Genomic DNA, 56,744 nt, shown 5'->3' on the forward strand with positions numbered 1-56,744 from the left:
ATGGTCTACGCCCTACGTCGCGCTGGTTCTGTGATTGTGCGCAAGGAGAACTGGCAAGCCTTTGAGGCCCAGCTGTGTATCGCGGCTACAGCGCACCCAGTCGCGCTTCAGACCGTCGCTCGGTTGCTCTCAACCTACTCCCGCATCGGCTATCCCATCGGCAAATCGCGGTTGTCTCGTCTTATAAATGCGCTCGTTCTGGAGCATGCTCCTCTGGAGCATCACAGTGAGGTGGCATGGAGCTTGTGGATCTGTAAAGAACTTGGACTTTCCTTAACACCACAGGCAGTGGACCTCGTCGTGGAGATGAACTCGTCAATCTGCATACTCATTCTTCTCGACCTCGCGGCTGCGGGTCGCTTCCCAAAGGCGGCCGCCGCAACTCGATGGCGCACCTTTGAGCACTCCGATGCACTCTGGGAGGACCTGTGGATGCTGAGCTATGAAGCAGGAGTTCGCGGTTGGGGCGGTATGTCCGACGTCCACATTCGATCCAACCCGCACTTTGAAGAGCTTCGAAAGCTAAACGTCCGCTTCTACGACGAAGCGACCACCCTCACCCCACTCTTTGCGCCGAAGCCAGACGCGCTGCAGAGGCACAACGTACAGTCTGTCACCGAATTGCTTGAGATCGAGAACTTGGACGACGCATTTGACTACGAGGACGACGAAGACATCTACGGAAGTCCAATCGAAGATGATGATCAGAAAGGCAACGAATTCTGACGGTCTGCTACGAGTGACGCCCAGCTGTGAAGGCCCAATAGGTTGTTTGTGTCCATTCGAACTGAGTCTGAGAGACTGGGAGGTGCGACTCAACCCACACATTCAAGCGATCGCGGCGGGATTCCGCAAGGACATGATCGCGGTGGTGAGCTTCCGGGGGCGGGAGGGCTCGGCGCTCGGGGCGTTCGACCAGTTGGGCGGGCATCGGCTGCGCAGGTTCACGGGCGGCTACGACGCGGGCGGCAGTCCGGTCTATTCGGAGGGCGAGGTGCTCCTGGACTCGGTGTACCGGTTCAAGGGGCGTAGGGCCCCGTGCGTGATCCTCACGGAGATCGACTTCGAGGCGCTGGGGGAAATCGAGATGCGCAAGATCTTCCTGGGGGCGACACGGGCGACGATGAAGCTCTCCCTCGTGATGTCGGAGGGGGCGGCGGGGGTGGAGACCCATAGCCTCGAACGACATCGGCCCACGAATTGGCTATAGTAAGGATTCCTTACTTAAGGAAATAGCAATGCTCGCCAAACTGACCTCCAAGAACCAGCTCACCTTGCCCAAGAGCGTGGTGGACTCTGTCGCGGCCACGGAGTACTTCGACGTCGAGGTACGCGAGGGCCAGATTGTCCTCACGCCGGTGCGCATCATGCGGGGAGACGCAGTGCGCGCGAAGCTGGCCTTGCTGGGCCTGAAACCGTCGGACGTATCTGACGCGGTGCGCTGGGCTCGATCCGGGGATTCCGCCCCGGCGGTCGGCGAACCATCGGCCCGATATGCGTCCAGGCGAAAGCCGGCCAAGGCCACCCCGAAATCGAAGGCCAAGTCGCGGCGCCGGACCTGACATTCGGCATGACGCCGGAGCGTTCGGTGCGCCTTCTGCGCGAGCTTCAACGATGACCCCGCCGAGAGTGGTCCTGGACACCAACGTCGTCCTGTCGGCGCTGTTTTTCTCTGGTGGCGCCACTTCGAGCGTTCGGGCCGGCTGGCAGTCCGGTCGCTTCGTGCCGCTCGCGAGCAAGGCCACCGTGGATGAGCTAGTGAGCGCATTCGGCTACCCCAAGTTCCAACTCACCGTGCCCGAGCGCGAGGAGTTGCTCGCGGAATACATTCCCTGGGTGGACGTCGTGCGCATCCCCAACCCACCCCCGGATGTGCCGCGATGCCGGGACGCGAGAGATGTCCCCTTTCTCCAGCTCGCCGTTGCGGGCAAGGCGCGGGCGCTGGTCACGGGCGATCTCGACCTGCTGGCGTTGGCGGGGGATGCGGGGCTCTGCCCAGTGCTGGGCGTCAAGGAGTTCGTCCTGGAGTACTTGGCCGACTGACGCCGCGTTCGCGCACGTCCAGTTCGAGACCATTCACCCCTCGACCAGACGATCGCGGCGGGATTCCGCAAGGACATGACCGTGGTGGTGAGCTTCCGGGGGCGGGAGGGCTCCGCACTCGGGGCGTTCGACCAACTGGGCGGGCATTGGCTGCGCAGGTTCTCGGGCGGCTACGACGCGGGCGGGAGTCCCGTCTATTCGAAGGGCGAGGTGCTCCTGGACTCCGCCGTGGGCGGCGAGGTTCCATCTTGACATACTGTTGCTAAACGAGCAACTATCGTTGCCCGATCGGCAACGACCATGTCCTCAGACCTCGCCTCCCTTCTCTTCGGCGCCGCCCGCCGCGACGTCCTCGCGCAGCTCCTCTTGCACCCGGGCGAATCGCTACACGTCCGCGAGCTTGCCCGCCTCACCGGCCGAGCCCCGGGCACGCTCCTGCGCGAGCTGAACCAGCTCGCCGAGGCCGGCATCCTCACTCGCACGCCCGTCGGCAACCAGGTTCACTTCTCGGCCAATGAGGCCTGCCCCATCTTCGAGGAACTGCGCGGCATCGTGCGCAAGACCGCAGGCATTGCGGATGTCCTTCGTGCCGCGTTGGGGCCGCTCGCTGCCCGCATCCGCGTGGCCTTCGTCTACGGCTCCATGGCCCGGGGTGACGAGCGCCGGGGCAGCGACGTGGACCTGCTGGTCGTGGGCGGCGTGGATTTCGCGGTCCTGGTGGGCGCCCTCCAGCCGGCACAGCGCGCGCTTCGTCGCGAGATCAACCCGAATCTGATTGGCGAAGAGGAGTGGGGCAAGCGCAGGGCGGTCAGCGAACCGTTCCTCTCGCGCGTTATTCAGGGACCGAAACTCTTCGTAGTGGGTGGGCCGGATGACCTTGGAGAACCTGCGCCGCATCGGAAAGCTCCGGCAGCACGTCGCCGAAAGGGCTGAGATCGATCGGCTGCTGGATTCCGCCCGCCTCCGCCTGCAGGATGCGTCGGTGCGCGGCCTTGGGTCCGACTCCCGCTTCGGGCTTGCCTATGACGCCATCCTCAAGGCCGCGCTCGCCGCCATGCTCGCCAACGGCTACCGTCCCGTCACCAGCGAGCCCGGGCACCACCAGACGCTCATCCAGGCATTGGTGAAGACTGCGCAATGGGAGCCGCAAGCCGTCGTGGTGCTGGAGGCCTATCGCAAGCTGCGCAACAAGTCCGACTACGAGGGCATCCCGGTGGGCGAGAGCGTCGCGGCCGCGTGCATCGGATCGGCGCGGCAGTTGCTCGAGGGGGTGCAGCAGGTGGTTCGGGAAAAGTGCCGATGAGCGTGTGTTCTCACGCCTGGGCCCTGGATGCCTGCATCGTGGAGCGGCAAGCCGGAAACTTCTCGCACCTCCAGAACCGCGCCCCATCCTTTCCCGAAGTCCTCATCACCATCCGCGTCCCGATCCCGCAGCTCGGGCAGGTAGGCGTCCAGTAGTCGCCCTCTGTCGCGAACTCGATAAGGCTCTTCTGCCGATTCGGCGCCAGGTCGCGCAGCTTCCGGACGAGATCCTCCCCTTCGATGAGGTGAATCTCCTTCCCAAGCGCGAAGGACTTTGCTTCCGTTGTGAACGTGCTGGTTGTCGCGATGATGCCCTCCTTTACGTCCGCGGCCGTCATCACGCCAAGCAGCTCGCGAACGACGCCAACGCCCACGGCCCAGGATCGCCACGCCTTGCACTGCACGATGATGGCGGGGTGGCGGCTGTCATTCGCAAAGAGGTGCACGTCGACGCCGCCATCGGGCCCGCCGCGCACGGTCTCGGCCCGGAAGCCCAGCTCCTCGAAGTAGCCCGCGCACACCAGCTCGAATCGCTTCCAGTCGAGGGCCTTGAGCAGATCGAGGTTCCATCGGCTCGTATCGACCTGCGGTGGTGGGACCTCCTCCCGGCCTGCGTCTTTCCATACGTCATAGAGGTCGCGCCCGGGCTCGGAAGGCGCTGGGAGTGGCGGCTGCCTCTGCGGCTCGCTTCGGGGGGCGGGAGTTGACGCGCGCCTCGTCATCGCTCGAGCTCCCGACATCAACCCCGCGATCACGAAAAGAAAGGGCAGTACGTATTGCCCGGGTATCGCCAGGCCCTGCAAGAACGACCCCATGATGAACTGCGCCGGCTGTTTCCCCGCCATTTGCGGGTCCGGACGCTCGCCCGCCAGCCAGTGGAGGACAAGATAGGAAAGGACGGCGAGAACGAGGCAGGCCCACCACGGAAGGAGGCTCAGCACATCCAGCCAGCCGGTCTTTTCGCGACGGTTCGAGCGAGGCATTGGGAGAGTTTATTTGACCTTGCATCGGGACCCAACTAATCCTCGCGAAGATCCAAGGCTTCGGAATCGTCCGCGGCCAGCATCATGGCCCAGACCCGGCACGCGCTCGACCAGGCGATCACGGCGGGATTCCGCAAGGACATGATCGCGGTGGTGAGCTTCCGGGGGCGGGAGGGCTCGGCGCTCGGGGCGTTCGACCAGGTGGGCGGGCATCGGCTGCGCAAATTCACGGGCGGCTACGACGCGGGCGGCAGTCCGGTCTATTCGGAGGGCGATTTGCTTCTGGACTCGGTGTACCGGTTCAAGGGGAGGAGCGCCCCGTGCGTGATCCTCACGGAGATCGACTTCGAGGCGCTGGGGGAGATCGAGATGCGCAAGATCTTCGTGGGGGCGACGCGGGCGACGATGAAGCTCTTCCTCGTGATGTCGGAGGGGGCGGCGGGGGTGATGGTGGGGCGGCTGGAGGAGCGTGACCGCGGCTTGCTGTAGACGAATCACGCACCGAACCCGTTAGGCGGGGAAGCGGCCATTGCGGCTGTTAACCAACTAGGTTATCGTCGTCTTGGAAAAACGAAAACCCCACTACCGCCTGGCGATCGTGCGCGAGCTCGTTCACGCAGGCCGAATCCACGCGACATGGTCCGCCCTCGAGGGCGCCACAGCGTTGGGTCTCGACTTCTCGGAGGTGGTCGAAATGGTGCGATCGCTAACCGCGGCAGACTTCCACAAGAGCATGACGACGCACGCTGACCATCGGATCTGGCAGGACGTCTACCGGCCAATGACCCGCGCCGGACGCGTCTACCTGAAACTGACCGTCGTCGCCGACGTACTGATCGTCTCGTTCAAGGAACTCCAGGCATGAAGTGCCCTCACTGTGGCGCGGCAAAGCTGGCTCGCGGCGTGCGCGACGTGCCATACACCTACAAGGGGGAGTCGACGAAGATTTCCCGGGTCAAGGGAGACTTCTGTCCCGCGTGTGGCGAGGCAGTGCTCGACAGTACCGAATCGGCCCGTGTAAGTGCCGCCATGCTTGCCTTCAACAAGCGCGTAAACGCCAACTTTGTCGACCCCGCGTTCATCGCAAAGGTGCGAAGGAAACTCGCGCTGGACCAAAGGCAGGCGGGTGAGCTCTTTGGCGGTGGTGTGAATGCCTTTTCCCGCTATGAGAACGGGAAGACCAAGCCACCGCTCTCGCTGGTGCAGCTGCTCAAGCTCCTGGATCGCCATCCCGAGCAACTGGACGAGATCAGGCTGAATGAACCGGACATTGCGGCGGCGGTGCGGTGGGCACGCTCGGGCGCCTCTGCATCGAAGGCCTCCGAGTCTCTCGCCGGATATTCGATGAAGCGCAAACCGGGGAAGTAGCTACAAAAGCAGGAGACGAGGCGGCGCGCTTGAGTCCGGCATCGACGCGGGCGACGATGAAGCTTTTCCTCGTAATGTCGGAGGGGGCGGCGGGGGTGATGCTGGGGAGGTTGGACGGACGGTCCTGATCTACCATCACCGATAACCACGGTCATACACGCGACCCAGGTGCGCCAGGGCAGCCGGATCCCTAAGGCCTTGTTGCCGCCTATTTGCCGTCCTCGCCCCACGGGGCGAATCCGATGCGGCGCCTCGGCTTCGTCTCGGCCGACATGAGGCCCCGGATCGCCTCGAAGACGACCTTGAAGCGTGCGTCGTAGCGGCTTTCGAGTTCGGCGAGCTTCCGGGCGAGCTCGGCATTGCCCGCAAGCATCTGACGCAGGCGCACGAAGGCCCTCATGATCTCGATGTTCACGAGGATGGCTCTCGGGCTGCGAAGGACGGAGGAAAGCATCGCGACGCCCTGCTCGGTGAATGCCGTCGGGGCGAACTTCCGGTGCCTTCCACGACCGGTTTCTAAGATCACAGTTTGTGATCTTAGACGGGCGGACTCTTCGGGAGTCAGGCGGATGAGGAAATCATCGGGAAAGCGGGCTGCATTGCGGCGCACGGCCTGGTTAAGGGCCCTGACCTCGACGCCGTAGAGCCGGGCGAGATCCTCGTCCAGCAGGACCCGGTGCCCGCGAACGAGCAGGATGCTGGCCTCGATGGAATCGGCGATCGGCGTGGTGGAGCCCATTCGCATCAAACGTCTTTGGCCGGTCGTCGGATGACCGAGGAGGAGGAGGACGAGGTGCTCCTGGACTCGGTGGTCCGGTTCAAGGGGCGAAGCGCGCCGTGCGTGATCCTCGCGGAGATCGACTTCGAGGCGCTGGCGGAGATCGAGATGCGCAAGGTCTTCGTGGGGGCGACGCGGGCAATTTGGAAGCGCGGCCAATGAGCCGTTGGAAACCGTCGGCGTTTCGTGCGCGGCTGTGCACGTACGCCCTGTCGTTCGCGTTGATGTACGCATGGCTCCGGGCGCTCTTCCACTGACGACTAGACCGCTAGTATCCACATGGATACACTAACATGCCCTTCACACTTCGCCTGACGGAGGAGTTCTCCGAATGGCTGGACAGCCTTGCGGACAAGCGCGCCCAGGTGCGCATCGCCGCCGAAATCGGAGAGCATCCATGAGGAAGACCAAGCCGGTTCGAAAGCTTCTCGCCTTCGACGCAGCCCGCTATCTCGACGACGGCGCGGCAATCGCGGAATACCTCACGGCCATCCTCGAGGCGGACGATCCCGATCTTCTGCTTCGTGCCCTCGGCGACGTCGCCCGGGCCAAGGGGATGGCGCAAGTGGCAAAGGAATCGGGGCTCGGACGGGAAAGCCTCTACAAGGCCTTGGCGCCGGGCGCCAAGCCCCGGTTCGATACCGTGCTCAAGGTTGCGCGGGCGCTCGGGGTGCGATTTCGCGCGCAGGCGGCGTGACTATCGGGCGACGCGGGCGACGATGAAGCTCGTCCTCGTGATGACGGAGGGGGTGGCGGGGGTGATGCTGGGGCGGTTGTAGGGCATTGGATAGCATGAACGCTTGTCCATGACCCGTGGACGACTCTGTATATTGGATTACTATGGATTCGCGATCACGTCTGACTCCATATTGTCCACTATTGACGTTTGTCCATGATTCGTGGACAATTTGCCTCCATGAATGATCATCCTGACACGGCTGAACACCGACTGCTCGAAGCCACCCTCGGTACCGCTCGCCAGCTTGGCCTGACCGCAGAGCTGGTCCAGACAGAGCCAGCCCTCGGCCGCACGCGCGCCGATGCGCTGGTACGTCTCGGTCGCGGTCCTCAGACCGCGCTTTACGCCGTGGAAATCAAGCGTGCGCTGCGCCCGGCGACATTGGGCGTGGTCCTGCATCAACTTGAGCGGCTGGGCCAGCAGGCGTTACTCGTCACCGATTACGTGACGCCGCCGATGGCCGACACGCTGAAGGCGCGCCGCGTGCCTTTCCTTGACGCGGCGGGCAACGCCTATCTCGAGCAGGAGGGCACGCTCGTTTGGGTGAAAGGGAACAAACCCCTCACGCCGATTGTGCCGCCCGCCATGGGTCGGGCTTTCCAACCCACGGGCCTGCAAGTGGTATTCGCGCTGCTCTGCGATCCGACTCGGGTCAACCGCCCCTATCGGGAACTTGCTGTCATGGCTGGTGTGGCGCATGGAACTGTCGGTTGGGTAATCCCGGACCTGCAGCAGCAAGGCTTCGTCGCGCAGGCAAAGGGAAAGCGCGGTACGCGGCGCATGCACCAACTCGAACGCCTGCTCGCGCAGTGGGTGGATGCGTACGCGCGCCAACTGCGTCCGCGCATGCTGATCGGTCGCTATTACGTGCCGGCGCTGGATGGTTGGCGCGAGTGGCCGTTGGCGCAATACGGTGCGCTGTGGGGTGCGGAACCTGCCGCCGCGCTGCTCACCGACTACCTGCGACCGGGCGAACTGACAATTTATGCCGAAAAGCTGCCGGCTCTGCTCGCCGCGCAGAGGACATTCCTCAAGCAGCCAGAGCCAGGCCATGCCGCTGTTGTCGAAGTGCGGCGCCGGTTCTGGAACTTCACTCCCGACACGGGTCTCACCGATGTAGCACCGCCAGTGCTCGTCTATGCAGATCTGCTCGCTACCAGCGACGCACGCTGCATCGAGACGGCGAAGCTGGTCTACGAAACGCATGTCGCTCGACTTTTCCAGCAAGCCTGAGCTGGCCGCCCTGTCGCGCCTGGTGCGCGCACTGCAGGCGGTGGCCGGGCCGCTCGGCATTCCGTTCTTCCTGATGGGCGCGGCAGCGCGTGATCTCAGGGTGCATTACGCCCACGGCATCGAACCCAACCGCGCGACGCAGGACGCCGACTTCGCCATGATGGTGCGCAACTGGAGCACGGCCGCGCTCCGCCGGCCCGGGCGCGGCCGCTCGACATCGTTCCCTTTGGCGACATCTAGCGAAAGGACCGCACGTTCGCCTGGCCGCCAGACGAGCGCGAGGTCTTCGATTGCTTCGGCGTGGACGAGGCGTTTGCGGTAAGCGTCGACGTATCGCTGCCCGAGGGAACGCTCGTCCGGGTCCCACCAGTCGCTGCCTTGGCGATACTCAAGATCACGGCGTGGCGCGATCGCAAGTACACCCACCCCGGGCTCGACGCGGGCGATCTCTTCCTGTTCCTTCGGCATTACATGGATCTCGGCAATCTCGACCGCGCCGCGGCAGACCATCCCGACCTCTTCGAGGCGGAGGATTTCGATCATGTCGAGGCCGGCGTGACACTTCTTGCTCGCGACATGATCGTCTTGCTCGGGGAAGGCGGTTGCGAGCGACTGCTTTCCATACTGCGACCGGAAGCGGACGAGAAGGGCGCAATGCTCCTCGCAGCGCAGTCCCGCATGGAACTCGGGCGCGCGCGTCGACTTCTGGAAGTGCTCTGCGCCGGGCTGGAGAGGAGTGGATGATCGTTTGGTGACGGGTTCACGCGTTGCTGCATCGCGGTGGTGACCTTCCGGAGGCGGGAGGGCTCGGCCCTCGGGGCGTTCGACCAGCTGGCCGCGCATCGGCTATACAGATTCACGGGCGGCTACGACGCGGGCGACGATGAAGCTCTTCCTCGTGATGTCGGAGGGGGTAAAGCGGAGTTCAATTTACGGTCGGCAGCTACAGCGGCCACCGCTCGTGTCGTAAAAGTTGATCTTTTGCGACACGTTCTCTTGACGTGTCGTCGCCAGCGACATAAGCTCTCGACATGGCGCAAAAAATGAGTTCTGGCGACATGAGCGCACCCGCAGCCTGGCAGCCGGACAGGCCCTACAACGATCTTCCACGTCTCCCTCCCGCCATGGAGCTCGAGACGAAGCGGGTGTTGAAGCAATGCATCGGGGCGCGCGCGGCGCTCGCGGAATTGAAGCAGGCCGCGGAACTGATCCCCAACCCCGCGATGCTGATCAACACCCTTCCCCTGCTGGAGGCCCGGGCGAGCTCGGAAATCGAGAACATCGTCACCACGGCCGACAAGATGTTTCGGCACCTGCAGGCCGACAGCAGCGCCGACTCCGCGACCAGGGAGGCGCTGCGCTACCGGCGCGCGCTGCTCGAAGGTGTCGCGGCGCTGAAGAATCGGCCCTTGACGACACGGACCGCGGAGTCGATCTGCACGCAGATCAAAGGCGTGGAGATGAGCGTGCGCAAGGTGCCGGGCACCGCGCTTGCCAACGACGCCACTGGCAAGGTGGTCTACACACCGCCCGAAGGCGAAGGGCGCATCCGCGACCTGCTCGCCAACTGGGAGCGCTTCCTGCACGAGGAAGACACGATCGAACCGCTCGTGCGAATGGCTGCTGCGCACTACCAGTTCGAAGCGATTCATCCGTTCACCGATGGCAACGGGCGAACCGGTCGCGTGTTGAACAGCCTGTTCCTCGTCGAGCAAGGCCTGCTGCCGCTCCCGATCCTCTACCTCAGCCGCTACATCATCGCGAACAAGGCGGACTACTACCGCCTGCTGCTCGCCGTCACACGCGACGGCGCCTGGGAACCGTGGCTGCTCTACATGCTGCGCGCGGTGGAAGACACCGCCGGGTGGACAACGGCCAAGATCGGCGCGGTTCGAAGACTGGCCAGCGAGACCACTTGGCACGTGCGCGAGAAACTCCCGAAGATCTACAGCCACGAACTGTTGAACGTGATCTTCGAGCAGCCCTACTGTCGCATCGCGAATCTCGTGCAGGCCAGGATCGCGGGGCGGCAGGCAGCGGCGCGCTATCTCAAGGCACTCGTTTCGATCGGTGTGCTCGTCGAGCAGGCCTTCGGCAAGGAAAAGCTCTTCGTTCACCCGAAGCTCATGAACTTGCTCACGGGTGACAGCAACACGTTCGATCCGTATTGAGGTTCCGCCTTGCAGTGCACGGGCCGAAGCATCCCAGGCAGGTCACCTGCAAGGCAGCGTGTGGGAGGTACGTTCCAACCCGGGATCCCGAGTCGCGAGAGTGCTGTTCGCGATTGCCGGCGGTGAGATTGTCCTGCTGCATGGTTTCATCAAGAAGTCGCAGCGTACGCCCGCTGATGAAATCGCCCTCGCGCTTGCGCGCTGGAAGGAGTGGAAGGATGCCGAAGACCAATAAGCACCGGGGATCGCGCCTCGACGTTCTCCTGCGCGAGGACGGCCTTTACGACGAAGTGCACATGGTCGCGCTGAAGAGAGCCGTCTCCGAGGCGATCGCGGAAGGCATGGCGAAGGCCAACCTGTCGAAGGTGGAGATGGCCAGGCGTATGCATACGAGCCGGTCGCAGCTCGACCGGGTGCTCGATCCGGCCTGCACCACAGTCCAGCTCGATACGCTCATCCGGGCCGCGAGTGCGGTGGGGCGGGAGATTCGCATCACGGTTAAGTAGGGTTCCAGCTCCGCATCGAGCGGCTGGTGGAGAAGCGGCGGCCTGAGGGGAAGTGCCTGGCCGCAGCGTCGGGGGCGGGACGCTGCTCTTTCATGGCGAACCGTGGATAAAACGCGATACGCCGCGCGTAGAGCCGCCATGTCGGGCTCGTGCGTGACCATCAGCACGGTAATGAGAGGCGGCATTGGTGCCCCCCCAGTTTTTGTCTCCTTGCCCCTTCGGGTTGCCGGGGGGTTTGGGGGGGGAACGGCCGGCGCGGGGGGCGCAATCGCCGCGCTGCTGGCGCGGGGGTTCGGCCCGGCGTGTGGTGCTCCCAGCCCTTGGCCCGGTGGCATCGAGCGCGCGCGCGGCGCCGCGGCGCGCCGGCAGGTTCGCCCGTCGGGGCGGCTCGGCGTTCTCCCCCGCCCACCGGGGCTTCCCCCGAATTGTGCCCCGAGACAAGCCCAGGGGCACGGGGGGGCGGGGACACCCCCCCGCGCGGGGACGCCCCCACCCCCCGGCGTTCCCGGGGGACGGGGGGGTCCCGCGTGTGCCGGAGGGACCCCCCGGGTTTCCCCCGGGGGCTGCCCGGGGCCGGGGGCGCCGGGGACCAAGGCGCCCTGTTTGTGGGGGGGACGCCCGGGCCCCGGACCCCCGCCCCTGCCCCCACCCCCGTGGTACCCCGGGGCAACCCGTGTTCCGCCGCCCGGCGGGCTTCCTCGTTTCCGGGGGGACCCGGGCCACCCGGGGTTGATTACGGCGGGCCGGGGGGGTTGGTGCCCCGACTTCGGTAACGACAATGCTGATAAAATCTGGGGGGGAATACCCCACGCGGGACCCCGACTGGGGGGCCCGGGGAAGCCGCTTTGGGCCGGGCACCTTGAACTCTGCTGCTGCTTGTTGGGGGGGGGGGGGCGGAGGAGGTGGTGCCCGGGACTTGGGGGTGGGGCGGGGGGGGGGGGGGGGAAACAAAGGGAGGAGGACAAGCACGACCTCATCCCGCTCCGGTGGGGGGAGGTGTAAGCCCTCGGCGGGGGGGGGGGGGGGGGTTGTTTCCTCGCGGGGGGAAACGCCAGGTCCGGCGTTGTTGGTGGTGGCATGGTGGGACCGAAAGGCCACGCGGGTGATGGTCGCCGGGAAAGGGCGCGAAAGGTAGGCGCGCGGGCGGCGCTTCTGGCCCGCTTCCACCGAGCCCACGCCGGCCTCGCCGACGCGCGGCTTCGGCTCCGTTGCGTCCGGTTCTCCGCCCCCGAAACAGGGTCCCGGCCCGCCCGGCGGCCGCCACCGCCCTGCCCGGGTCGACCCGGGGGCGGCCTTCCCCCCCCCGAGCGGCGAGCGGAGCGGCGGAAGGGCGGTCTCGTTCGGGGGGGGCGGGGGGGCCGCGACGTTTAACCCGCGGCGCTGGATTCGCTGGCCGGCGCGGTCCGGCGGCGCGCGCGCTGTCGAGTTCGGTGGCCGAGGAACGCGGCCGCGAGAGGCGTCACCGCCGAAGCGCGCGGCGTGGCGCGCGATTCGGTCGCATGGCCGCGGCTGCGCCGCCGCGCCCCGCGCCGCCCCGAACCCCACGGCGCCGACACCACGGGGCGTCGATTCCCCGGCCGGCCTCCCGGTCGTTCCGTCCCCCCACGCCCCTGTGCGAGAGTGCGCCGACCTCCGCGCGTGGGTTGCAGTGTGCCGTTTGCCGATACGGTGAGCGTGAGGTTGCCCTTGCGCAGTTCGGTGGTCACATAGCTGGGGGCGGCCTTGCTGTTGCTTTGCGCCAGCCAATAGACCGCACCGCCGGCGACGATCAGCAGCGCGGCCAGGCCGATGCCGGGGGGGGGGGGCCCCCGGCGGGGGGGGCGGCCGGGCGGGGGGGCCCCCCCGGGGGGGGGCGGGGGGGGGGGGGGGGGGGGGCGCCGCCCCCGCCCGCGGCGCTCGACGGTGCTCGTCGTCGGGCGCTGGCGACGCTCCGCCGGCGCGCCTGCCCGGGGGGGTGGGCCGGGCCTTCCTTCTTCCCGCACACCGCCAGCGCGGGGGGTCTTCTCGATGCACCACCACCCGCGCGCTGCCCTGCTGGCCGCGCCAGCCGCCCGACACCGGCGACGCCCCGACCGGCCTGCGCGCCCCCGGGGCCCGCGGCTCCCCCCGGCGGCCCGGGGGGGCCGCGGGCGGCGGCGGCCCGGATGGCGCTGAGCCCGGCTTTGAGGACCGCGCCCAGTGTGATTCTCCGTTAACGCCGGAGCCGAGACATCTGGCGCCACACACTACCACCGAATCCCACTGGCGCCGAGGCCCGGAAGGTCGCGTCGGCGGTACGCTGGCGCAACCCGTTGCGCCGGCCACCGCAACCAGGCAGGTACGCACCGCGGCCGCGAACCTGCGAGACCCATGGGACGGGGCGCGGCGCGCCCCCGGGGGGGGGCCGGGGGGGCGAACCGCGCCGCGCAGGAGCGCGCCGCGCCCATCGGCCCCGCCACTGGGCGATGGCGCGGCGGGCCGGCGGGCGCGGCCCGCGGGGCGCGCCCGCGACGACGGGCAACCTGGCGGCAAGAGCCGGATCGGCGCCGGCGAGGCAGACCTCCACTGGGTCGACGCGGAGTTTCCGCCCCGATCACGGCGAACCGCGCTCGCCGTTGCCAAGCGCGACCGGGCCAGCCCGGTGATGCCAGGAGCCGCGATCCACACGAGCGGGGCGCCTCGGGCCCCTGCCGGGGCGCGGCGACGAACGCGTCCAGGAGAGTCCATCTAGGCCCCGGGGCGGGGCGTCGCCGTCCCGGCGCCCGGCCCCCCCCCCGCGACGATCACGACGAAGCGAAACGGGCCGAGCGGGATGAAGACCTGCGCCGCCTGCGCATGGCGCTCGAGCCTTGCGATCGCGAGCGGGAAGGCGCGCGCCTTCGCGACATAGATCGAGATCACCGGGTCGCGGCCGGGGCCGCGAAGGTCCAGCGTCGCAAGGTCCGCATGGCGCAACGTGCTGCCGTCGTTGATCGCTTCGGGGCGCACCGCGTCCGCATCGATGAGCGTCCCGTACGGCGCGAACGCGGCGGCGTCCATCGGCCGCGCCGCAATCTCGCGCATCAGTAGTCCAGGCCCAGCCACTGCTTCACCTGCTCGTGCAGGTCGCCCTCGAAATCCTCGCGCCGCCCCGAAGCGGCGATGCGCCCCAGGCTCAGGACGTGGACGTGGTCGGACATCTTCACCACGCGGCGCACGTTGTGGTCGATGAGGAGCACGCCCATGCCGGAGCGCGCGAACTTCTCGATCCAACGGAAGACTTCCTCGGCAAGGATCGGCGAGAGCCCGATGCTCGGCTCGTCGATGAGGCAGAGCTTCGGCCCCTGCAGCCAGGCCTTGGCGAATTCCACCTGCTTCTGCTGCCCGCCGGAGAGGTCGCCGGCCTGCGAGTGCCTCTTGCGCTTGATGTCCGGGAAGATCTCGAGCACCTCCTCGTGCCGCTGGCGCATGACGCCGGCGAACACCTTTGCGCGCCCCTGCAGCGGAAGGAGCAGGTTCTCCTCGACGGTGAGGTACGGGAACAGGCTCGACTCCTGCGGGATGCAGCAGATGCCGTGGTCGATGAGGCGATGCGGGGCGATCCCCGCGATCGAGGCGCCCAGGAACTCGATCGTGCCGGCCTTCGGCGCGAGGAAGCCGCACACCGTCTTGATCACCGTCGACTTGCCCGCCCCGTTGAGCCCGATGAGCCCGCTCACGAGGCCCGCGTGCACGTCGAGCGAGACGTCGCGCAGCACATCGATGTCGCGGTCGTAGCCCGCCGTCACGCGATCGAGGCGCAGCAGGAGCTCAGGCATCGCTCGTGGCCCCGAGGTAGGCCTCGATCACGGCTCGGTCCTCGAGCACCGCGCGCGTGGGGCCCATCGCGATGAGATTCCCTGCGTTCATGCAGGCGGCGCGCTGGCACAGCTCGACCACGATGGGCATGTCGTGGCTCACGAGCAGGAAGGTCTGGCCCTGGGCGTTGCGGTTGCGGATGAAGGAGGCCATCGTCTCGCGCATCACCGGGTGCACGGCCGCGAAAGGCTCGTCGAGCAGCGCGATGCGCGGCGGCTCGATGAAGCACATGCCGAACTCGAGGAGCTTCTTCTGCCCCCCGGAGAGCTGGCCCGCGTCGAGATAGCGCACGGGCGTGAGCCCGAGTTCCTCGAGGAGGGAGCCGGCGCGGCGCTCGGCCTCACCCTCGGCGAGGCCCATCGCGAGCCCCGCGGTGAGCAGGTTGTCGAAGGCCGTGATACGCGCGAACACGCGCGACATCTGGAACATGCGCAGGAGGCCGCGGCGCGCGAGAGGCATGGTGGCCATGCCGGTCACGACCTTGCCGTCCAGCCAGACCTCGCCCGCGTCCGGCGCGAGGAACCCGGAGAGCATGTTGAGCGCGGTGGTCTTGCCCGAGCCGTTGGGGCCGATGAGCCCGAGGATCTCGCCGGATTCCACGGCGAGCGAGAGACCCTCGACCGCCGCCACGCCGCCGAAATGCTTGGTGAGCCCCTGCATCCGCAGCAGGCTCACGGCTTGACTCCCGCGGCGCCGCCTGCCGCCGCCTCGCGCCGCGGGCGGGTGGCGAGACCCCAGAGCCCGGTTCGGAAGAAGCGCGCGAAAACGATCACGACCGCCGCGAAGACGATCATCTGGATGTTGCCGAAGCCCCGCATCCATTCCGAGGCGAGGTAGACGAGGAGCGCGCCGACGAGCGGCCCCGTGAGAGTGCCGATGCCACCGATCACCACCATCGAGATGACGAGCCCCGTCTGCATCAACAGGCCCAGCTCCGGGCTCACGAGCTGGCTGAAGGTGCCGTAGAGTGAACCGGCGAGCCCGCAGATCGCGCATGAGAGTGCGAAGGCGAGCGCCTTGTAGCGCACCACGTCGATGCCGCGGCTCTCCGCCCCCGTCTCGTCGTCGCGGATCGCCAGCCAGAAGCGCCCCGCACGGCCGCGCAGGAGCCGGTACAGGCCCGCGAGCATCGCGAGCAGCACGGCGAGGAACAGGTAGTAGTAGCCGACGCGGCTCTCGAACAGCGTCGGCACGTTGAGCCCCTGGTCACCGCGCGTGAACTCGTACGAGTTGCCGACCACGACACGCGCGATCTCCGCGAAGGAAAGCGTGGTGAGGGCGAGGTACGGTCCCTTGAGGCGCAGCACGACGCGCCCCAGAAGCAGGCCGAGGAGCGCCGTTCCGATCACGGCCGCGGGGATGCCGATGGCGAGCGGCGCCTTCAGGTGGTAGTCGAGGAGCGCGGTCGTATAGGCGCCCAGCATCGCGAACGCGGCAGGGGCGAGCGAGAATTGCCCCGTGAATCCGGCGAGCAGGTTCCACCCGAGCGCGAGCATTGCGAAGTAGATGCTCACGATGAGAATGCCGAGCGAGTAGGGCGAGGTCACCACCGCCGGCAGGAGGGCCAGCAGGACCACCACCGCGAGAGCGGCGCGGAAGTCCGTGCGCAGGCGGTTGGCCCAGAGGTTGGCGGCGCCGGTCATACCTCGCGCCCCTTCTCGCCCATGAGGCCCTGCGGCCGGAACAGAAGGACGAGGATGAGGATCAACAGGCCGAATGCGTCGCGATAGTCGTAGGAAACGTACACCGCGAAAAAAGCCTCCAGCACGCCGAGCAGCAGCGCCGCCGCCATCGCCCCCCAGATCGACCCCATGCCGCCGAGCACCACGATCACGTACGACTTCACCGCCGGGAAAGCGCCGACGTCCGGCGCGGGGTTGATGAGGGGCGCGAGCAGGGCCCCCGAGAGCGCCGCGAGGAGGCCGGAGATCGCGAAGATGAGGCTCGTGGTCCGGGTGGCGTCGATGCCGGCGAGCGAGGCGCCGAGACGGTTCTGCGCGACCGCCTGGATCTGCCGCCCCCACAGCGACCGCTTGATGAAGAGCGCGAGGCCCACGAGGAGGGCGAGCGAGAGTCCCGCGGCGATGAGCTTCTGGCCGTTGAGCATCACCGGCCCCAAGGAAAAGCGCGAGGTCTCGATGAGCGCCGGTCCGCGGAACGGATACGGGCCCACGACCTTGTCCACGACATTGATGAGGAGTAGCGACAGGCCGAACGTCACCACGACCGCGTACTCGTCCTTCATCAGGCTCCAGCTCGCATAGCCCGAGTAGAGCGGGCGCATGAGCGTGCGTTCGACGAGCCAGCCAAGGCCAGCGCCCGCGACGGCCGCGAGCGGCAGCGCAGCCCACGGAGAGATGTCCAGCTTGAGCGCGAGCAGGACGTAGGTGTACGCGCCCACCATGTAGAACTCGCCGTGGGCGAAATTCACCACCTTGAGCACGCCGAAGATCATGGCGAGCCCGACGGCCATCAGCGCGTAGAAAAGGCCGAAGATAAGGCCGTTCACGAGGAGGTCGAGCGCGAGCATGGCGGTCTCCGGGCTATCGCGCGCCGCGCCGCGACCAGGGCGAGGCTGCCTCGAGCCGGCGCGCGATGGCGAGCGTGCGCCAGTCGCTTCCCCGCCGGCCGGCCACCTGGATCGCGATCGGCACGCCTGCGGCCGACATCGTCCAGGGAATCGAGATCGCCGGGAGCCCCGAGAGATTGAACGGCATCGTGAGCTGCGTGACCGCGGTGTGCAGGGGATGATCCTCGCCGCCGATGGCCACGCGGCCCGCGCCCACGGCGGGCGCCGGCGTACGCAGCGTCGCGCACACGAGCACGTCCGCGTTTCCGAACGCCGCATCGACGGCGTCCGCGAAGCGGCGGCGCAGGCGCTGCGCTTTCGTGTACCAGTAGCCGGGGATGAATTGTCCGGCCTCGATGCGCACCCGCACGTCCTCGCCGAGGAGGTGGCCGCGGCTGCGCACGCGTTCGGCATGCACCGCGCCTGCCTCCGGCGCGATCGTCATGAGCTGGATGGCCGGTGCGGCCCCGGCGCCCTCGACCTCACCTTCGATGCACGCAGCGCCATCCGCGGCGGCGGCGGCCATGGCTTCGTCCACCGCTGCGCGCACCTCCGGATCGAGCGGCTCGTCGAAGTACCCCCTGAGACGGCAGACGGTCCTGCCGGCCAGGTCGCGATAGTTCCAGGGGGGAAGCGCGGGCAGGTCGAGCATCGCCGCAAACAGCGCGGCGCAATCGGCCACCGACCGGCCCATCGGTCCGACGTGGTCCAGCGAGGTCGCGAGGTCGAGCACGCCCGAGCGCGGAAGTGCGTCGTAGCTCGGCTTGAACCCGGCGATTCCGCAACACGCCGCCGGAATCCTGATCGAACCGGCGGTGTCCGTGCCGAGCGCTGCGGTGACGATTCCGGCAGCGATGGCCGCCGCCGACCCGCCGCTCGACCCGCCCGGAATGCGCCCGGGCGCCACGGGGTTCACCACGCGCCCGAAGTGCGGGTTGTCGCTCGTGATGCCATAGGCGAATTCGTGCAGGTTGGCAAAGCCCATGAACGCGGCGCCCGCGCGCCGCAGGCGGGCGACCACCTCCGCATCATGGTTCGATCGCACGCGCTCGAACGCGGCGCTGCCGCCGCTCAGCGGGAACCCCGCGACGTGCATGAGGTCCTTCACCGCCACCGGAAGGCCCGCGAGCCATCCTTGCCTCGCTTCGGGGACGGCATCGGGAAGCCACGTGAAGGCCGCGAGCGAGGCGTGGTCCCTCGCGCGGGCGAGTGCCGCCGACGCGCGATCCTCGGCCGATCCGGAAGGTCGATCGGGCCACTCGGCGGCTGCGCCATCGGGCGCAGCGACGGCGACCGGCACGGGCAGGTACGGCGGATCGTCCGGGACGGATTGCGCGCGGAAGAAGTCGATCTCGGGCCGCGTCATCTCGAGGCGCGCCAGCCAGGCGTCGGCGCGTTCGGCATGGCGATAGCCCTGCCAATCGGCGTATCCGATCAGCGCGTCTCTCAGGTCGGGCATGGCGATCGGGATCGCCCGCCCCGGAAGCGGGACGGGCAATCGCCTGGAAGCTCTACTTGGCCCTCTGCAGCTTCTTCACGTCCAGCGGCATCCCCGGCCCCTGGATGAGGGTCGCTTTCGACACCGGCTGGTTCACCTCGGTGAGCTGGTAGTTCACGTACGGGATCTCGACCCACTGCTGGAAGCCGTAGCCGGGATCGCGGCCGAACTGGAACGCGCCGCGCGCACCCTCGAACTTCATCGTCTGCAGCGCCTTCACGATCGCGGCGGGCTCGGTGCTCTTGGCCTGCTTGATCGCGTCGACCACCAGCAGCAGCGAATCGGCCGCCTGGAAGATGAGCCGGTTGGGCTCGGCCTTCGTGCGCTTCGTGTACTCGGCGGCGATGTCCTTGCCGACTTTAGGCATCGGCATCTTCGGATGGTAGAGGCCGAAGGCGATCATCGACTTGCCCGCCTCCTTCACGTTCTGCCAGAAGTCCGGATAGTCGGCGATGCCCGCCCCGTCGTACGACCAGGTCTTCGCGCTCGGCGCCACTCCCTGCTCGTAGAGCTGGTTCATGAGGATGTAAGCGGCCGGCGGCAGCATGACGTTCACGACCATCTCGGGCGGATTGGCGCGCAGCGCGAGCACGGCCGGCGTGAAGTCCTTGCCGGCGCGGTCGAGTGTCTCGTACTTGAACTGGGTGCCGGGAGCCTTCGCCTTGATGAACTCCGCGAGGAGCTTGGCCTGCCCGATACCGTAGTCGGTGTTCTCCGCGAAGGCGACCACGCTCTTCACGCGCATCGCCGCGATCGTTTCGGCCATCGCCATCGAGACGCGCGTGTTGTAGTTGCCGGGACTGAAGACTTCCGCGTAGCCCTTCTTGCGCACGTCGTCCGACCAGCAGTTGGTGTTGATGTACGGGGTGCCGTAGCGGTGCGCCACCTCGATCTCGGCGAGGCAGACGGAGCTCTGGTGCCCGCCGGCGATGGCCACCACCTTGTCCTTGGTGATCAGTTTCTCGGTCGCGGCCCGTCCCTTCTCGGGAATGCCCTGGTTGTCCTCGTAGATGAGTTTGATGGGCCGTCCGAGCACCCCGCCCTTGGCGTTGATCATGTCCTTCACGATCTCGACGCCGTCCTTCACTTGCGTGCCCTGGACGACCGATCCGGGGGGCGACTGAGCGATGCTGATGCCGATCGCGATCGGATCGGCTGCGGCGGCGGCGCCTGCAGCGAACAGGGCGCCGAACAGAGCAACGGGGGCAAGCCTCGCCATGGGTGTTCTCCTCGTGAAGTGTTGTCATCGATGCGGCACCCATCACGCGGCCTGTAGTGCGCCAGCCGGCGGGGCAACCGTCGGCTTGAGTATACTGCGCGACAACGTGATGCACAGCCCTTAACGGGCGAAGATCCATGCTTGAGAAAATCGCACCGCTACTCGCCGCGGCAGCCGTGCTCACTGCCGGGACGCCGGCGCTTGCGGCCGACCCCGCGAAGGTCTTCCGCTACGCCTTCCCGGTGGCCGAGACCTCGCTCGACCCGCAGAAGATCAGCGACCTCTACTCGAACATCCTCAACGCCGGTATGTTCGACGCGCCGCTCAAGTACGACTACCTCGCGCGCCCGTTGAAGCTCAAGCCCAACACGCTCGTCTCGATGCCGGAAATCAGCGCGGACGGTCTCACCTACACGATGCGCGTGAAGCCGGGCATCTACTTCGCGGACGATCCCGTGTTCGGCGGGAAGAGGCGCGAGTTGGTCGCGGAGGATTACGTCTACACGATCAAGCGGCTCATGGACCCGAAGATGGCCGCCCCGTTGCTCGCCGAGATCGAGGGCATCATCGTCGGCAGCGACGAGGCGCTCGCGAAAGCCCGCAAGGCCAATCATTTCGACTACGACGCGCCCATCGAGGGGCTGAAGGCCCTGGACCGCTACACCTGGCAGGTGAAGCTCACGCATCCCTACTACGTTTTCATCTACAACCTCGCCGACTGCCGCGTCTCGTGCGCCGTGGCGCGCGAAGCGGTGGAGCACTACGGTGACGACTTCGGCTCGCACCCGGTCGGGACCGGGCCCTACCGCCTCGCGTTCTGGAAGCGTTCCTCGAAGCTCGTCTTCGAGGAGAACCCGGGCTTCCGCGAGGAATACTTCGATGGCGAGCCGGGCCCGGGGGACGCCGAAGGGCAGGCCATCCTCGCCGCCCGGAAGGGCAAGCGCATGCCGACGGTGGGGCGCGTCGAGGTCTACATCATCGAGGAGGCGCAGCCGCGCTGGCTCGCCTTCCTCAACGAGGAGCACGACCTCATCTACGAGGTCTCCGCCGAGTTCGCGAACGTGGCCTTCCCCAACAATCACCTCGCGCCCAACCTGCGCAAGCGCGGCATCCAGATGGCACAGGTTCCCGGCCTCGACCTCACGTTCGCCTATTTCAACATGGAAGATCCACTCGTCGGCGGCTACACGCCCGAGAAGGTCGCCCTGCGCCGCGCCATCTCGCTCGCCTACAACACGCGTGACGAGATCGCCATCGTCCGCAAGGGGCAGGCCATTCCCGCCCAGACGCCCTACAGCCCCGGCGTCGCGGGCTACGACCCGGACTTCCACACGAGCGCGAACGAGTACAGCGTCCCCAAGGCAAAGGCGCTGCTCGACATGTACGGCTACCGCGACCGCGACGGCGACGGCTACCGCGAGATGCCCGACGGCAGCCCCCTCGTGCTGGAATTCGCCTCCTCGCCCACGGCGCGCGACCAGCAGATCGACGAGCTGTGGAAGCGCAGCATGAACGACGTGGGCCTCAGGATCACGTTCAGGAAGGGGAAGTGGCCCGACCTGCTCAAGGAATCCAACGCCGGCAAGCTCATGATCTGGCAGCTGGGCGGGGCGGCCTCCGCGCCCGATGCGGACACCTGGCTATCCATGCTGTACGGCCCCAACGCCGGCTTCAAGGGCAACCGGGCGCGCTTCAAGCTCGACGCCTACGACCGCCTCTACGACAAGGCGCGCGTCACGCCCGACAGCCCGGAGCGAACGAAGCTCTACCAGGAGATGGCGAAGCTGATGGTGGCCTACGCGCCCTTGAAGGTGAACACGCACCGCATCCTCACGGACATGTGGTATCCGTGGGTGCTCGGTTATCGCCGCCCCGCGGTGCAGAGCAACAACTTCTGGAAGTACCTCGACATCGATGCTTCCAGGCGTCCGACCGACTCGCGCTGAAACGGAAAGAGCCTCCATGGACCCCATCGCCCACCTCGCCCTTGCCACCCTCGTCTTCCTCGCGACGCATTTCGTCTCGAGCACGGCGCTCCGGACCTCGCTCGTGGAGGCGATCGGGGAGAAAGCCTACCTGGGCGCCTATTCGCTGGTGTCGTTCCTGACCATCGGATGGATGGCGTGGGCGTACCTGCACGCGCCTTTCGAGCCGGTGTGGCAGGTTCCGGGCGTGAAGCTCTGGCCCCTCGTGGTGATGCCGTTCTCGCTGGTGCTGGTGGCAGCGGGCGTGATGTCGAAGAACCCCTCGGCCGTTGGGCAGGCGGCGACGCTCAAGGGCCAGGGCCCGGCGCGCGGAATCCTCCGCGTGACCCGCCATCCGGTCATGTGGGGCATCGCTCTCTGGGCCGGCGTCCACCTGGTGGCGAGGGGCGACGTGGCCTCGGTGATATTTTTCGGGGGCTACCTCCTGCTGGCGCTTGCCGGCACCGCCCTCATCGATGCGCGCAAGGCCGACTCCCTGGGCGAGGAGTGGGCGCAGTTCGCCGCCGTCACCTCCAACGTGCCGTTTTCGGCCATCGTGGAGGGGCGCAACACCTTCTCGGCGGGCGAGATCGGCGCCAAGCGCTTCGGCGTGGGCCTGGTCCTCTACGGGGTCGTCCTGGTCGCCCACCCGTGGCTTTTTGGTGTAAGGGCCTACTAACCAACCCTGGGACCTGAAAAGGGGTCACGTTACTTTTCTGTCGCCGTCGCTTTCGGGCGATGGCCGGCTGAAAGGTAACCTGAACCCTTTTCAGGTAGAATTCGCATCCAAGGTTTCCGAGTCGCTTCAACCGGTTAGCGCCTCAAGCCCCACCGCCAGCCCACAAGGCGCGGAATCCCAACGAAACACGTTTCATCTGCCTGAACCGGTCAGGGGCGCAATGCCCTTCCAGGCCGACACTTCAGGAGAAAACCATCAGCCAGGCTTTCGAAAGTCTCGGGCTCTTGCCCGAGCTGCTTCGCGCCGTTGCGGAGCAAGGCTACACAGAACCCACCCCCATCCAGTCGCAGGCCATTCCCGTCGTGCTTGCCGGGCGGGACCTGCTCGGCGCCGCCCAGACGGGCACCGGCAAGACAGCCGGCTTCACCCTTCCGCTGCTGCAGCGGCTCGCGCCTTTCGCGAGCAAGAGCTTCTCACCGGCGCTGCACCCCGTCCGCTGCCTCATCCTCACGCCGACGCGCGAACTCGCCATCCAGGTCTACGAAAGCGTGAAGACCTACGGCAAGCACATCCCGCTCAGGCCCTTCGTGGTCTACGGCGGCGTGAACATCAATCCCCAGATCGCCGAGATGCGAAAGGGCGTCGAGATCCTCGTCGCCACGCCCGGGCGGCTGCTCGATCTCATGGGCCAGAAGGCCGTGGACCTGCGCCACGTGCAGATCCTCGTCCTCGACGAGGCCGACCGGATGCTCGACATGGGCTTCATCCCCGACATCAAGCGCATCATCAACACGATCCCGGGCTCGCGCCAGACGCTGCTGTTCTCGGCGACCTTCTCCGACGAGATCCGCAAGCTCTCCGCGCAGTTCCTCCGCGACCCCACCACCGTCGAGGTCGCGCGCCGCAACACGCCGGCCGAGCTGGTGACGCAGTGGGCCCACTTTGTCGACTCGAAGCGCAAGCGCGAACTCCTCTCGCATCTCGTGAAGACGAACAGCTGGGAGCAGGTGCTCGTCTTCTGCAAGACCAAACACGGCGCCAACCGCCTCGCCTCCCAGCTCGAGCGCGACGGCATCAACGCTGCGGCGATCCACGGCAACAAGAGCCAGAACGCGCGCATCGAGGCGCTCGAGAGCTTCAAGGACAGCAAGGTTCGCGTGCTGGTCGCCACCGACATCGCCGCCCGGGGACTCGACATCGAAGCGCTGCCGCATGTGGTGAATTTCGACATTCCGCACGTGCCGGAGGACTATGTCCACCGCATCGGCCGCACCGGCCGCGCGGGCGTCGAAGGCGAGGCGATCTCCATCGTGTGCGCCGAGGACCGTCCGCTGTTCGCGGCGGTGGAGGCGTTGATCAAGAAGAAGATCGAGGTCCGTCCGGTACCCGGCTTCGACGGCACGAGGCCAGCCACGTATCCCGGGGAGGCTCCCGCCGATGAGTCGCGCGGCGAGCGCGGCCGTGGCCGGTCTCGCAGAAGCAATGAGCCGGGCGAACGCCGCCCGCCTCGCGGCGAAAAGCGGGCCGAGGAACGCCCGCCCTCCAGCGAAAAGAGGACCGACGAGCGTCCGCCTCGCAGCGAGAAACGGACCGACGAGCGTCCTCCCCGCAGCGAGAAGCGGACCGAGGAGCGTCCTCCCCGCAGCGAGAAGCGGACCGAGGAACGTCCGCCACGAGCGGCGCAAAAGCCCGCGGCCAGCGACATTGATTTTTCCAAGCCCTACGAGCCGTCCCCGAACGCGAAGCCCATCGAGCAGCCCGACGAAGCACCGGTGAGGAAGCGGGGGGGCCACGCCGTGCCCGCGCTTTTCCGCCGCAAGGCCGCCTGATCGGGGCCGACCCGGAATGCCCTCCACGCACGATCCGGCTGCCCGCCCGGTCCGCCGGCAGGACTACGCACCTCCCGCGTACCTCGTCGATACGGTGATGCTCGATGTGGTTGTCGAGCGCCCTTGGGCAACGGTTCGCTCGAGGCTCGCCATGCGCCGCAATCCGGCGGCCGGCGGCGGGCCGGTGATGCTGGACGGCGAGCACCTCGATCTGATCTCGGTCGCCGTGGACGGGAAGCCGCTCGATGCTTCCCGATTTTCGATGGGCGACGGAAAGATGTGCATTCCGGAAGTCCCCGACGCTTTCCTGCTCGAAACAGCCGTTCGCTTCGACCCGTGGAAGAACACGCGGCTCGAGGGCTTCTACGCCTCGAAGGACGGGCTCTTCACGCAGTGCGAGGCGGAGGGATTTCGCGCCATCACGTATTTCCCCGACCGGCCGGACGTGATGGCCAGGTACTCGGTCACGTTGCACGCACAGCGTGACGAGTTTCCGCACCTGCTCGCCAACGGGAATCTCGTGGAATCCGGCGACGAGGATGGGGGCCGCCACTGGGCCCGCTGGGAGGACCCGTTCCCGAAGCCCTGCTACCTGTTCGCGATGGTGGCCGCGAAGCTCGACCTTGCGGAGGACCACTTCACCACGAAATCGGGCAAGAAGGCGCTGCTGCAGGTGTACGTGGAGCCCGGCAAGCTGGACCAGTCCGGTTTTGCCCTCCAGTGCCTGAAGCGCGCCATGCGCTGGGACGAGGAGCGCTTCGGGCTCGAACTGGACCTCGAGCGCTTCATGATCGTGGCGGTGGGCGATTTCAACATGGGGGCCATGGAGAACAAGGGCCTCAACATCTTCAACACGAAGTACGTGCTGGCCCGGGCCGACACCGCCACCGATGTCGACTTCATGATGATCGACCGCGTGGTCGCGCACGAGTACTTCCACAACTGGACCGGCAACCGTGTCACTTGCCGGGACTGGTTCCAGCTCTCGCTCAAGGAAGGCCTCACCGTCTATCGCGACCAGGAGTACGGCGGCGACGAGTACTCGCGCGCGGTTTCCCGCATCCAGGACGTCCGGGCCTTGCGCGAGCGCCAGTTCCCCGAGGATGCGGGGCCCATGGCCCACCCGGTGCGGCCCGACGCCTACGTCGAGGTCAACAATTTCTACACCGCCACCATCTACGAAAAGGGTGCCGAGGTGGTGCGGATGTACCAGGCCCTGCTCGGCCGCGACGGCTTCCGCAGGGGAATGGACCTCTATTTCGAGCGCCACGACGGTCAGGCGGTGACCTGCGACGATTTCCGCGCGGCCATGGCGGATGCGAACGACGTGGATCTCGGCCAGTTCGGCCTCTGGTATTCGCAGGCGGGAACGCCCACGCTGGTCAGTCGCGGCGAATACGACGCCGAAGCGAAGACATACACCCTGACGCTCACCCAGTCCTGCCCGCCCACGCCGGGGCAGGTGGCCAAGCAGCCTTTTCACATCCCGGTGGCCATCGGCCTCGTGGATCCGAACGGCTACGACATGGCGCTGCGCCTGGAGGGCGAAGAGTCGGCGCACGCAGTGCCAGACCCCAAGACCGGCGCGATCACGCGCGTGATTCCGATCACGACGGCCGAATCGAAGCTGGTCTTCATCGACGTGGCCGAGCCCCCGGTCCCGTCGATCCTTCGCGGGTACTCCGCGCCGGTCATCCTTCATCACGAATACGGCGACGCCGAACTCACGCACCTGATGGCGCACGATGCCGACGCGTTCAATCGATGGGAGGCCGGACAGGTGCTTGCCACCCGCATCCTGCTCGCCGGCGTGGCTGCGATACGCGGCGGCCGTGAAATGGTCGTGCCCGCTGCCTTCGTCGAAGCGCTGGGCCGGGTGATCACCGACGGCGCACGCGATCCGGCTTTCGCCGCCGAGTGCCTGCAACTGCCCGGCGAAGGAGTCCTTGCCGAGCAGATGGCCGAGGCCGACCCGGACGCGATCCATGCGGCCAGGAAGCGCCTCGTGCTCGAAGTGGCGCAGCGCTACCGCACCCGATTCGAGGGCGCGTTCCGCCATTTCACGGTGCCGGGCGCCTATGCGCCGGGCGCGGCCACAGCGGGGCGCCGCGCGCTTCGCAATGCCGCACTCGCCTACATCATGGCCATAGACGACTCGACCGCGCGCGCGCTCACGTTCCTCGAGTTCCGGCGCGCGGAGAACATGACGGACGCCATGGCAGCCCTCATCTGCCTCGCCGGTTCCGCGGGGGCCGAAAAGGACCGCGCGCTGGCCATGTTCCTCGACAAGTGGAAGGACGAGGCGCTCGTGGTCGACAAGTGGTTCCGCGCGCAGGCCGTGTCGGACCTGCCCGGTGCCTGCGCACGCGTCGAGGCTCTCCTCGCGCATCCGGCCTTCGACCTGCGCAATCCGAACCGTGCACGCTCCGTGCTGCACGCGTTCGCCATCGACAACCCCGTGCACTTCCATGCGCCGGACGGATCGGGCTATCGGCTCGTGGCGGGGAAAGTCGTGGAACTCGACCGGCTCAATCCCCAGATCGCCTCGCGCCTGGCACGCGCGTTCGACCGTTGGCGGAAATTCGATTCGGGGCGCCAGGCCCATGCGCAGGCGGCCCTCGAGTCCATCAGGGGCGCCGGCGAGATTTCGGCAGACGTCGCTGAAGTGGTGAACCGCGCGCTCGCCTGAGCCGCGCGCCGCCCCCGAATGCGACAAGGGCCGCATTCGCGGCCCTTGTCGGGAGAGCTGGACCGTAGTCGCGGTCAGTTCTTCTTGATCTGCTCCAGCACCTTGAAAGTCGACTTCGAGGCGCCGTGGAACAGGCGCTTGAATTCCTTCGACAGGCAACGGCGCTCGAGGGTGTTGCGGCGGGTACGTTTGCGTTCGGCCATGGCCAGCTCCTTGTTGCAGAACCGCTAATTATACCGGACTGTGCCGCTCGACGCACTGTACCGGGTGGAGGGGTTCAGTTCAGCAGCCGGACCGCCCCGTCGACGATTTCCGCGTCCGTGCGCTTCCCGTCCGTCGCGACCATCGCGCCCTTCGCCTTGACCAGCCCGTTGTCGAAGGTGCCCTCGAAGCGCGATCCGTCAGCGAACCAGAAGGTCCCCTTGCCCTGAGGCAGTCCGTTGGCGACCTCCCCCTCGTACTTCTGGCCGGACGCGTAAAAATAGGCCCCCGTGCCCGTGAGTGCGCCATCCTTCAGGTCGCCTTCGTAGCGATCGCCGTTGGAGAAGCGGTAAACCCCCTTGCCCTGGGCCTTCCCGTTGATGAACTCGGCTTCGATGCGGTCGCCGTTCTTGGAAACATAGCGTCCCTTGCCCTGCAATGCCCCCGCCGACATCTGGCCTTCGTAGCGATCGCCACTCGCGAAACGATAGGTGCCGGCGCCGTTCGCCCGGCCATCGACGAACGATCCCTCGATGCGGTCTCCGGTGCTCGTGATGTAGGTGCCACGGCCGGAGACCACGCCCGCCTTGACCTCGCCCTCATAGGTGTCGCCGTTCGAGAACTGGTACTTGCCCTTGCCGTTCGGGCGATCCTCGGCGAACTCTCCCACGTAGCGGTCGCCGTTATCCCAGGCGTAGCTGCCGGTGCCGTGCTTGAGTCCGTCCTTGAATTCACCCTCGTACTTGAACGCCTTCGACGTGTACTGCCCCTTTCCGTGCAACAGGATGCCGCGCATGGCCCCCACGTAGACGGAACCGTCGGCGAAGGTTAGCTCGCGGATACCGGGCGCAATCTCGCGTCCCGGAAGATCTTCCTTGGGTTTTGGCGGAGTCGCGGCCGGGGCTGTTCCATCCGACGCCGGCGTCCCTGCCTTCGGCGTCGGAGGTGCGGCCATGGTCTCGACCGCCGGTTTGCCATCGCCGCTTTCCTCGGATGGCTTCCTGGCGGCCACTCGGGACGGAACGTCCTTGGGCGTTGGTTCGGCGGAAGCGGGGGCCGGCGCCGCAGGCTTTTCTGCACCTTGGGTGGAAGCGGCGACCGAGGTGGAAGCGGCAGGCGACGTAGGCGCGGCCGCCGCAGGCGAGGAGGCGACGCGGCGGCGCCCGGTCAGCCCATCGATGCGGTTGCGTGCCAGCCCCGCGAAGACCCCATTGGGGTACTTGTCGAGGTAGGCCTGGATGTCGTCGACCCGCAACGAATCCTGCACGCTCTTCCAGAACTGCAGCTCGAACTGGGCGGAAACGTCGGCAGACGGCGAACCGGGAACCTGGCCCGCGCCGGCGGCGGCAGATCGTCCCGTGGAATTGAAAACGAAGTCGCCCTTGATCGACGAAAGCTCCCAGGGAGTCTGGGTGCGCTTCGTGTCGCGCTCCACGCCTTCGCGCACTTTCCTGAAGAGGACCTCCACGGGCATGTCCGGAACCTTGATGCTCTGCAGGAGGTGCCCCGTGTACACGCCGTTCCGGCCGAATCCGTCCGCCGCCGTGGCGCCCGGCGCCGTGGCGTATGCAATGAGCGTCCCCGAAGGGCCGCTCATCTGCGCCAGGCCGGTTGCGCTGACCTTGAACGTGTCCCGGAAGGGATTGTCGCGGCAGGCGTCGAGGATCACGAAGTTGAACCGGGTGCGGGCGCGCTCCATGCGGTCGAAGACCTGGCCGACCTCCACCGAGAAGAACGTGACGTCGTCCTCGGAACCCATGACGGCATCGACCGGAATGAGGTAGTTGCGGTCCTTGAACTGCATCGCGTGGCCCGCGTAGAAGAACAATGCGGCGTCGGCGCCGTCGAGCGCCTTGCCGAACTCCTGCAGCGCGGCGATCATGTCCGCGCGCGAAGTATTCTCCTTCACGATCGTCTTGAACCCGAGTTCGCGAAGCGCAGCGCCCAGATCGCGAGAATCGTTGACGGCGTTGCGAAGCGGTGAGGTCGAATAGGTGTTGTTGCCGATGAGGAGCGCCACTCGACTCTCGGCCGCCGCCGGCTGCGCGAACAGGGAAAGGACCGCGAATGCGGTCAGGGCTGCCAGTGCGCGAAGGATGTTGGAGGTTGTCCCCGTTGTCATCGTAGTCGCGGGACGATGTACGGAATGCGCCGGCCCGGATCGCGAATTATCGCCCAAGAAGGCGCGCGAAGGGCGCGGCTGACCGCCCGGCGAGGATCTAGCGCGACAATCCGGCCAACTCGGGAATGTCCGGGCGTTCGGCAGCGAGTTGTGCCCAGATCTCCCGCGCATCCTGAACCGCGCCAAGGTCCTGGAGGACGAGGGCGAAAAGAACGCGGTCGGAAAAGCTCCTGGCCCCCGCACGCGCCTTGTCGGCCGTGGCGATTGCGTCCGATGGCAGGGTTTCGAACCGGGCATCGCCCAGAGCGCCCTCGCCTGCGGAATAGGTCCACGAATAGCCCTGACCTGCAACGAGCCGCGATGGCAGCGGCAGCGACGGCCCCTTCACGTTGCCGCGGAATACCTCCTTGCCGGCGACCGAGGTCACGACGACGGAGTATGCGACGCCGGGCTCGCCGCTCCAGCGCAGCGTCGGCTGGAGAGTGGCAATGCGGGCATTCACCGGGTAAAGCGGCCCCGACCGATCGGCCTTGGGGGCGGGCGCGCTGCGCATGCGCAGGCTCGCGGTAGCTGTCCTGGACGTTTCCACCAGCACCGATGTACTCGGGCGCAGCGCGCGGGTGCGGGTGGAGGGTGCGGGGCCCTTCGTGGCCTTCACTCCCTGCCTGGTGACGACAAATTCGCCCGGCCCCTTCAGGGAGAACTCCTCGCCGCTCACCACATACATCACCGCTGCAGTGGCATCGGGTCCTAGAGCGAGCTTCGAGCCCGGGAGGAGTTCGGCGAGGAACGGCGGACGGCCCGCGCCGTTCATGACCACGTCACCCTTGATGTCGGACAGGAACGCCACCGGGTCGGCCGCACGCGCGAGGAACCCAACGAAAAGAAGGAGTCCGGCGAGGACCGATCGGGAAGACTGCGTCACGGATGCCACCTCGGGAGTCGCCGAAGGCTTACTTGGCGAGGCTCGCAAGCTCGGGAAGATCGGTACGCTCCTGGGCCAGCTTGCCCCAGGCCTCTTGCGCTTCCTGCACCGCGCCGATGTCCTGCAGGAGGAGCGCGTACAGCAAGCGGTCCGAGAACCCGGCCTTGTCGGACGGACGGCGCTTCTCGGTGTTCTGCATAGCGCTGGCGCTGAGCGTCCGGAACCGGGCGGTGCCGATTTCCTGCCCCTCCACGGAGACCGTCCAGGAGTATTCCGTGTCGGGTTGCAGTTTCGTCGAGAAGCGGTGGCTTGTTGCGGAAACCTTCGCCTTTGCGAAGGGTTTGTCCTCCTTGCCGGCGACTGCGATGGCGACTTCGGCAGGCGCCTTTCCTTCGGGTACCGTCCAGCGCAACGTCGGCTGCAACAGCGTGATCGCACCATGCGTCGGGAAATCGAGCTTCGGCTTCGTGTCGACCTTGACCGGTGCGATCGAGCGCATCCGGATGCTGGCCGATGACGTCTGCGAAACCTTCACGAGGACCTGGTTGCTCGCGCGCCAGGCGGTTTCCCTGGCAGCAGGCGGCATGCCGCTGGTGGAGGCGATTTCGCGCTCGCCGACCGTGAATTCCTGTGGCCCCTTGAGGGCGTACTCCTTGCCCGACTGGATGTACATGACGGAGAGCTGCGCATCCTTGCCGACCACGATCTTCTGGCCCTTGGCGAGCTCGCTCATGAGCATCGGCCGGGCAGAGCCGTCGACGGCAACCTCTCCCTTGAGGTCGGTGATGAACGCAACACCGTCAGCCGCCTGGGCCGCGAGGGCGGAAGCGACGGTCGCGGAAGCCATGAGTGCTCGAAGTATGGTTTTCATGTGGCCCTCTTTCATGTCGCCGCCGGCGCAGGTCTCGCCGTGCGGATACCCCAGACGTTGACGGGACTGTGCCCCTTGACCTGATGGCTGCCCAGCGGATCGAAGTGGAAACCCTCCCCGATACGGCTCACCACGGCCTCGGTAATGACTATCTTACGCCCGAGTTCCTTGGTCAGGCCCTCGAGACGCGCCGCGACGTTCACCGCATCGCCGATGGCCGAGTAATTGTGCCTCTCGGAGGAGCCGATATTGCCGACGGTGACCACGCCGAAGTTGATGCCGATTCCGATGACGAGGGTCGGAAGCGCTTCCGCCCGGAACTCCGCATTGAGGTCGTCGAGTTCGGTCATCATGGCCAGCGCGCATTTCACCGCGTCGCCGCACGGGTCGGCTGATTTCCGGGGCGCCCCGAACAGGACCATCATGCCGTCGCCGATGAACTTGTCTACGGTGCCCTCGTGACGATGGACGGCCCCCACCATGCGGTCGAAATAGCGCTGCAGCACGGCCGTCACGACGACTGGCGGCATGCGCTCGGAGAGCGTGGTGAAGTCCCGGATGTCGCTGAAAAGGATGCAGACTTCGGCCAGTTGCCCGCTCAAGCCCGTGGCAAGGCTCCCGGCAAGCATCTCGTTCATCACCGCGGGGCTCACCTGCCCGGCAAACGTCCTTCGCAAGCGGCCCCGCTCGATCGTGTTCTCGATGCCGTCGACGATTGCCCGGGTGACGAAGCCCGCCCACAGCGTGAACGCGATCGAGGCGACCGGCAACAGGACCTGGTGCGTGCGAATGGCGTACAGGCCAGCGCCGCAGACGACCGCGGTGAGCATGAGAACGCTTCCGAGCGCCGCCGCCAGCCGGAAGCGGAAGAACACGAGCCCTGCGGCGAGCAGGCAGAGCCCCCATCGCACGCTCTCCGGCAAGGGCTTCAGCATGCCGCTCGCCAGATGGCTCCGGAGTGCCTGCAGGTGGGTGACGACGCCTGGCTGGCTGAGCCGCGCGCGTCCATCCGAGTTGTCGATGTCGATCAGCTGTACGGGTAGCTCCCATCGATCCGCGCGCTTCAGGACATACCCCACGAGCACGATTCGGCCCTCGAAGGCCTTCCGGAGGCGGGCTGCGTCGCCCTGCTCCTTCCACGAAATGACGTCCTGCATCGGGATGTACTGGACGCGCGAACCGACGCTGTAGTCGATGTAGCCGGCATCGACGGGCATCCCCATGCCGCGAAGCATCTGCCCGACCAGCGTACGTGCGGCTTGCGTCTTGCCGAGTTCCGCCTCGCTGAAGCGCCTGGAGACCGAATCGGGGTCGCGCAATTGCTGGTCGATGCCGAGACCCTCTTCGCCGATGACCCGGGCGAAGGTCGGGTGCATGCGAGCAGCTCGACCTTCGCGATCGACAGTGAGTGCGAAAACGGCGACGGCCTTCTGCCGCAGGTCTCGGATGGCGCGAAAGAGCACCAGGTCGTTGCCCGGCACGATGTTGTCGTAGGAGCGCTCGGGCGGCACGACATCGACACCAACAGCGCGCGGCCGCGCATCGCCCAGTGCGCCGAAGAGCCGGGCGAAGTGTGGATGCCAGAGGGCCACGGGCTCGGTGAACAATTCCTCGCTCCCCTCGTCGATTCCGATCAGCACCACGTCATTCTCGAGCGTGCGCGGCCAGTGGTCCCGAAGCACCTGCATCTGCGAGTCGAACGCCGTGCGCTCGAGCCGCGCCAGGGGCGACTCATCCGCGTCGGGGAGCCGGCTTGCCGCGAAAAGCAGCAGGATCACCAGCAGGTAGAGCACGAGGCTGCGCGATCCGGGCTGGCTCCAGAGCCGGCGTGCAAGCAAGCCCAATGCTCGTGCCTGGGCGGCCTTGCCGGGAATGGGTGCGCTGGAAGCCGCCATCGAGGGCGATCGGTGTGTTCTCGGGGGCCTAGAGCATCACGACCTGTCGCACCACCCGTCCGCTCGCGAGGCGGTCGAATCCCGCGTTGATCTCCTCGAGCTTCAGATGGTCGCTCATCAGCCGGTCCACGGGCAGGCGGCCCGCCTTGTACAGGGCGATGTAACGTGGGATGTCACGAACGGGAACGCACGAGCCGACGTAGCTGCCCTTCACCGTGCGTTCCTCCGCCGTGAGGTTGACGTGCTGCAGGGGCCATCGGTGCTCGGGATGCGGCAGGCCGGCGGTCACGGTGGTGCCCCCGCGACGGGTGGCTCGATACGCAAGTTCCATCGCCTGCACGGAGCCGGCCATCTCGAAGGCGAAGTCGACGCCGCCACCGCTCGCTTCGCGAACCTGCTCGATCGCATCGGGCGCCCTGGCGTTCACGGAGTGCGTCGCGCCCAGCGACCTGGCGAGTTCGAGCTTGTCCTCGAAGAGGTCGACTGCCACGACGACCCGCGCGCCGGCCAGCGACGCGGCCAGGATGCAGTTCATCCCGACCCCGCCCAGGCCCACGACGGCGGCCGTGGACCCCGGTGTCATTTTCGCCGTGTTCACCACGGCACCGACACCCGTCAGCACGGCGCAACCGAAGAGCGCCGCCTCGTCGAACGCGAGGTCGGAGTCGATCTTCACGAGCGACCTTCTCGACACCACGGCGTATTCGGCAAATGCCGAGACTCCCATGTGGTGGTGGACCGGCTTGCCGCCCATCGAGAGGCGGCGGCCTCCCCCGAGCAGCGTTCCTGCGGTGTTCGAGGCGGCGCCCGGCTCGCAAAGGGCGGGGCGGCCTTCCATGCAGGGAACGCAGTGCCCGCAGCTGGGGACGAAGACCATGACCACGTGATCGCCGGGCACCAGGTCTGCCACGAGTGGCCCGCACTCGACAACCTCGCCTGCGGCCTCGTGCCCGAGGGCCATCGGAACCGGGCGCGGCCGATCGCCATTGATGACCGAGAGGTCCGAATGGCAAAGTCCTGCCGCACGGATTCGGACGAGTACTTCACCCGCGCCGGGCGATGCGAGCTCGAGTTCCTCGATGCGCAGGGGTTGGCTCTGTGCGTAGGGCGGCGGCGCACCCACGGTATGGAGAATGGCGGCGCGGGTCTTCAAGTCGATCTCCTCTGCGGGTTCCTGCGCGAGGTTATCGTCAGCGGCCCTGCTGGCGCAAGGTGGGCGGCGCAAATCAAGAAGCCCGATCTCGTTGGAGATCGGGCTTCTTGGGTTGTGCTTGGCACTGCTGTGCGAGCACGGGGTAAGGCCCTGGCGATGGCCTGCTTTCTCACGGGCAATCCGCAATATCATCGGCGCGACGTCGTTTCACGGCCCTGTTCGGGATGGGAAGGGGTGGGGCCAACGCGCTATGGTCGCCAGGAATTCTGTGTCGTGGGCGCCGGTTCATGGGCGTCCACGCGCTTGTCTCGGGAATCGAAGGTTGGGTTGATGCATTGCCTCGGGCGCTTCGTTCGCGCACGCACAAGGCTTTCTTGCAGAGTTATAGAGTCAAGCCGCACGGGCAATTAGTACTGGTTAGCTCAAGGCGTTACCGCCCTTGCACACCCAGCCTATCAACGTCCTGGTCTCGGACGACCCTTCAGGGGGGTTAAACCCCCGGGAGATCTCATCTTCAGGCAAGTTTCCCGCTTAGATGCTTTCAGCGGTTATCTCTTCCGCATATAGCTACCCGGCAATGCGACTGGCGTCACAACCGGTACACCAGGGATGCGTCCACTCCGGTCCTCTCGTACTAGGAGCAGCCCCCGTCAAATCTCCAACGCCCACGGCAGATAGGGACCAAACTGTCTCACGACGTTTTGTACCCAGCTCACGTACCACTTTAAATGGCGAACAGCCATACCCTTGGGACCGGCTACAGCCCCAGGATGTGATGAGCCGACATCGAGGTGCCAAACTCCCCCGTCGATATGAACTCTTGGGAGGAATCAGCCTGTTATCCCCAGAGTACCTTTTATCCGTTGAGCGATGGCCCTTCCATACAGAACCACCGGATCACTATGACCTGCTTTCGCACCTGCTCGACTTGTCAGTCTCGCAGTCAAGCCACCTTATGCCATTGCACTATGAGTACGATTTCCGACCGTACCTAGGTGACCTTCGCACTCCTCCGTGCTCGGGCACCTGCGCCAGCACGAGCGCGTGACCAGGGCCGATCATGCGTTGGAGGAGCGCCTTCACGGCTTCTTGATCAGCGAACCGATAACCAGGCATCTGGTCACTCCCGCATGATCCGATCGCCTGCCTCGAACATGCGCGTGCGTCGCAATCGACAATCCGGAGAAATCGATGACATCGACGTGCGGCGCGCGGGCGTGTCTCAGCCCGGAGCGCCCGCCGCTTCAGGCTGATACGGCACGGCGATCACCAGGTAGCGATGTTTCACGCCGCTCGGCAGGTCCCAGTCGATCGACTGTCCGACCCGCAGTCCGAGCAGCGCCGTGCCAACCGGAACCAGTATCGAAATCCTTCCGGCATCGATATCCGCGCTGCCTGGATACACGAGCGTGATTTCACGGCGCTCGCCAGTCGTCAGGTTCTCGAACAGAACCCGGGAGTTCATGGTCACCACGTCTTTCGGAATCTGATCGTGCGGCACGACAACCGCGCGCACCAGTTCGCTTTCCAGCTTCTCGAAGCGCCGGCCGCCAGAGCCTGCGGCATTCGCTTCCAGCAAGTCGGAAAGTCGCTCCAGATCGCCCGGCGTCAGATAGATTGGCGGCGACTCGGCCATCGGGATGCTCCGTTGCCAGCAAGGAAGAACGCACCAATGCGGCGTTTGATTGCGGCTCGGCGCGCACCAGTCTCAAAGGGTCGATCGAATCGTATCACGCTGTGTTCGGCGCTGGTCGTCGAGTCTCAGGCCGGCAGAAGACGGCGCAGGACCATCGGCAGGATGCCATCGTTGAGGAAGTACTCGACTTCCGCCGGCGCATCGATCCGCACCGTGGTCTCGAACTGCACCTGGGTTCCGTCCGGCCGCGTCGCCGAAACGCTCGCTTTCTGCCGCGGTTCGATGCCGGCGCCGAGTCCGGTGATGGCAAGCGCCTCGTCGCCCGTCAGGCCCAAGGACTGCGCCGAAGCGCCGTCTTCGAACTGCAGGGGCAGGATTCCCATGCACAGCAGGTTGCTGCGGTGAATGCGCTCGTAGGATTGGGCGATGACCGCTTTCACGCCCAGCAACGCCGGGCCCTTTGCCGCCCAGTCGCACGAACTCCCCGACCCGTACTCCTTACCGGCGATCACGACCAGGGGCGCGCCTTCCCGCTGGTAGCGCAGGGCGGCGTCATAGATGCTCATCTGCTCGCCGCTGGGAACGTGGCGGGTCCAGGGACCTTCGACCCCGGGCACCATCAGGTTGCGCAGGCGCACGTTGCCGAACGTCCCGCGCATCATGACTTCGTGATTGCCGCGCCGCGATCCGAAACTGTTGAACTCGGCCGGCGGCACGGCATGGCCGACGAGATACTGCCCCGCCGGGGATTCGGCGGTGATGCCGCCCGCGGGTGAAATGTGATCGGTCGTAATCGAATCGCCGAGCAAGGCAAGGACCCTGGCCCCCGTGATGTCGGCGGGCGGTGCCGGCGTGCCGGCAAAATCGATGAAATAGGGCGGCTCGCAAACGTAGGTCGAGCTCCCGTCCCAGTCGAACAATGTGCCCGTGGGCGCGGGCATGCCCCGCCACTTCGCGTCGCCCTCGAAGATGCGGCCGTTTTCGAGATCGAACTGATCCGACGACACCGAGGAGGCGACCAGGGATTCGACTTCCTCGGCGCTCGGCCAGATGTCGCGCAAGTACACGGGCTTGCCATGCGGGCCGGTGCCGAGCGGATCCACGCTCAGGTCGCACATCACCGTTCCGATCAGCGCGTACGCGACACACAAGGGCGGCGACGCCAGGTAACTCGCCTTCACCTGGCCGTGGATGCGCCCTTCGAAGTTCCGATTGCCGGACAGCACCGCGACCACCGCGAGATCCTTGCTCCTGACCGCTTCTGCGACCTCGTTGGGCAATGGACCGGAATTGCCGATGCAGGTCGTGCATCCGTAACCCACCAGGTTGAAACCGAGCTTGTCCAGGAAGGGCGCGAGACCCGCCTTCTCTAGGTAACGGGTCACGACGCGCGATCCCGGCGCGAGCGACGTCTTCACCCAGGGCCGGGACTGCAGGCCCGCCTCGACCGCCTTGCGGGCCAGCAGCCCCGCAGCGATCATGACCGAAGGGTTCGAGGTATTGGTGCAACTGGTGATGGCCGCGATGACGATGGACCCATCGGCCACCGATGCCGCCGCGCCGCGACGATTGCCGTCCGATTCCAGCGGCACGTGGAGAACCTCTGCCTCAGTCGAACCGCCTTCGCCCACGAGCCGCGCGATGTCCCTGCGGTCCACCGCTGCCTTTGTCCCATCGAGTGTCGCGTGGAACGATGCTCGAACGCCCGACAGGGAGACACGGTCCTGGGGCCGCTTCGGCCCGGCCACGCTGGGTTCGATCTTGCCCAGATCCAGATCGAGCACCTCGTTGAAGTGCGGCTCGGGATCGGCGTCGGTCCTGAACAGGCCTTGCTCGCGCGTGTAGCGTTCGACCAGATCGACGAGCCCACCGCGGCCCGTCAGCTTCAGATAGCGCAAGGTGTTGGCGTCGACCGGGAACAGCGTCGACGTGGCGCCGAACTCCGGCGACATGTTGGACAGCGTCGCGCGATCGGCGATGCCGAGGCCGCTCAAACCCGAGCCGAAGAACTCGACGAACTTTCCAACCACGCCGTGCGCCCTCAGCATCTGGGCAAGTGTCAACACGAGGTCGGTTGCCGTCGTGCCGGCCGGAAGCGTGCCGCGGGTGCGGACCCCGACGACGACCGGCGGAGGCAGAAACATCGGCTGGCCGAGCATCGCGGCCTCCGCCTCTATACCGCCGACGCCCCAGCCGAGCACGCCAAGTCCGTTGATCATCGGCGTGTGCGAGTCGGTGCCGACCAGGGTGTCCGGGAACACCCATCCGTCGCGCGCCGCAACGACCGTCCCCAGGTGCTCGAGGTTGACCTGATGGCAGATCCCCATCCCCGGGGGCACGACTCGAAAGCCCTCGAACGCCTGCTGCGCCCAGTTGAGCAAAGCGTAGCGTTCGCGGTTGCGGCGGTATTCCCACTCCAGGTTTGCAGCGTAGGCATCGGCGCTGCCGAACCGATCGACCTGGACGGAATGATCGATGACCAGGTCTACCGGGATGAAGGGCTTGACCCGCTTGGGATCTCCGCCCGACCGCGACACCGCGCTGCGCAGCGCGGCGAGGTCCACGACTGCGGGAACTCCCGTGAAGTCCTGCATCAACACGCGCGCGGGCATGAACGCGATGGAGGCCGTAGTGCCGTGCGGCCACCTTGCGAGCGCGAGCACGTCCGCCTCGGACACGTCGCGGCTCCCGGCCCGGCGCGCGATGTTCTCGAGCAGGACCTTCACGGTGTGCGGAAGCCGGCCGACATCCGCGCCGGACCTTGCCGCCAGCCTGGTGAGACTGGTGTAGGAGGCCGCGCCCGAATCGGTCGCGAGTGTCGCCGTAGTGCCCAGAGGATCGGTGGTCACAGTTCGGCCATTGTAGCCGGTGACATCATTTTTCGGATTGTCGACGCCGCGCCATCACGGTCGGAGCAGGAAATGCCGGAACTGCACGCCGGTCGGCCGCGGTCGCCTGCTCGCGCTTGATGACTAGCGTCCCCGGAAAGCGACCGCGGAGATGATGATCACCAGCAGGACCAGCGCCACCGGCAACGCCAGCGCAAGTACCGGGTCCAGCTGCAGGTCCACGGCAGCCGTTGCCGCCCCGCCGAGGTACACGATCCAGACAGCGGCCAGCAGGGCACTGCGCGGGTAGGCGGGCCCGCTCTTGCGGCGGGTCTGGCCGATGAGGCGCGCCACCAGATTGGTGAGCGTCCCGGTGATATAGGTGGTCGCGATTCCCGCGACTTCCAGGCGCAAGACCGCCGCGCTCTGGACTCCCATGGCGAGCGCTGAGAGCACGATCAGGGCCGCGGTCGCTGCCGCGGCCGGCAACGCATCGCCGGCGAACTGCCAGCCGACGGCAAAGGCAATGAGGATGACGCACTCGAGCGAGAGGGCGAGTATCACTGCCCGCGGCCACAGGCTTGCGGAGTGATCGCGCTCCACGATCCAGGCCCCGGCAGCAGCGCCGGCGAGAAACCCGGCCAGCGCGAGGCTCGACCGGGCCACAGCGTCGCCATCGAGCTGCGCGAGCGCTATGCCGAGCAGCACTGTGTTGCCGGTCATGTTCGCCGTGAACACGCGACCCAGCCCGAGGTAGCTGAGGGCATCGATGTAGCCGGCGGCGAAGGCAAGTGCCAGCAACAGCGCACTCCTCGTTGCGATCAGGCGAGCCGGGAAATCCGAGGTTCCGCGCATTGATTGACAGTTGGTCATGAATGAACTTCGGGCCAACCCGACTCGCGCGTCCGCGGGAGGCGAGCACGAGATGCAGGCCGACGCGGACTATTGCAGCATCCGCAGCTTGCGGCTGGCAATGTAGGGATCGACCCGCGCCAGCAACCAGTATGCGGCGCGCTGCTGCAGCCGCAGCCACCAGGCCGGCCTGGACATCCGGCTCGGGCGGCTGTGTTGCAGGTCGGCTTCGAACAGTTGGCGCGCCTGCTCCGCCAATGCCGGCGCCGGGAGGCGCAGCGTCAGCTCGTAGTTGATCAGCCGGCTGCGAACGTCGAGGTTGGCCGAGCCGATGTACACCAGGTCGTCGATGACCAGCAGCTTGCCATGCATCATTTGCGGCACATACTCGAAGCACTGGATCGCGGTGCCGCGGAAGCGGCGTAGCGCGTGCACGGTGGCAAGCTGAGCCACGGGCACGTCGCTTTTCGCGGGCATCAGAATCCGCACTTCGCCACGCAGGGCCACGTCTGCCAGCGTGCGGCAAAGCTCCCGCGAAGGCAGGAAGTAGGCAGCATGCACGATCACGCGGGAAGCCGTGCGCAGGTCGGCATATAGTTGCCGGCGCAAGTCGACCGTGCGGCATCCCGGGCCCGCCAGCAGCAACGCCGGCCCGGAAGGATCGCGATTCGAAGGCGGGCGCGTACGGATGAACTCCCGCAGATCGATGGCCCCGAATCCGGCCAGCGCCCACATCCGCACGAAGCTGACGGCCAACGCGTCGACCACCGGGCCGCGCAACTCCAGCGCGAAATCGCGCCAGCCGCCGGTGATACCGTCGCCATCGTACTCGTCGGCTAGATTCAATCCGCCGACGATCGCGGCCGCGCCGTCGGTCAGCAGCAGTTTCCGATGGTTGCGGAAGCTCAGGCGCAGCAGGCGGATCGGATTGAACCAGCGCAATTGCCCGCCGTGCTGCTCAAATTCCCGCCAGTAGCCGCCGGCGACCCCATCGGAGCCGAATGCGTCGAGCAGCACCTGGACGCGCACGCCGCGCAGGCAGGCGGCGATGAGCGCGGCGCGAAATCGAGCGGCGACGGCGCCCGGCTTGCAGATATAGAATTCCAATGCGACGCTATGTCGCGCCTGCTCGATGTGCTGCAGCATGGCGTCGAGCGCGGCGGCGCCCGTGGGCAGCCACTGAAAGGCGTGGCCGGCCGCCGACACCGGCGCGAAAATCTCGCGCTGCAATTTATTCTCGATCACGGGGCTCGGCAATCCGCTCAGTACGACCTTGATGCGGCAGAGCTTGTTCTATCCGGCCGCGGCAGATGGCCCTCGTCGCGGCCATTCCATTGCCGATCCTGGCGGCGTCACCCGCGGTTGTCGCGCTTGGCCTGGTTGCGCCTCCCCTTGGTGCTGACATGGCCGCGGATCGCCTGCTGGCCTGCGACATTGGCCTGCATCGCGTATCGCGCCGAGCGGGCCCTTTCGGTGGTGGGTTGCGGCCCCGTGGTTACTCGACGGGGGGGCTTGGCAGGTGCCTTGGAGCTGGTTCTGGGCTGCCGCGTCGCGACCTTCGCGGCATCGGCACGTCGTTTCCTCGACAGGACCAGGCGGGCCTGCGCGGCGGCTTTCGTTCTGGCCGCGCGCGACTCGGCGGCTTCGAGCTGCGCCAGGCGTTTCTCGAAGCGCTGCAGCACTTCCGTGAATACCTCGGCCTTTTGCCGGGTGCGTTGATTGGCGGCACCGCTGAGGCCGGCCTTGCTTCCGGTTCGCGCGCGCGTCGCCAGCCTCTGGCGCTTGAACAGATCCCGAAACTTGTCACGCAGAGCGCGCGCCCGCTTGAGCTTGGCGCGCAGGCGCGCTGTGGTGAGTGTCTTGAGGTCGCTCGCGCGACTCGCCGCGAAGAGTGCGAATTCGCTGGCGTTGAGCAGCTTGCCGGCTTGCGCGGTGGTGTAGGCCAAAGGACTCTCCTTCGATGGTAGACGCACGACGATACATGGCCGATTGATGACCCACAAGAACTTCACCGAACTCGGGGCGAAGCTGGGCCGCTTGAAGATCGACCACATTGACATCGTGTACAACCCCGGGCATCCCGGCGTCGAAGAGCCACACTATCACGTGACTGAATGGCTGATCAGCAAGCAGAAGCAAGATGAGCTCAAGTAAGCCTCCCGCGCGATTCGCTTTGCTGATCGCCGCGGCGTTGACGATCGCGCTTTCGGCCGCGGCGCGAACAATCGAAGTTCGCGCCGTCATGTCGGACGATGGTGCGCAGGTGTTCTTCGATCCGGTTCACGTCCACATCGAGCCGGGCGATACCGTGCGCTGGGTTCAGGTCGGCGGCTACCATTCGGTGGCCGCCTACCACCCGTCGAACGGCAATCACGAACTGCGCATACCGGAAGGCGCGCTGCCTTGGGACTCTGGAATGCTGCTCGTCCAGTCGCCGATGCCGGGTTCGAGCTTCGAACACACGTTTACCGTTCCTGGGGTCTACGACTATTTCGTTCAACCTCACGAGGCGGCGGGCATGGTGGGACGCATCACCGTCGGAGATGCCGGAAGCGGCCTGGTTACACGCCCTTTCGGCTATGCGCCGGAGCGTAAATGGAGGGCCGTGCCCGAGGCGGCGCGCAAGGTCTTCGACGCCATCGGCCGAGCCGGCTCAAGATGAACTGAGGCGCGTCGCGCAAATGCAAACGCCCAACCCTTGTGGGGGTTGGGCGTTTGACTTTTAGGGCCCTGGCGATGACCTACTTTCTCACGGGCAATCCGCAATATCATCGGCGCGACGTCGTTTCACGGCCCTGTTCGGGATGGGAAGGGGTGGGGCCAACGCGCTATGGTCGCCAGGAATTCTGTGTCGTGGGCGCCGGTTCATGGGCGTCCACGCGCTTGTCTCGGGAATCGAAGGTTGGGTTGATGCATTGCCTCGGGCGCTTCGTTCGCGCACGCACAAGGCTTTCTTGCAGAGTTATAGAGTCAAGCCGCACGGGCAATTAGTACTGGTTAGCTCAAGGCGTTACCGCCCTTGCACACCCAGCCTATCAACGTCCTGGTCTCGGACGACCCTTCAGGGGGGTTAAACCCCCGGGAGATCTCATCTTCAGGCAAGTTTCCCGCTTAGATGCTTTCAGCGGTTATCTCTTCCGCATTTAGCTACCCGGCAATGCGACTGGCGTCACAACCGGTACACCAGGGATGCGTCCACTCCGGTCCTCTCGTACTAGGAGCAGCCCCCGTCAAATCTCCAACGCCCACGGCAGATAGGGACCAAACTGTCTCACGACGTTTTGAACCCAGCTCACGTACCACTTTAAATGGCGAACAGCCATACCCTTGGGACCGGCTACAGCCCCAGGATGTGATGAGCCGACATCGAGGTGCCAAACTCCCCCGTCGATATGAACTCTTGGGAGGAATCAGCCTGTTATCCCCAGAGTACCTTTTATCCGTTGAGCGATGGCCCTTCCATACAGAACCACCGGATCACTATGACCTGCTTTCGCACCTGCTCGACTTGTCAGTCTCGCAGTCAAGCCACCTTATGCCATTGCACTATGAGTACGATTTCCGACCGTACCTAGGTGACCTTCGCACTCCTCCGTTACTCTTTGGGAGGAGACCGCCCCAGTCAAACTGCCTACCATGCACGGTCCCCGACCCCGTCAAGGGGCCCAGGTTAGAACCGCAACGCCGTCAGGCTGGTATTTCAACGTCGGCTCCACCAGAACTAGCGTCCCGGCTTCAAAGCCTCCCAGCTATCCTACACAGACAACGTCACAGTCCAATGCAAAGCTACAGTAAAGGTTCATGGGGTCTTTCCGTCTAGCCGCGGGTAGATTGCATCTTCACAAACATTTCAACTTCGCTGAGTCTCAGGAGGAGACAGTGTGGCCATCGTTACGCCATTCGTGCGGGTCGGAACTTACCCGACAAGGAATTTCGCTACCTTAGGACCGTTATAGTTACGGCCGCCGTTTACCGGGGCTTCGATCAAGAGCTTGCACCCCATCACTTAACCTTCCGGCACCGGGCAGGCGTCACACCCTATACGTCGACTTCCAACGTCTTAGCAGAGTGCTGTGTTTTTGATAAACAGTCGCAGCCACCGATTCTCTGCGGCCCTCTTGGGCTTTGGGGGCGAACCCCTCCACCTACCAAAGGCACACCTTCTCCCGAAGTTACGGTGTCAATTTGCCGAGTTCCTTCTCCTGAGTTCTCTCAAGCGCCTGAGAATTTTCATCCTGCCCACCTGTGTCGGTTTGCGGTACGGTCCCGACGGGCTGAAGCTTAGTGGCTTTTCCTGGAAGCAGGGTATCTGCAGCTTCGGGGAGTAAAACTCCCCTGGTCCCGCGCCTCGGTGTTGACCCCCCGGATTTCCCTAAGAGATCCACCTACACGCTTCACCAGGACGTCCAACACCTGGTCTGCATAACCTTCTCCGTCCCCACATCGCACCCGCCGGCGGTTCCGGAATATTGACCGGATTCCCATCAGCTACGCATCTCTGCCTCACCTTAGGGGCCGACTCACCCTGCGCCGATGAACGTTGCGCAGGAAACCTTGGGCTTTCGGCGACCGGGCCTTTCACCCGGTTTATCGCTACTCATGTCAGCATTCGCACTTCCCATACCTCCAGCATGCCTCTCGACACACCTTCACAGGCGTAGGGAACGCTCCTCTACCACCGCTGCAATCCCCATAACGCACTCGAACAACCGCCGCCCAGAACTCCTGGCAGCATCAAGAACACTATGGTGGATTGCAGCGATCCGCAGCTTCGGTTATTGGCTTGAGCCCCGTTACATCTTCCGCGCAGGACGACTCGATCAGTGAGCTATTACGCTTTCTTTAAAGGGTGGCTGCTTCTAAGCCAACCTCCTGACTGTCTGTGCCTTCCCACCTCGTTTTCCACTTAGCCAATATTGGGGACCTTAGCTGGCGGTCTGGGTTGTTTCCCTCTTGTCCCCGGACGTTAGCACCCGGGGACTGTCTGCCACGCTTCTACTCTTCGGTATTCGGAGTTTGCCATGGTTTGGTAAGCCTAGTGGCGGCCCCTAGCCATAACAGTGCTCTACCCCCGAAGGTAATACGTGACGCACTACCTCAATAGTTTTCGAGGAGAACCAGCTATCTCCGGTTTTGTTTAGCCTTTCACCCCTATCCACAGCTCATCCCCGACCTTTTCAACGGGCGTGGGTTCGGCCCTCCAGTGGGTGTTACCCCACCTTCAGCCTGGCCATGGATAGATCAACCGGTTTCGGGTCTACGCCCAGCTACTGAACGCCCTGTTCAGACTCGCTTTCGCTGCGCCTCCGGCACCAAGCCTTAAGCTCGCAACTGAACGTAAGTCGCTGACCCATTATACAAAAGGTACGCCGTCACCCAGCATCAAACGCCCTCGTCCGGCCTGCAGACGCGATGCGATCCATCACTCCCCTCCTAACGGCTTTTGCTTGCCTCCCGCGCATGAAACAACTGCGCGCTCGGACAACAAAAGATCCCCGCTAGCAAGGGCGCTTGATGCTGGGCTCCGACTGTTTGTATGCATGCGGTTTCAGGTTCTATTTCACTCCCCTCCCGGGGTTCTTTTCGCCTTTCCCTCACGGTACTGGTTCACTATCGGTCGATAACGAGTATTTAGCCTTGGAGGATGGTCCCCCCATCTTCAGACAGGATTTCACGTGTCCCGCCCTACTTTGCTCGAGCTCAGTTCCACACACGGGTTTTCGCGTACGGGGCTATCACCCTCTGCGGCGGGCCTTTCCAGACCCTTTCGCTAACGCGCGTGCTAAATCTCGACGGCTGCTCCCATTTCGCTCGCCACTACTTTGGGAATCTCGGTTGATGTCTGTTCCTCCGGTTACTGAGATGTTTCAGTTCTCCGGGTTCGCTTCTCGCACCCTATGTATTCAGGTGCGGATGACCCTTGCGGGCCGGGTTTCCCCATTCGGAAATCTGCGGATCAGCGCCCATTTGCCGGCTCCCCGCAGCTTATCGCAGGCTGTCGCGTCCTTCATCGCCTGTTATCGCCAAGGCATCCACCACATGCACTTATTCGCTTGACCCTATAACTCTGCCCTCTTCGCCTTTAGAGCAAAGAATCAACAAGCTACAAGGCTTCTCTTTAAGCGCTTGTGCGCGCTCGCCGCCCTTTTAAATACGGCAAGCACGCGATGCAATACATTTACCCAGTGTCCTTGCGAAACAGCCCGCCCCAAACCCCAGGACGAACCCCTCCACAAGAACTACCTTCTTTTCCCGAATTGTTAAAGATCAGCCGGTCCCTTGCGGGACAGCAGATGCCAGCAACGGCAACCGCTTCAGTCCAACTTCCGAAGAAGCCAGAAGAGAACGAAGGCCCAAGACCTCGCTCTCTTCTGCCCTCTGTAGTGCACAGCCCACCGCCCCTGCCCCAGCACCACTTGCCGCGCAGCCGTGGTGGAGCCAACCGGGATCGAACCGGTGACCTCCTGCTTGCAAAGCAGGCGCTCTCCCAGCTGAGCTATGGCCCCCCCGATGGATCCCGTGAACCACCCCCCCGCCCAGCCTGGTTCGAAGAGTGGTGGGTCTGGATGGATTTGAACCATCGACCCCACGCTTATCAAGCGTGTGCTCTGACCAACTGAGCTACAGACCCTGCCGGGGGCAGCTACGCCAAACGATACAACCGATAGATGGTGGGCACTGCAGGATGTGCTTCTCTAGAAAGGAGGTGATCCAGCCGCACCTTCCGATACGGCTACCTTGTTACGACTTCACCCCAGTCACGAATCTCACCGTGGTCGGCGCCCCCCTTGCGGTTAGGCTACCGGCTTCTGGTGAAACCCGCTCCCATGGTGTGACGGGCGGTGTGTACAAGACCCGGGAACGTATTCACCGCGACATGCTGATCCGCGATTACTAGCGATTCCGACTTCATGCAGTCGAGTTGCAGACTGCAATCCGGACTACGACGCGCTTTCTGGGATTGGCTCCACCTCGCGGCTTGGCAACCCTCTGTACGCGCCATTGTATTACGTGTGAAGCCCTACCCATAAGGGCCATGAGGACTTGACGTCATCCCCACCTTCCTCCGGTTTGTCACCGGCAGTCTCATTAGAGTGCCCAACTAAATGTAGCAACTAATGACAAGGGTTGCGCTCGTTGCGGGACTTAACCCAACATCTCACGACACGAGCTGACGACAGCCATGCAGCACCTGTGTTCCCGTTCCCTTTCGGGCACACCCAGATCTCTCCGGGCTCCAGGACATGTCAAGGGTAGGTAAGGTTTTTCGCGTTGCATCGAATTAATCCACATAATCCACCGCTTGTGCGGGTCCCCGTCAATTCCTTTGAGTTTTAACCTTGCGGCCGTACTCCCCAGGCGGTCAACTTCACGCGTTAGCTTCGTTACTGAGAGTGTCAAACCCCCAACAACCAGTTGACATAGTTTAGGGCGTGGACTACCAGGGTATCTAATCCTGTTTGCTCCCCACGCTTTCGTGCATGAGCGTCAGTATTAGCCCAGGGACCTGCCTTCGCCATCGGTATTCCTCCTGATATCTACGCATTTCACTGCTACACCAGGAATTCTAGTCCCCTCTGCCATACTCAAGCCTTGCAGTCCCAAATGCCATTCCCAGGTTAAGCCCGGGGATTTCACATCTGGCTTACAAAACCGCCTGCGCACGCTTTACGCCCAGTAATTCCGATTAACGCTCGCACCCTACGTATTACCGCGGCTGCTGGCACGTAGTTAGCCGGTGCTTATTCTTCCGGTACCGTCAGTAGCAGTGGATATTCACCCGTACCGTTTCGCTCCGGACAAAAGAGCTTTACAACCCGAAGGCCTTCTTCACTCACGCGGAATGGCTGGATCAGGGTTGCCCCCATTGTCCAAAATTCCCCACTGCTGCCTCCCGTAGGAGTCTGGGCCGTGTCTCAGTCCCAGTGTGGCTGATCATCCTCTCAGACCAGCTACCGATCATCGCCTTGGTAAGCCTTTACCTCACCAACAAGCTAATCGGACATCGGCCAACCCAATCGCGCAAGGCCTTGCGGTCCCCTGCTTTCCTCTCTCGAGCGTATGCGGTATTAATCCGGCTTTCGCCGGGCTATCCCCCCACGACATGGACATGTTCCGATGCATTACTCACCCGTTCGCCGCTCGCCGCCAGGTTGCCCCGCGCTGCCGCTCGACTTGCATGTGTAAAGCATTCCGCCAGCGTTCAATCTGAGCCAGGATCAAACTCTTCAGTTCAATCCAATCAAAACTCACAAAGAATCACATGGATTCCAAGTGAGTACTGCAAGATGCTTCATTTCCGATCACCACCCACAATGCAGTGGCTCTCGGTGCGCACCCACAGCACCCACCTCTATCGGCTGTAACTTGTTAAAGAGCGTTTCGCCGGCGTCTCCCCCGAACTGGGGAAGGGGCGAAAAGACTGCGATTATAGCGTGTTTCCACGTCCGGTCAAGCATCCCCGACCGTGCGGATCAGGGTGCCGCGCGAAGGCAGACCCGGGCGAACTTGCGCTTTCCGACCTGGACCACGTACGTCGCCCCCACCGGCAACCGCAAGGCCTTGTCGGTGACCTTTTCCCCATTCACTTTCACCCCCCCCTGCTCGATCATCCGCAACGCCTCGGAAGTGCTGGAACAAACCCCCGACGACTTGAGCACCTGGCCGATGCCCCCCCCCTCTGCGGGCACCTCGATCACCTGTTCCGGAAGGTCCTGTGGAACCTCGCCATGGCGGAACCGCGCCTCGAAGTCCTCCAGGGCTCGCCTCGCCGCCGCCTGGTCGTGAAAGCGGGCGATGATCTCCTGCGCGAACCGCACCTTGATGTCGCGCGGATTGGCCCCCTCCACGACGGATCGCCTCCACCCCGCGATCGTGGCGAGCGACTCGAACGAAAGCAATTCGACGTAACGCCACATCAGGTCGTCGGAGATGCTCATGAGCTTGCCGAACATCTCTTCAGCGGGATCATGGATGCCGACGTAATTGCCTAGCGACTTCGACATCTTGTTGACCCCGTCGAGCCCCTCCAGGAGCGGCATTGTGAGGATCACCTGCGGCTCCTGCCCGTAGTGCTTCTGCAGCTCGCGCCCCACCAGCAGGTTGAACTTCTGGTCCGTCCCGCCAAGCTCCATGTCCGCCTTCATCGCCACCGAGTCGTAGCCCTGCATGAGCGGGTAGAGGAACTCATGGATGGAGATCGGGCGTTGCTCGGCGTACCGCTTCGAAAAATCGTCCCGCTCCAGCATGCGCGCCACGGTCGAGGTGGCCGCCAGCCTGATCATCCCCGACGCCCCGAGCTGGTTGCACCAGGTGGAGTTGAGCAGGATCTCGGTCTTCCCGGCATCGAGAACCTTGAATACCTGCGCCTTGTACGTCTCGGCGTTCTCCGCGATCTGCTCGGGCGTGAGCGGCGGCCGGGTCGCGTTTCGCCCGCTCGGGTCGCCGATCATTCCGGTGAAGTCCCCGATGAGGAACATCACGTGGTGGCCCAGCTCCTGGAGCTGGCGCATCTTGTTCAGCACCACGGTGTGGCCCAGGTGGAGATCCGGGGCCGTCGGATCGAACCCCGCCTTGATGCGAAGCGGCTTCCCCTTGGCAAGCTTGCGAACGAGATCGTCCTCGACAATCAGCTCGTGGGTGCCGCGCCGGATTATCTCGAGATCCGCTTGTTGACTCATTGATTTGATTCCATTTTTTGCCTGACTGCGGAATATTTCTGCTATTCTGCGGCCTTCGGATCCCGCACCGTTGATGAGCATCGAAAGGGTCGCCATTCTAGCTCAGCGCCTTGTCAAGCTCCTGCCTGCCCGGCAGTTGGCGTTCGGAGCGCTCCTGCTCGGCTTGCCGGCAATCGGGGTCGTCACGGCATTTGGAATCGCACCCGGCTCCTTCGCAGACACACTGGAGCGCACGGCGATCACCGCCGCGGTTCCCATACCGGAACTGGTGCCGCACGAATTGCCTGCGGTTCAGCGGTTCGCCAGCCAGGAGCGCGTCCTTCGCGGCGATACCGTGGCCGGCCTGATCGCCCGCCTTGGCATTGCCGACGACGCCGCCCTCGCCTTCCTGCGCACCGACCCCGTGGGCCGCCAGATCTTTCGGCAACTCATCCCAGGCCGGATCATGCAGGCGGAAACGGACGAATCCGGCGGGCTTGTCTCGCTGCGATACTTCGTCGGGCCGGCCAACGTCCTCGAGGTGGCGCGCGGTCCCGATGGCTATTCGGCACGCATGCGCGCCGCCGCCGCTTTGCCCCGTGCCTTTTACAAATCGGCCACCATCAAGTCCTCCCTGTTCGCCGCCACCGATGCCGCGGGCATTCCCGACGCCATCGCCATGCAACTCGCGCGAGTCTTTGCGACCGACATCGATTTCCACGTCGATATCCGCAGCGGCGACCGCTTCTCGGTCATCTACGAAATGGCCTACGAGGGCGGAGAGCTCGTGGCGCCCGGTCGGATCCTGGCGGCCGAATTCGTGAACCAGGGCCGGACGTACACCGCGGTCCTGTTCCACGACGAGGAGGACAACGACGCCTACTACGAGCTGGACGGGGCGAGTCGCGCCAAGGCTTTCCTTCGCTCCCCTGTCGAGTTCTCCCGGGTGAGCTCCGGATTCGGCAGGCGGTTCCATCCGATCTTCAACAACTGGCGGGCCCATACAGGTACGGATTTCGCCGCCCCGAAGGGAACCCGAGTGCTTTCGGTGGCCGACGGACAAGTCGTGTTCGCAGGTTGGCGCAACGGCTATGGCAACACCCTCGAGGTGCGGCACGGCGGCAGCATTTCGACGCTTTATGCCCATCTGTCCGGATTCTCCCCGGGGATGCGGGCGGGAGCACGCGTGAGGCAAGGCGACCCGATCGCGTTCGTAGGCGCAACCGGCTGGGCGACGGGTCCGCACCTGCATTACGAGTTCAAGATGTCCGGGATCCAGCAGGACCCGATGAAGGTCGCGCTTCCGAAGGCGACGCCTGTCCCGGCACGGCTGAAGGCGCGGTTCGATGCCGAGGCGGCCGACGCGGGCGCGCGGATCGCCATGATTCGCGCGACAACATCGCTCCGATTCGAATAGCGTGCGCAGCCTGGCCATCGGCGTCATGTCGGGGACCAGCCTCGACGGAGCCGACGCGATCCTCGCCGACTTTTCGACCTGCCCTCCGCGCAGCGTCGCCACATCGTTCGTTCCGTTCCCCGCGGACCTGAAGGGCCGGCTGCTCGCCCTGAGCGCCCCGGGAGGCGATGGCCTCGACACTGCGGGTGCCTGCACCCGTCAACTCGCGGAGATCTACGCGGAAGCCGTCGCGCGGCTGCTGGCCGACGCCGGTGTTCCTGCATCCGCTGTCGAAGTGATCGGCTGTCACGGACAGACCGTCCGGCACCGCCCGGATCTCGGCTACACGATCCAGTTGAACGACGCGGCCCGCCTGGCCGAGCGGTCGGGCATCGATGTGGTGGCAGACTTCCGGCGCCGGGATATCGCTGCAGGCGGGCAGGGCGCCCCCCTTGTCCCCGTGTTCCACCATGCTGTCTTCCGAAGCGAGGATCGCCACCGCGTCATCGTGAACATCGGCGGCATCGGCAACATCACCTCCCTGCGACCGGATCATGCGATCTCTGGATTCGACTGCGGACCGGGAAACGTCCTGATGGACGGATGGACGAAACGGCACCGGGGCGAGGAGTACGACAAGGACGGCCGCTGGGCTTCCGAGGGCAAGGTGGATCCTGAACTTCTCCATCGCTTCCTGGAAGAACCCTTCCTTGCGAAAAGACCGCCCAAGAGCACTGGACGGGAGCTGTTCAACGAGGTGTGGCTGACAGACCGCCTTGATGGTCGGTGTGCGCCCGCGGACGTGCAGGCGACGCTGCTCGATTTCACCGCGATGACCATCGTTGACGCGATGGACCGGTTCTGCGGAAAGCCCGATGAGATCTATCTTTGTGGAGGCGGCGCGCGCAATCGCCGGCTCGCGGCGCGAATCGGTGCGCTCGCCCTGCCCCGGCCGGTGCGCCCCACGGACGATCTGGGCGTGCCCACGGGGCACGTGGAGGCCATGGCCTTCGCGTGGCTGGCCACGAAGTGCGCCCGGCGCGAGGAGATCGACCTCACCAGCATCACCGGCGCCGCACACCCGTGCATCCTGGGCGCTCTCTACCCCGCCTGAAAAGTCGAAAGGGGAGCCGTGGCTCCCCTTTCGGACGCGTTGCGCCGGCGACTCAGGCGCTGAACGACGACCCGCAACCGCACGTGGACGATGCGTTGGGGTTCTTGATCACGAATTGCGCCCCCTCGAGGCCCTCCGAGTAGTCGATCTCGGCGCCCACGAGGTACTGATAGCTCATCGGATCGATGAGCAGGCTCACCCCGTTCTTCTGCATGATCGTGTCGTCCTCGTTGGCCACTTCGTCGAACGTGAAGCCGTACTGCAGGCCCGAACAGCCCCCGCCCGTCACGAAGACACGCAGCTTGAGGTCGGTGTTGCCCTCTTCCTCGATGAGGGCCTTCACCTTGTTGGCCGCGTTGTCCGTGAAGACCAGCGGGTCGGGCATCGTCGTGGACATGTCGTTCATGAAAATCTCCTGTTGTATGGGGTCCGAGTCAGTCGGACGCGCCGCTCGCTGGCTTCAATTCGACAATCTTTTCGCTCTTCTGGGGGTTCTCATAGACCAACCGCCCCATGACGATCGCGCCCACATGCACTTCGATCGACTTGTACGCCACGTCTCCTGTGACCCGTGCCTTGGGCAGAAGTTCGACGTACTCGGTGGCCCGGACGGGGCCCGCAACGGTGCCGTTCACGACCACGTGCGCGACGTCGATCTCCCCCTCCACCTTGGCCAATTCGGATAGCACGAGAGTGCCCGGCTTGTTGCCGGTCGCCTTGACGTTGCCCTTCACGTTCCCGTCGATGCGCAGCCCCCCGACGAAGGTGATGTTCCCTTCGATCGTGGTCCCTGCACCGATCAGGCTGTCGATCGGGCTCGGCTTGTTGCTCTTGCCGAACATGGAATTCCCCTATTGGACGTTGACGCTTCGGGAGAGTTTAACCTGTCCCCCGGGAAGCGCAAGAACCCGGACTTCGTATCCCTTGAGAATGGCCCCCTCGGGAATCCGGAACCGGCCTTCGACTTTCTGGTAGAAGCGGAACTCGACGTCACCCGCCCCCTCCCCTGCCGATGGGTCGGGGAACGCGAGTGTTGTCACCGCCCCCTGGTACGCGACACGGGCCAGCAGCTGGATGCGGCCCTTGAAATCCTGCTTCCGTTGCCCGCCCTGCGTGAGCAGCATCCGGTAACGGTACTCGCTCGTCTGCCCTTCCTGTTCCACCTTGAGGTTGGCGACTCCCAGGCCCTCCGGAGTTGCCCCCGACGACATGATGTTGCGCAGGAACCCCAGGTCCTCCTTGAGCGCGGCATTCTCGTCCTGCAGCTGCGTGACGTTCCTGCCCAGCTCGAGCTGCGCAGCCTTGTCGATCGCCAGCTGCCGGTCGCGTTCCGCAACGACTACCCGGGCGGCCTCGAGTTCGCGCTTGAATCGGGCGTTATCGTCCCCGAGCGTGGCGATCTGTTGCTTCGCCTCCTCCCGGTTGAACCCGGTGATGCGGTAGCTGTTTTCAACGAGCCACCAGACGACCCCCGCCACGGCGGCCATCATGAGGATGTTCAGCAGCGAGCGCCAGTACCACGCAAGGTGCGAGCGGATCGTCATCCGCGACGAGCGGATGCCGAAGTTGCTGCGCAGGCGCCGGGCGAAGCCCCTCACGGCAGCAACGCCACCTGCTCGAGGCCGCGTCCCTCGGGAAGCCCGAACGCGATGTTCATGTTCTGAACGGCCTGGCCCGCCGCCCCTTTCACGAGGTTGTCCTCCACGGCCAGGACGACGAGCATGTCGCCGCCCATCGGGCGGTGCACCGCGATGCGGCACATGTTCGACCCCCTGACCCACCGCGTCTCCGGTTGTGCGCCGGGAGGAAGAACATCGACGAACGCCTCGCCGGCATACCGGGCTTCGAACAACCGCTGGAAATCCGCCTCCTGCGTGACGCGGGCATACACCGTGGCGAGGATCCCGCGGATCATCGGCACGAGGTGGGGAACGAAAGTGAGGCCGATGTCCTTGCCCCCGGCCTCGCCCAGGCCCTGCACGATCTCCGGGTGGTGGCGGTGGCCAGCCACCGCATAGGCCTTGAAGTTATCGGACGCTTCGGAATAGAGGATGTCCACTTCCGCTTTCCGCCCCGCCCCGCTCACGCCGGATTTCGCGTCCGCCACAAGGTGGCCACGATCCACGAAGTCCGTTTCGACCAGGGGCAGAAGCGCGAGTTGCACCGCCGTTGCATAACAGCCCGGATTCGCCACGAGGCGCGCGGCCCGGATTTTCTCCCGGTTGATCTCCGGCAAACCGTACACCGCCTCGGCCACGAGGTCGGGAGCGGCATGCTTCATCTTGTACCACTGCTCCCACGTAGCGATGTCCTTGAGCCGGAAGTCCGCGGAAAGATCGACGATCTTCACACCCGCTTCGAGGAGCGGGCGCGCCTGCCCCATCGCAACGCCGTTCGGCGTGGCGAAGAACACGCAATCGCAGCCCGTGAGGTCGGTCGCGGCAGGATCGCTGAACGAAAGCTCGACGCGCTTGCGCAGCGACGGGAAGAGGCGCGCGATCGGCGTACCCGCCTCGCCCCGCGAAGTGATCGCGGCGATCTCCACGTCCGGGTGGGCGACGAGCAGCCGCAGGAGCTCCACGCCCGTGTATCCCGTGCCTCCGACAACGCCTACCTTGATCATCTATCGACATCTCCCCAGTGGACCGCCGGGGGCGGCCCCGCATTCCCCGAATGACAAAGCCGCCTTGCGGGGCGGCTTTGTCGTGTTCGGGCGAAACCGGACAGTGCTCTCCCGCCTTAGCGTTTCGAGTACTGCTTGCGGCGCCGTGCCTTGTGGAAGCCGACCTTCTTGCGCTCGACCTCGCGCGCGTCGCGCGTGACCAGCCCCGCCTTCGAAAGCACGGGCTTGAGCGTCGCGTCGTACTCGATGAGCGCTCGCGTGATGCCATGGCGAACCGCGCCAGCCTGCCCGGATTCGCCGCCGCCGAAGACGTTCACCTTGATGTCGAACGTCTGGGCGTGGTTCGTGAGCTCGAGGGGCTGGCGCACGATCATGCGGCCAGTCTCGCGCGAGAAGTACTCGTCGAGAGGCTTCTCGTTGACGACGATCTGACCCTTGCCGGTCTTGATGAAGACACGGGCCACCGCATTCTTGCGACGGCCGGTGCCGTAGTTGTATTTGCCGATCATGGTCGCTCCTTAGATCTCGAGGGACTTGGGCTGCTGCGAGGAATGGGGGTGCGCGGGGCCCGCGTAGATCTTGAGCTTCTTGATCATCGCGTAACCCAGCCGTCCCTTGGGCAGCATGCCTTTCACCGCGAGCTTGAGAACCCGGTCGGGATGGCGCGACTGCAACTTGCTGAAATTCGATTCGTAAATGCCGCCCGGATAGTTCGAGTGGCGGTAGTACATCTTGTCGTTCGACTTGTCGCCCGTGACGCGAAGCTTCTCGACGTTGACCACGACGATGTAGTCGCCGGTGTCGACGTGCGGGGTGAACTCGGGCTTGTGCTTGCCGCGAAGCCGGCGCGCAACCTCGACGGCGAGGCGGCCGAGTACCTTCTCGGTGGCATCCACGACGTACCAGTCGCGCTTGACGGTCCGCGGATTGGCGGAAATGGTCTTCATGAAGGTCCTTATGTACGGGTGCCCCTGGGTGCTTCCGGCAGGCGCCGGAAATACGTTGGGCCCCTTGTTTGGGAAAAGCGAACCTGAAATTATAGGGAAATCAGGCTCTTGTGTCAAAGGCGCTGGTGGCCGGCCGAAGCGGGGGACGCCAACCCGTCCCTCGGATAGAATTCGCTACACACTTTCCGCCCCGCCCATGGACTCAACCCGCTTCGAGCAATACGCGCGTACCGCCAGTATCTCCCTGCTGGTGATCGGCTGCTTCTTCGTGATACGGCCATTCCTCGCTGCCCTGCTCTTCGCGGCCGTGCTGTGCCTTTCCACCTGGCCCGCTTTCCGGTGGCTGAAGGACCGCCTTGGCGGCCGAACCACGCTGACGGCACTCCTGTTCGTACTGGCCATGCTCATGGCCATCGCGCTGCCCGTTGCCTTGGCGGGCGTCAGCCTGGCCACCCATTCCACGCAGGCCATTGACGCGGTTCGGGGGTTCGTCGACCGCGGCCCCTTCGAGTTGCCCGCCTGGCTCACCGGATTGCCCCTGGTCGGCGCTTCCGTTGACGAGTACTGGCATCGCCTCGTCGGCGACCGGTCGGAGATCGTGGCCCTGGCCAGGCGCCTGGCCGAGCCCGCTAAAGGGCTGCTGCTCGGGGCCGGCTCCGCGGCCGGCGAGGGTCTCCTGAGCATCCTGATCGCGATTTTCATGGCCTTCTTCTTCTACCGGGATGGCGAGGCGGCGGGTCTCATGATCCGCAACGGAATGGCCCGCATTGCGGGTGGGGAAAAGGGCGCGGCCGTCATCGAAACGGCTCAGAATGCGGTGAAGGGCGTGGTCTACGGCCTCATCGGAACGGCCCTCGCCCAGGCCGCCGTCGCCCTCGTGGGCTTCGTCATCGCGGGTGTCCCTGCCGTCGTGGCCCTTTCCGCGCTGACCTTCGTCCTGTCCTTCATTCCCATGGGCCCCGCCATCATCTGGGGCGGTGCGGCCGCTTGGCTCTACTCGAATGGGGAATCGGGGTGGGCCATGTTCATGCTCGCCTACGGGGCGTTGGTGATCAGTTCGGTCGACAACGTCATCAAGCCCATCCTCATGAGCCGGGCCGGCGGCTTGTCGATGCTGCTCGTCGTGCTCGGCGTGT

52 protein-coding genes, 2 tRNA genes, 4 rRNA genes, 1 pseudogene and 1 other annotated feature (2 of these 60 running past the window's edge) are annotated in these 56,744 nt (G+C 65.3%); of the genes and pseudogenes, 27 read left to right on the forward strand and 32 right to left on the reverse strand.

Going from position 1 to position 56,744, the window contains the following annotated elements:
- From IPP91_16005 to IPP91_16035, 7 genes and pseudogenes are all read left to right on the forward strand, one after another.
- Window positions 1-726, forward strand: partial view of an RNA-directed DNA polymerase gene (locus tag IPP91_16005; protein ID MBL0143565.1) — the 3' portion only. The gene continues 540 nt to the left of window position 1, outside the view; the window shows 726 of its 1,266 coding nt (coding positions 541-1,266); its start codon lies beyond the left edge, outside the window; it ends in the stop codon at window positions 724-726.
- Window positions 698-1,210, forward strand: a complete 513-nt coding sequence (locus IPP91_16010) for an ATP-binding domain-containing protein (GenBank protein ID MBL0143566.1) — start codon at window positions 698-700, stop codon at window positions 1,208-1,210. Before IPP91_16005 ends, IPP91_16010 begins: the two co-directional genes overlap by 29 nt.
- A gap of 28 nt (window positions 1,211-1,238) precedes the next feature.
- Window positions 1,239-1,451 (forward strand): annotated as a pseudogene (locus IPP91_16015) (AbrB/MazE/SpoVT family DNA-binding domain-containing protein).
- Window positions 1,452-1,614: 163 nt separating this feature from the next.
- Entirely contained in the window at window positions 1,615-2,043 is a 429-nt protein-coding gene (locus IPP91_16020; GenBank protein MBL0143567.1) for a putative toxin-antitoxin system toxin component, PIN family, read from the forward strand.
- Window positions 2,044-2,118: 75 nt separating this feature from the next.
- Window positions 2,119-2,295, forward strand: coding sequence for a hypothetical protein (locus IPP91_16025; protein ID MBL0143568.1), 177 nt, complete (start codon window positions 2,119-2,121; stop codon window positions 2,293-2,295).
- Between the two features lie 48 nt (window positions 2,296-2,343).
- Entirely contained in the window at window positions 2,344-2,976 is a 633-nt protein-coding gene (locus IPP91_16030; GenBank protein MBL0143569.1) for a helix-turn-helix domain-containing protein, read from the forward strand.
- A gap of 49 nt (window positions 2,977-3,025) precedes the next feature.
- A complete protein-coding gene (locus IPP91_16035; GenBank protein ID MBL0143570.1) occupies window positions 3,026-3,346 on the forward strand; it encodes a hypothetical protein in 321 nt (106 codons plus the stop codon).
- Between the two features lie 10 nt (window positions 3,347-3,356).
- Here the strand turns inward: IPP91_16035 and IPP91_16040 are convergent, their stop codons facing one another.
- Complete coding sequence (locus IPP91_16040; GenBank protein MBL0143571.1) at window positions 3,357-4,328, reverse strand: restriction endonuclease; 972 nt, start codon at window positions 4,326-4,328, stop codon at window positions 3,357-3,359.
- Window positions 4,329-4,412: 84 nt separating this feature from the next.
- Here IPP91_16040 and IPP91_16045 point away from each other — a divergent pair, with 84 nt between their 5' ends.
- The 3 genes from IPP91_16045 to IPP91_16055 all read left to right on the forward strand — a co-directional run bounded on the left by IPP91_16045 (window position 4,413) and on the right by IPP91_16055 (window position 5,696).
- The gene (locus IPP91_16045; protein MBL0143572.1) at window positions 4,413-4,817 is read left to right on the forward strand and encodes an ATP-binding domain-containing protein; all 405 of its coding nucleotides are present in this window, start codon (window positions 4,413-4,415) and stop codon (window positions 4,815-4,817) included.
- A gap of 73 nt (window positions 4,818-4,890) precedes the next feature.
- A complete protein-coding gene (locus IPP91_16050) occupies window positions 4,891-5,193 on the forward strand; it encodes a type II toxin-antitoxin system MqsR family toxin (protein ID MBL0143573.1) in 303 nt (100 codons plus the stop codon).
- Entirely contained in the window at window positions 5,190-5,696 is a 507-nt protein-coding gene (locus IPP91_16055) for a type II toxin-antitoxin system MqsA family antitoxin (GenBank protein MBL0143574.1), read from the forward strand. Before IPP91_16050 ends, IPP91_16055 begins: the two co-directional genes overlap by 4 nt.
- 208 nt (window positions 5,697-5,904) lie before the next feature.
- Here IPP91_16055 and IPP91_16060 read toward each other — a convergent pair whose 3' ends face one another.
- On the reverse strand, window positions 5,905-6,435 hold the full coding sequence (locus tag IPP91_16060) for an ORF6N domain-containing protein (GenBank protein MBL0143575.1): 531 nt from the start codon (window positions 6,433-6,435) through the stop codon (window positions 5,905-5,907).
- A 30-nt stretch (window positions 6,436-6,465) separates the two neighbouring features.
- Here IPP91_16060 and IPP91_16065 point away from each other — a divergent pair, with 30 nt between their 5' ends.
- The 8 genes from IPP91_16065 to IPP91_16100 all read left to right on the forward strand — a co-directional run bounded on the left by IPP91_16065 (window position 6,466) and on the right by IPP91_16100 (window position 11,123).
- Window positions 6,466-6,636: an ATP-binding domain-containing protein gene (locus tag IPP91_16065; protein MBL0143576.1), complete on the forward strand. Its 171-nt coding sequence runs from the start codon at window positions 6,466-6,468 to the stop codon at window positions 6,634-6,636.
- 235 nt (window positions 6,637-6,871) lie between these two features.
- Window positions 6,872-7,171 (forward strand): putative addiction module antidote protein, encoded by a 300-nt coding sequence (locus IPP91_16070; protein ID MBL0143577.1) that lies wholly within the window; start codon window positions 6,872-6,874, stop codon window positions 7,169-7,171.
- Between the two features lie 219 nt (window positions 7,172-7,390).
- Window positions 7,391-8,446, forward strand: a complete 1,056-nt coding sequence (locus IPP91_16075) for a hypothetical protein (protein ID MBL0143578.1) — start codon at window positions 7,391-7,393, stop codon at window positions 8,444-8,446.
- Complete coding sequence (locus tag IPP91_16080) at window positions 8,418-8,768, forward strand: hypothetical protein (GenBank protein ID MBL0143579.1); 351 nt, start codon at window positions 8,418-8,420, stop codon at window positions 8,766-8,768. The genes IPP91_16075 and IPP91_16080 overlap by 29 nt, the downstream gene beginning before the upstream one ends.
- Complete coding sequence (locus IPP91_16085; protein ID MBL0143580.1) at window positions 8,747-9,190, forward strand: hypothetical protein; 444 nt, start codon at window positions 8,747-8,749, stop codon at window positions 9,188-9,190. Before IPP91_16080 ends, IPP91_16085 begins: the two co-directional genes overlap by 22 nt.
- A 314-nt stretch (window positions 9,191-9,504) precedes the next feature.
- Window positions 9,505-10,617, forward strand: coding sequence for a Fic family protein (locus IPP91_16090; protein MBL0143581.1), 1,113 nt, complete (start codon window positions 9,505-9,507; stop codon window positions 10,615-10,617).
- Window positions 10,589-10,852, forward strand: a complete 264-nt coding sequence (locus tag IPP91_16095) for a type II toxin-antitoxin system RelE/ParE family toxin (GenBank protein MBL0143582.1) — start codon at window positions 10,589-10,591, stop codon at window positions 10,850-10,852. Before IPP91_16090 ends, IPP91_16095 begins: the two co-directional genes overlap by 29 nt.
- The gene (locus IPP91_16100) at window positions 10,836-11,123 is read left to right on the forward strand and encodes an XRE family transcriptional regulator (GenBank protein MBL0143583.1); all 288 of its coding nucleotides are present in this window, start codon (window positions 10,836-10,838) and stop codon (window positions 11,121-11,123) included. Before IPP91_16095 ends, IPP91_16100 begins: the two co-directional genes overlap by 17 nt.
- A 2,706-nt stretch (window positions 11,124-13,829) precedes the next feature.
- Here the strand turns inward: IPP91_16100 and IPP91_16105 are convergent.
- From IPP91_16105 to IPP91_16135, 7 genes are read right to left on the reverse strand one after another with little or no spacing between them, the layout of a single operon-like run.
- Window positions 13,830-14,165, reverse strand: coding sequence for an ureidoglycolate lyase (locus tag IPP91_16105; protein MBL0143584.1), 336 nt, complete (start codon window positions 14,163-14,165; stop codon window positions 13,830-13,832).
- On the reverse strand, window positions 14,165-14,899 hold the full coding sequence (locus IPP91_16110; GenBank protein ID MBL0143585.1) for an ABC transporter ATP-binding protein: 735 nt from the start codon (window positions 14,897-14,899) through the stop codon (window positions 14,165-14,167). The genes IPP91_16105 and IPP91_16110 overlap by 1 nt, the downstream gene beginning before the upstream one ends.
- Window positions 14,892-15,614 carry an ATP-binding cassette domain-containing protein gene (locus IPP91_16115; protein MBL0143586.1) on the reverse strand — a complete coding sequence of 241 codons (723 nt, stop codon included), beginning with the start codon at window positions 15,612-15,614 and terminating at the stop codon, window positions 14,892-14,894. The genes IPP91_16110 and IPP91_16115 overlap by 8 nt, the downstream gene beginning before the upstream one ends.
- Window positions 15,611-16,582, reverse strand: a complete 972-nt coding sequence (locus IPP91_16120) for a branched-chain amino acid ABC transporter permease (protein MBL0143587.1) — start codon at window positions 16,580-16,582, stop codon at window positions 15,611-15,613. Before IPP91_16120 ends, IPP91_16115 begins: the two co-directional genes overlap by 4 nt.
- Window positions 16,579-17,469, reverse strand: a complete 891-nt coding sequence (locus IPP91_16125; protein MBL0143588.1) for a branched-chain amino acid ABC transporter permease — start codon at window positions 17,467-17,469, stop codon at window positions 16,579-16,581. The genes IPP91_16120 and IPP91_16125 overlap by 4 nt, the downstream gene beginning before the upstream one ends.
- A gap of 13 nt (window positions 17,470-17,482) precedes the next feature.
- The gene (locus tag IPP91_16130; GenBank protein MBL0143589.1) at window positions 17,483-18,967 is read right to left on the reverse strand and encodes an amidase; all 1,485 of its coding nucleotides are present in this window, start codon (window positions 18,965-18,967) and stop codon (window positions 17,483-17,485) included.
- 52 nt (window positions 18,968-19,019) lie between these two features.
- Complete coding sequence (locus IPP91_16135) at window positions 19,020-20,225, reverse strand: ABC transporter substrate-binding protein (protein MBL0143590.1); 1,206 nt, start codon at window positions 20,223-20,225, stop codon at window positions 19,020-19,022.
- A gap of 137 nt (window positions 20,226-20,362) precedes the next feature.
- Between IPP91_16135 and IPP91_16140 the strand changes: the two genes are divergently transcribed.
- From IPP91_16140 to pepN, 4 genes are all read left to right on the forward strand, one after another.
- Window positions 20,363-22,171 (forward strand): bicyclomycin resistance protein, encoded by a 1,809-nt coding sequence (locus IPP91_16140; GenBank protein ID MBL0143591.1) that lies wholly within the window; start codon window positions 20,363-20,365, stop codon window positions 22,169-22,171.
- A gap of 16 nt (window positions 22,172-22,187) precedes the next feature.
- On the forward strand, window positions 22,188-22,868 hold the full coding sequence (locus IPP91_16145) for an NnrU family protein (protein MBL0143592.1): 681 nt from the start codon (window positions 22,188-22,190) through the stop codon (window positions 22,866-22,868).
- A gap of 254 nt (window positions 22,869-23,122) precedes the next feature.
- Window positions 23,123-24,697, forward strand: a complete 1,575-nt coding sequence (locus tag IPP91_16150; GenBank protein MBL0143593.1) for a DEAD/DEAH box helicase — start codon at window positions 23,123-23,125, stop codon at window positions 24,695-24,697.
- Window positions 24,698-24,713: 16 nt separating this feature from the next.
- The gene (pepN, locus tag IPP91_16155; protein MBL0143594.1) at window positions 24,714-27,386 is read left to right on the forward strand and encodes an aminopeptidase N; all 2,673 of its coding nucleotides are present in this window, start codon (window positions 24,714-24,716) and stop codon (window positions 27,384-27,386) included.
- Window positions 27,387-27,663: 277 nt separating this feature from the next.
- Here the strand turns inward: pepN and IPP91_16160 are convergent, their stop codons facing one another.
- The 11 genes from IPP91_16160 to IPP91_16210 all read right to left on the reverse strand — a co-directional run bounded on the left by IPP91_16160 (window position 27,664) and on the right by IPP91_16210 (window position 41,815).
- Window positions 27,664-29,709, reverse strand: coding sequence for a caspase family protein (locus IPP91_16160; protein MBL0143595.1), 2,046 nt, complete (start codon window positions 29,707-29,709; stop codon window positions 27,664-27,666).
- A 97-nt stretch (window positions 29,710-29,806) separates the two neighbouring features.
- Window positions 29,807-30,634 carry a hypothetical protein gene (locus IPP91_16165; protein MBL0143596.1) on the reverse strand — a complete coding sequence of 276 codons (828 nt, stop codon included), beginning with the start codon at window positions 30,632-30,634 and terminating at the stop codon, window positions 29,807-29,809.
- Window positions 30,635-30,662: 28 nt separating this feature from the next.
- A complete protein-coding gene (locus IPP91_16170) occupies window positions 30,663-31,505 on the reverse strand; it encodes a hypothetical protein (protein ID MBL0143597.1) in 843 nt (280 codons plus the stop codon).
- Window positions 31,506-31,516: 11 nt separating this feature from the next.
- Window positions 31,517-33,400, reverse strand: coding sequence for an adenylate/guanylate cyclase domain-containing protein (locus IPP91_16175; protein ID MBL0143598.1), 1,884 nt, complete (start codon window positions 33,398-33,400; stop codon window positions 31,517-31,519).
- Between the two features lie 28 nt (window positions 33,401-33,428).
- On the reverse strand, window positions 33,429-34,553 hold the full coding sequence (locus IPP91_16180; GenBank protein ID MBL0143599.1) for a zinc-dependent alcohol dehydrogenase family protein: 1,125 nt from the start codon (window positions 34,551-34,553) through the stop codon (window positions 33,429-33,431).
- A gap of 148 nt (window positions 34,554-34,701) precedes the next feature.
- Window positions 34,702-34,815, reverse strand: a 5S ribosomal RNA gene (rrf, locus tag IPP91_16185).
- 137 nt (window positions 34,816-34,952) lie between these two features.
- Window positions 34,953-35,644 (reverse strand) — a sequence feature (23S ribosomal RNA rRNA prediction is too short).
- Between the two features lie 131 nt (window positions 35,645-35,775).
- Window positions 35,776-36,189 carry a nucleoside diphosphate kinase regulator gene (gene rnk / locus IPP91_16190; protein ID MBL0143600.1) on the reverse strand — a complete coding sequence of 138 codons (414 nt, stop codon included), beginning with the start codon at window positions 36,187-36,189 and terminating at the stop codon, window positions 35,776-35,778.
- A 125-nt stretch (window positions 36,190-36,314) separates the two neighbouring features.
- Entirely contained in the window at window positions 36,315-39,038 is a 2,724-nt protein-coding gene (gene acnA, locus IPP91_16195; GenBank protein ID MBL0143601.1) for an aconitate hydratase AcnA, read from the reverse strand.
- 123 nt (window positions 39,039-39,161) lie between these two features.
- Complete coding sequence (locus tag IPP91_16200; protein MBL0143602.1) at window positions 39,162-39,818, reverse strand: DUF1275 domain-containing protein; 657 nt, start codon at window positions 39,816-39,818, stop codon at window positions 39,162-39,164.
- 141 nt (window positions 39,819-39,959) lie between these two features.
- On the reverse strand, window positions 39,960-41,114 hold the full coding sequence (locus IPP91_16205) for a hypothetical protein (protein MBL0143603.1): 1,155 nt from the start codon (window positions 41,112-41,114) through the stop codon (window positions 39,960-39,962).
- Window positions 41,115-41,221: 107 nt separating this feature from the next.
- Entirely contained in the window at window positions 41,222-41,815 is a 594-nt protein-coding gene (locus tag IPP91_16210) for a hypothetical protein (protein MBL0143604.1), read from the reverse strand.
- Window positions 41,816-41,861: 46 nt separating this feature from the next.
- Between IPP91_16210 and IPP91_16215 the strand changes: the two genes are divergently transcribed.
- Both IPP91_16215 and IPP91_16220 read left to right on the forward strand, forming a co-directional pair.
- Window positions 41,862-42,023, forward strand: coding sequence for a hypothetical protein (locus IPP91_16215; GenBank protein ID MBL0143605.1), 162 nt, complete (start codon window positions 41,862-41,864; stop codon window positions 42,021-42,023).
- A gap of 88 nt (window positions 42,024-42,111) precedes the next feature.
- Window positions 42,112-42,531, forward strand: coding sequence for a hypothetical protein (locus IPP91_16220; GenBank protein MBL0143606.1), 420 nt, complete (start codon window positions 42,112-42,114; stop codon window positions 42,529-42,531).
- Window positions 42,532-42,597: 66 nt separating this feature from the next.
- Here the strand turns inward: IPP91_16220 and rrf (IPP91_16225) are convergent.
- From rrf (IPP91_16225) to IPP91_16250, 6 genes are all read right to left on the reverse strand, one after another.
- Window positions 42,598-42,711: ribosomal RNA gene (gene rrf / locus IPP91_16225) — 5S ribosomal RNA — on the reverse strand.
- A gap of 124 nt (window positions 42,712-42,835) precedes the next feature.
- Window positions 42,836-45,928, reverse strand: a 23S ribosomal RNA gene (locus tag IPP91_16230).
- Window positions 45,929-46,299: 371 nt separating this feature from the next.
- A tRNA-Ala gene (locus IPP91_16235) sits at window positions 46,300-46,375 on the reverse strand.
- A gap of 48 nt (window positions 46,376-46,423) precedes the next feature.
- Window positions 46,424-46,500: transfer RNA gene (locus IPP91_16240), tRNA-Ile, on the reverse strand.
- Window positions 46,501-46,568: 68 nt separating this feature from the next.
- A 16S ribosomal RNA gene (locus IPP91_16245) occupies window positions 46,569-48,104 on the reverse strand.
- The 16S, 23S and 5S rRNA genes sit together here with 2 tRNA genes alongside, the layout of an rRNA operon.
- Before the next feature lie 239 nt (window positions 48,105-48,343).
- On the reverse strand, window positions 48,344-49,549 hold the full coding sequence (locus IPP91_16250; GenBank protein ID MBL0143607.1) for a tyrosine--tRNA ligase: 1,206 nt from the start codon (window positions 49,547-49,549) through the stop codon (window positions 48,344-48,346).
- A 73-nt stretch (window positions 49,550-49,622) separates the two neighbouring features.
- Between IPP91_16250 and IPP91_16255 the strand changes: the two genes are divergently transcribed.
- Together IPP91_16255 and IPP91_16260 are read left to right on the forward strand one after the other, a co-directional pair.
- The gene (locus IPP91_16255; protein ID MBL0143608.1) at window positions 49,623-50,945 is read left to right on the forward strand and encodes a M23 family metallopeptidase; all 1,323 of its coding nucleotides are present in this window, start codon (window positions 49,623-49,625) and stop codon (window positions 50,943-50,945) included.
- Window positions 50,946-50,970: 25 nt separating this feature from the next.
- Window positions 50,971-52,038, forward strand: coding sequence for an anhydro-N-acetylmuramic acid kinase (locus IPP91_16260; protein ID MBL0143609.1), 1,068 nt, complete (start codon window positions 50,971-50,973; stop codon window positions 52,036-52,038).
- A 52-nt stretch (window positions 52,039-52,090) separates the two neighbouring features.
- On the opposite strand, the gene erpA is transcribed toward IPP91_16260, so the two are convergent.
- From erpA to rplM, 6 genes are all read right to left on the reverse strand, one after another.
- On the reverse strand, window positions 52,091-52,444 hold the full coding sequence (gene erpA / locus IPP91_16265; GenBank protein ID MBL0143610.1) for an iron-sulfur cluster insertion protein ErpA: 354 nt from the start codon (window positions 52,442-52,444) through the stop codon (window positions 52,091-52,093).
- Between the two features lie 28 nt (window positions 52,445-52,472).
- Window positions 52,473-52,880, reverse strand: a complete 408-nt coding sequence (locus tag IPP91_16270) for a polymer-forming cytoskeletal protein (protein MBL0143611.1) — start codon at window positions 52,878-52,880, stop codon at window positions 52,473-52,475.
- A gap of 9 nt (window positions 52,881-52,889) precedes the next feature.
- A complete protein-coding gene (locus tag IPP91_16275) occupies window positions 52,890-53,636 on the reverse strand; it encodes a hypothetical protein (GenBank protein MBL0143612.1) in 747 nt (248 codons plus the stop codon).
- Window positions 53,633-54,661, reverse strand: a complete 1,029-nt coding sequence (locus tag IPP91_16280) for an N-acetyl-gamma-glutamyl-phosphate reductase (GenBank protein MBL0143613.1) — start codon at window positions 54,659-54,661, stop codon at window positions 53,633-53,635. The genes IPP91_16275 and IPP91_16280 overlap by 4 nt, the downstream gene beginning before the upstream one ends.
- 116 nt (window positions 54,662-54,777) lie before the next feature.
- On the reverse strand, window positions 54,778-55,170 hold the full coding sequence (gene rpsI, locus IPP91_16285) for a 30S ribosomal protein S9 (GenBank protein ID MBL0143614.1): 393 nt from the start codon (window positions 55,168-55,170) through the stop codon (window positions 54,778-54,780).
- A 9-nt stretch (window positions 55,171-55,179) separates the two neighbouring features.
- On the reverse strand, window positions 55,180-55,608 hold the full coding sequence (gene rplM, locus IPP91_16290) for a 50S ribosomal protein L13 (GenBank protein ID MBL0143615.1): 429 nt from the start codon (window positions 55,606-55,608) through the stop codon (window positions 55,180-55,182).
- Window positions 55,609-55,804: 196 nt separating this feature from the next.
- On the opposite strand from rplM, the gene IPP91_16295 reads away from it, so the two are divergent.
- A protein-coding gene (locus IPP91_16295) for an AI-2E family transporter (protein ID MBL0143616.1) crosses the window boundary here: on the forward strand, window positions 55,805-56,744 show its 5' portion. The gene runs 119 nt beyond the window's last position; 940 of the gene's 1,059 nt are visible here — the first part of the coding sequence; the start codon lies at window positions 55,805-55,807; its stop codon lies off the right edge, out of view.

Source organism: Betaproteobacteria bacterium (assembly GCA_016720855.1).
GTDB lineage: Bacteria > Pseudomonadota > Gammaproteobacteria > Burkholderiales > Usitatibacteraceae > FEB-7.

Excerpts from the sequence above, each read along its gene's own strand:
- IPP91_16010 (MBL0143566.1), top strand. The coding sequence starts at position 698 with ATGATGATCAGAAAGGCAACGAATTCTGACGGTCTGCTACGAGTGACG.
- IPP91_16020 (MBL0143567.1), top strand. The coding sequence starts at position 1,615 with ATGACCCCGCCGAGAGTGGTCCTGGACACCAACGTCGTCCTGTCGGCG.
- IPP91_16025 (MBL0143568.1), top strand. The coding sequence starts at position 2,119 with ATGACCGTGGTGGTGAGCTTCCGGGGGCGGGAGGGCTCCGCACTCGGG.
- IPP91_16030 (MBL0143569.1), top strand. The coding sequence starts at position 2,344 with ATGTCCTCAGACCTCGCCTCCCTTCTCTTCGGCGCCGCCCGCCGCGAC.
- IPP91_16040 (MBL0143571.1), bottom strand. The coding sequence starts at position 4,328 with ATGCCTCGCTCGAACCGTCGCGAAAAGACCGGCTGGCTGGATGTGCTG.
- IPP91_16045 (MBL0143572.1), top strand. The coding sequence starts at position 4,413 with ATGGCCCAGACCCGGCACGCGCTCGACCAGGCGATCACGGCGGGATTC.
- IPP91_16055 (MBL0143574.1), top strand. The coding sequence starts at position 5,190 with ATGAAGTGCCCTCACTGTGGCGCGGCAAAGCTGGCTCGCGGCGTGCGC.
- IPP91_16060 (MBL0143575.1), bottom strand. The coding sequence starts at position 6,435 with ATGGGCTCCACCACGCCGATCGCCGATTCCATCGAGGCCAGCATCCTG.
- IPP91_16065 (MBL0143576.1), top strand. The coding sequence starts at position 6,466 with ATGACCGAGGAGGAGGAGGACGAGGTGCTCCTGGACTCGGTGGTCCGG.
- IPP91_16070 (MBL0143577.1), top strand. The coding sequence starts at position 6,872 with ATGAGGAAGACCAAGCCGGTTCGAAAGCTTCTCGCCTTCGACGCAGCC.
- IPP91_16075 (MBL0143578.1), top strand. The coding sequence starts at position 7,391 with ATGAATGATCATCCTGACACGGCTGAACACCGACTGCTCGAAGCCACC.
- IPP91_16080 (MBL0143579.1), top strand. The coding sequence starts at position 8,418 with ATGTCGCTCGACTTTTCCAGCAAGCCTGAGCTGGCCGCCCTGTCGCGC.
- IPP91_16090 (MBL0143581.1), top strand. The coding sequence starts at position 9,505 with ATGAGCGCACCCGCAGCCTGGCAGCCGGACAGGCCCTACAACGATCTT.
- IPP91_16100 (MBL0143583.1), top strand. The coding sequence starts at position 10,836 with ATGCCGAAGACCAATAAGCACCGGGGATCGCGCCTCGACGTTCTCCTG.
- IPP91_16105 (MBL0143584.1), bottom strand. The coding sequence starts at position 14,165 with ATGCGCGAGATTGCGGCGCGGCCGATGGACGCCGCCGCGTTCGCGCCG.
- IPP91_16110 (MBL0143585.1), bottom strand. The coding sequence starts at position 14,899 with ATGCCTGAGCTCCTGCTGCGCCTCGATCGCGTGACGGCGGGCTACGAC.
- IPP91_16120 (MBL0143587.1), bottom strand. The coding sequence starts at position 16,582 with ATGACCGGCGCCGCCAACCTCTGGGCCAACCGCCTGCGCACGGACTTC.
- IPP91_16125 (MBL0143588.1), bottom strand. The coding sequence starts at position 17,469 with ATGCTCGCGCTCGACCTCCTCGTGAACGGCCTTATCTTCGGCCTTTTC.
- IPP91_16130 (MBL0143589.1), bottom strand. The coding sequence starts at position 18,967 with ATGCCCGACCTGAGAGACGCGCTGATCGGATACGCCGATTGGCAGGGC.
- IPP91_16135 (MBL0143590.1), bottom strand. The coding sequence starts at position 20,225 with ATGGCGAGGCTTGCCCCCGTTGCTCTGTTCGGCGCCCTGTTCGCTGCA.
- IPP91_16140 (MBL0143591.1), top strand. The coding sequence starts at position 20,363 with ATGCTTGAGAAAATCGCACCGCTACTCGCCGCGGCAGCCGTGCTCACT.
- IPP91_16145 (MBL0143592.1), top strand. The coding sequence starts at position 22,188 with ATGGACCCCATCGCCCACCTCGCCCTTGCCACCCTCGTCTTCCTCGCG.
- pepN (MBL0143594.1), top strand. The coding sequence starts at position 24,714 with ATGCCCTCCACGCACGATCCGGCTGCCCGCCCGGTCCGCCGGCAGGAC.
- IPP91_16160 (MBL0143595.1), bottom strand. The coding sequence starts at position 29,709 with ATGACAACGGGGACAACCTCCAACATCCTTCGCGCACTGGCAGCCCTG.
- IPP91_16170 (MBL0143597.1), bottom strand. The coding sequence starts at position 31,505 with ATGAAAACCATACTTCGAGCACTCATGGCTTCCGCGACCGTCGCTTCC.
- IPP91_16175 (MBL0143598.1), bottom strand. The coding sequence starts at position 33,400 with ATGGCGGCTTCCAGCGCACCCATTCCCGGCAAGGCCGCCCAGGCACGA.
- rnk (MBL0143600.1), bottom strand. The coding sequence starts at position 36,189 with ATGGCCGAGTCGCCGCCAATCTATCTGACGCCGGGCGATCTGGAGCGA.
- IPP91_16215 (MBL0143605.1), top strand. The coding sequence starts at position 41,862 with ATGACCCACAAGAACTTCACCGAACTCGGGGCGAAGCTGGGCCGCTTG.
- IPP91_16220 (MBL0143606.1), top strand. The coding sequence starts at position 42,112 with ATGTCGGACGATGGTGCGCAGGTGTTCTTCGATCCGGTTCACGTCCAC.
- IPP91_16250 (MBL0143607.1), bottom strand. The coding sequence starts at position 49,549 with ATGAGTCAACAAGCGGATCTCGAGATAATCCGGCGCGGCACCCACGAG.
- IPP91_16255 (MBL0143608.1), top strand. The coding sequence starts at position 49,623 with ATGAGCATCGAAAGGGTCGCCATTCTAGCTCAGCGCCTTGTCAAGCTC.
- IPP91_16260 (MBL0143609.1), top strand. The coding sequence starts at position 50,971 with ATGTCGGGGACCAGCCTCGACGGAGCCGACGCGATCCTCGCCGACTTT.
- erpA (MBL0143610.1), bottom strand. The coding sequence starts at position 52,444 with ATGAACGACATGTCCACGACGATGCCCGACCCGCTGGTCTTCACGGAC.
- IPP91_16270 (MBL0143611.1), bottom strand. The coding sequence starts at position 52,880 with ATGTTCGGCAAGAGCAACAAGCCGAGCCCGATCGACAGCCTGATCGGT.
- IPP91_16280 (MBL0143613.1), bottom strand. The coding sequence starts at position 54,661 with ATGATCAAGGTAGGCGTTGTCGGAGGCACGGGATACACGGGCGTGGAG.
- rpsI (MBL0143614.1), bottom strand. The coding sequence starts at position 55,170 with ATGATCGGCAAATACAACTACGGCACCGGCCGTCGCAAGAATGCGGTG.
- rplM (MBL0143615.1), bottom strand. The coding sequence starts at position 55,608 with ATGAAGACCATTTCCGCCAATCCGCGGACCGTCAAGCGCGACTGGTAC.